The organism is Microbulbifer variabilis, from assembly GCF_052467165.1.
Genome location: NZ_CP174301.1, coordinates 3,183,027 through 3,240,697, shown reverse-complemented (window position 1 = coordinate 3,240,697; position 57,671 = coordinate 3,183,027). Strand labels below are relative to the sequence as shown.

Here is a 57,671-nt window from a genome sequence, read left to right as displayed (position 1 = left end):
CCAGGAGAAAGGCGAGCTTCCAGTTTTTCCGCGGCACGGGCCGCTACTTGAGCAATATCGACATTATTGCGTTTGGCAATTTGCGCATAAGAAGTTTTGCGCTTTGCATTGATCTCTTTGACTAACTTCTCAAGCTCCGGGGAGCTAGCGTCTACGATAGCGATATAGCCGCTATTTGCCTCTCCAACCAACCCTTGACTCTTGGCTTCATTGAGTGAGATCGCCATTGCTGGAAGTGCGATGACGAAGCCTACGAGTAACAGGGCCTTCTTTAACATATGCATACGTTGCCTCCTCAAAAAATGCCTTCTTTGTCTTCAAACAAGGTATCTAGGTCCCGATCAACTTTTACCCGGATTTCGTGTTCAATCTTTACGTTTAAGTTTACAGTGATTGGCTCACTGGGAGCCTTTACCGCCACAGTAGGGGTGCACCCTGTGGCAACCATAGCGTACAACAGCCCTATGGAAATCAGCCGGCTGGCTCTCATCTGCTACTCCTTTCCGTACCTTCAGGTACCTTCTATTTGTTGCTGTTACAGCAGTTATCTCAATATCTGGGCCAGGTTTGCCAACCATATTGGGAGTTACCATATTCCCCATATAGTATTCGCTTAACCTTAACCGGCTCTGAATTAGCCAGTCCCCAATTTCGAAGAGCCTACTTTAATCCAGACCTATTGGTCCAGCTGCTTTTCCAAGGCTTCTGTTAGATCGCGGCTGGCCTGAAGAGAGCGAAGCATGGCTGGAATATTATTCTCAAGATTGAGGTTAATAATCAGATCCCGCTCTGAATCCACGGAATCACTGCGCCCTACAAGCTTTAAGCTTAGCTGCAGGTCACCACTGGGAGGGTACTCCATACTGCCTTCCAGGGTACGGAAATCGTAATCTTCGAGCGCATTCGCAATCAGCTTAAGTTGCGGGTTCCCCGACAGTATCTGAGGGGAAAAAGCTCCGTAATATCTCAGTCGTCCTCCCGGCTCCACTGCTTCCAAATGGCCGCGCTTTACTGTGATGCCGTCGGGGCCAGTTATAATAGGAATCACCAAATCTAGATGTCCGCCAGCTTCAAAGTTTTCTGACTCAGTTTCCTGAGCCAATTGTTCCAAGGACACATTCTTGGCAGACAGGATACTGCTCCGAGTTTTATCGGCCAGATTCCAGGTGAGCGCTTCTGAACGCAGCTCCCCGTCAAGAAATTCAGCTGAGAAATCCCTCAGCGACAGATCCTGCTCCCTGTCCAGAGACAAAGAAAAAAGGACTTTATCCAAAGTGAGTCCTGCATTGATAGATCGTATTGATAGCGGCTGAGGCTTCGGCGTAAACCAATGTTCCTCATCGTTTTCCAGTAGAATTGTCCCTTCTACTCCAGTAGCAAAACTTTCCCCGTAGACTGCAGCAATATTGGTAAGTATTAACTTGAAGGAATTTTTTGGTTGTAAAGGCCAGGATACATTGCCATTGGCAGAAAATGCCCCTGAAACTATATCTAAGGGCAAACCTTGAACTGCCTTGCTGAGGGGGTTATTTGTGGTGAATTCAACCTCTGGTAAGGAAAAATGAATATTACCGGTGGCCTGCTCGATATTATGATACCAATTCGAATCAAGCCTCAAAGCCCCAGCATTGAGCTGGCTTTTTCCCTCAATCTTATCTCCGTTCAGGGAGAAAACCCCAGTGAGGGTTGGTGTCATTGAATAATTTTCAGGAGTAATAACTTTGAGGTTTTTGCTGGAGAAGTTGGCACTTAGCTCAGTGTTTCTTTTGGTAGTTTTTAGGTTAAAATCACTTAAGACCAAATCTCCAGATAACGAAATAGATTCACTGTTAAATGCATCAAGTTGATTTTTCCATTTCGGACTAATACAGCTTGTAGAGAGTGTTTTTATCTCACAGTTCATTAGGGGTTGTTGAATAACACCCTTCTTTAGCTTGAATTCTCCCCCTGTAATTTCTTCAAATGTGGTATTTATCTGCTCAAGTTTAACTTTTCGAATGTCACCGTCCGTTTGGATTTTGATTTTTGCAGAAGAATGAAGCTCCTTTACGACGGTATTTATCGTTTTGTTAATAATGGTTGGTGCCATTAAGTCCAGGTTGAAATCGCATTCAGAAGTCCTATTATAACTGCAATTAAGCTGTCTAATTTGTAAAACAGCTGAGGTGGTTGAACCAGATGCTTGTAATTTTGAATTAACCCCACCATTGCTGATAGAGGCCGCAAAAGTGTTGGTGGCAGATGGCTCCAATATAAGTTGTACCGTATCTACAATCTCTACATCTGCTTGGCTTTGGTCCAATCCGGTGGACTTTAAAAGGGAATTTTTTTCCTGGTTTGATATTGAAGTGTTGAGGTGTATCTCACTGCCAGGGAGAAAGTTGATGCCAATCCTTTCTAGCCAGCTTTGCCACGCCGAGGTTGAGTTGACAGGCTTAAAGAAAATCTCACTCTGAAACTTCAGCTTGCCCCCCAAGTTGGTTACTGTAAATGAGGGAGCAAATATCTTCCGGTGAAGCGATTGTAGTATAGGCTCTGCTGCATCGAGATAAGCAGAACCCTCCGCGTGTAGTTTGGGGCTTTGTGCTTCGTCAGTAGCGGACTCAAATTTCAAGTTGAGCAGGGGTTTATCAGCTTCGTTATCATGTTTAGATGAAACTTCAAATGCACCGGAACCCGTGATGTACTCGAGTAGTAGGGGAGAAAATGACTTAAACTCGATCTCAATAGGCGTTGTGGTTGATAGCCTGGCCGTCGTATTTATGATTGATTTGTCGTCGAAACCTGAAATTTCCAGTGATTTGCTCTTCACCTGTAGATTGATATTCTGGTAATCCGAAAGGGAAAAGATATTATCAGGGATAAGTGCATTTGCATTTACAGTAAGTCGTCCGCTGGAGTCAATTTCACTTTCTGGAAATAGGTTTAGTAGCCGAGTAGCCCTGATAATTGGAGTAATTACTTCCAGGTTCGAAGTTGCTTCACCATCCAACTTCCAATAGTTACTGCCCTCTTTCGAGATACTCAGTGTCGTATAGGATATTAATTCAGAAGAACCTGGAGTGATACTAGCATTCACAGAAATCTTGTCTGGGGTTAGGTCTAGCTCTAAAGAGATGTGATAGTTATCAAATCCAATAGTCTTATAGGGTAATTCTGCGAGGATGTTGCTGTCTTCTCGGACAATGCTGAGTGGGCCAGCAATAAAGCTGTTATTAATTTCGATTTCCTTCACTAGCACTTTTCCGGGTATATTTTGAGTGATATCCCGGGCGATCTTTTCTAGGGAAAAAATAATTTCTTCTGCGAGCAGATGAGACGTCGGATTCTGTGTGTCCGGTTTGCTTTCCTGATGAGTTAACTTGTCAACTGATAATTCTATTCTCTGGATGTTATCCCGGCTGATAAGTACATGGAATGGGTAGAGTACTTGAACATTATCTAGAGTCAGGTTTTTGCCACTAGTGGATGTCAGTTGAATCCGCTCAATGGAAACTTCCCTGAAACTGATGTTCAGCCCGGATAGTTGCTTGATGACTACTTCACCGGAAAATAAATTGATAAGTTGAGGGGCGACGATATCCCTCTTCCACCAGCTGCCGAATAGCAGCATAGCCAGGATAGTTAAAAACGTAAAAATAAGAATACGGGGCTTTCGCACGCTAAACCTCAAGCTCCAGGAAAGGAGGTAACTTTGTTATCTCGCTTATGGACTGCAGTAGGTGGCATACAATGCAGGACAACTGCTCCCATAAAGTTGGTAAAAGGCTATTTTATCAAACTGGCCGGATAATCATTGGTGCAAACGTTGGATTATTCGTGAATAGGATGGTTCACTCATTCATGGCTGAAAAAATGTGAACAAGCAGTCATGGTGCTTCTACTATGGTCTCCTGCAGTAGCTTCAGGCGCCATAGGCCCTGTTCCTTGACCCAGAGGCTGGATGTAAACAGCCAGGCGGAAACTGGCTTATCTTCGAAGCTGCCCTCAAAAGATGTATACATGGTCATAAGTGCAGTCTTTGCGCTCAGAGGTGTTATTGAGACCTTATAAGAGGAGTGTTTCTTAATATCCAAGGTTCTGAACTTTTCAACAACCTGTCCGGGACCGAGGGCTTCCTTGTAATAGGGAGTAACTATCAATCCGTCTTTAGTCATTATTTCTTTGATGGCATTACCATCATGTTGCATAAAGGCCATTTTGAGAGCTTCCATGCGGGAGTTCAGCTCATCGTCCAGCTTTGCTGCCGAAGCTGGCGTAGCAATGAAAAGCAAAATGCCAACGATAAACAGTAAAGCGATAAGCTTGTTACCCATAATGACCACCTGAGTGAGAAGCAGCCCACCGACCGTTTGTTGCTTTAAAGATAACTGTGAAAGTAAATGGCCGCAAAATTGCTGAATGCTAGTGTCAGGGTGAGAGGCTTCCAAACCAGCCGGCATGGAGAAGGTCTTGTTATTCTGATCTACTGAGTGATAAGTGGGAATACAAGCCTATAAGAAATGCTAATAGTTAGGCTTATTATTTCAACTTGTAATACTGCTTTTTACCCCAATTTATTTATCCCCTTACCGTTCCGATAGGAACATACTTATTGAGGATGTTTCAACAATGCAAGATGCCCAGCCGAAGACTACTTACCTGAAGGACTATCGTGTGCCGGATTACCTGGTGGATAGTACCGACTTGTGCTTCGAACTGGAGCCAAAGGCCACCCTAGTGAAATCCCGTCTCAAAATTCGTAGAAATCCGGAGGCCGAAGAGGGAATACCGCCTTTACTTCTGGATGGAATCGACCTGGAACTGCTGTCTATTGCTATTGACGGCACCATGCTGTCTCCCGCTGACTATCAGGAGTTACCGCAGGGATTGTCGATTATTGTTGAGAAACCAGATTTTCTCCTGGAAATTCACAATCGGATAAACCCTGAGGATAATACATCCTTAGAGGGCCTGTATCTCTCCAATGGTATGTATTGTACGCAATGTGAGGCCGAGGGTTTCAGGAAGATTACCTTCTATCCAGACAGGCCTGATGTAATGTCAAAATTCACAACTACCATTGTGGCCCCAATAGATCATCCTGTGTTGCTTTCCAACGGTAATGAAGTGGATCGGGGCTATATTGAGGACGGACGTCAGTTTGTTACTTGGGAAGACCCTTTTGCCAAACCGGCTTATCTCTTTGCTCTGGTTGCGGGAGATTTACAGCATGTTGATGATACTTTTACCACTTCCAGTGGACGTGAAGTAAAGCTACAGATTTTTACTGAAGCAAAAAATATCGGCAAATGTGATCATGCGATGCGATCCTTGAAAAGTGCCATGCACTGGGATGAGGAGGTGTATGGTCGGGAATATGATCTCGATATTTTCATGGTTGTTGCAGTTGATCACTTCAATATGGGGGCAATGGAAAATAAAGGGTTGAATATCTTCAATTCTGCCTGTGTTTTAGCCAGCCCGGAAACCGCTACCGACTCGGCATTCCAAAGAATTGAATCAATCGTTGGTCATGAGTATTTTCATAATTGGTCGGGTAATAGGGTTACGTGCCGCGATTGGTTCCAGCTTAGTCTTAAAGAGGGATTTACGGTTTTTCGCGATGCAGAATTTTCCGCTGACTTGAATTCGAGGGCCGTTAAACGTATTGAAGATGTGACCTTGCTGCGTACTAATCAATTTGCGGAAGATGCCGGTCCAATGGCGCACCCTATTCGCCCGGACTCCTATATGGAAATCTCTAACTTCTACACACTTACTGTGTATGAAAAGGGCGCAGAAGTTGTGCGTATGATCCATACGCTTTTAGGAGCGGATGGCTTTCGCAAGGGGAGTGACCTGTACTTTGAGCGGCATGATGGGTGTGCCGTTACCTGTGAAGATTTTATAGTTGCAATGGAAGATGCTAATCAGGTGGATCTCACCCAGTTCCGTCGCTGGTATAGCCAGGCTGGCACGCCAGTCTTGGATGTGACAGATCAATTTGATGAAAGTACGGGTGTATATAGGTTTGTCATTCGCCAGTCTTGCCCTCCTACACCTGAGCAAAAAGACAAACTCCCGTTCCACATTCCCCTTACGGTGGGGTTACTGGACTCAACAGGGAGCGATATCGCGTTGGATAAAGCGGGCTCCACCCAGCTTGTTCTGGAGATCACTGAAAGTGAACAGATGTTTGAGTTTAATGGGCTGAATGAGAAGCCTCTACCTTCCCTTTTACGAAGCTTCTCTGCACCAGTGAAAGTACGCTATGACTATAGTCTTGAGCAGCTTCTATTCCTGATGAGCCATGATTCGGATACTTTTAATCGATGGGATGCTTCTCAAAGATTAGCGTTTAAGGCTATGAATCTGCTTCAGGGTGCATACCAAGAAGGTTTAACTTTAAAACTGTCTCCAGAGCTCATTTTGGCTTATCGGAATATATTGTTGGATAAAGAGCTAGACCCGGCACTGGTTGCGGAAATTATGCTTTTGCCCAGTGAGCACTCCATTGCGGAGGAATCAGTATCTATTGATGCTGAAGCTATTGTCGCTGCAAGAGCTTTTGCTCGTAAATCGCTCTCCTGCGCGCTTATTGATGAGTTAAAAGAACGGTATGCTGAGCTTGATATTGAAAGGCCCTATAGCCCTAATGCCAAGGATATCGCTGAGCGCAGGTTAAAGAATATCTGCTTGGAATACCTCTGTATCACAGAATCTGCGGATGCTCTAGATCTCGCTCAGCGACAATTTGATTCGGCTGGAAATATGACAGACAGAGCAGCGGCGTTAAGTGCATTGATTAACTATGGTAATGATCAATACGCTGAACAAGCCATTCATCAATTTTATGACCGCTGGAAGGAAGATACACAAGTTACTGAGCTTTGGCTTGCACAGCAAGCCTGTAGCGCGAAAAGAGGCACCCTGAATAATATCAAAGCGCTTATGCAGCATCCCGCCTTTGAGTTGAAAAACCCAAATAAAGTGAGGGCAGTAATTGGTGGGTTTGCCAATCGAAATTTCCAACAATTCCACAAAAATGATGGTAGTGGTTTTGAGTTTGTTGCAGACCAGGTTATTGCTTTAGATAAGTTAAACCCCCAGATAGCCTCCAGAGTGGTAATTCCTATCACGCGCTGGAAGAAATATCAGGGGGATTTGGCAGATAAAATGAAAGCTGCACTATTACGAGTGTCAAATTCCGGGGAGCTCTCCAAAGATGTTTATGAAGTGGTGAGTAAGAGTTTAATGAATTAGCAATTAGTCAGAAAAGAGCGGTGGTCGTAATACGGCCCCGCACAAACAGTCACACATAATGTACCTTATGGTTGGTGGTGTGTTTCTTCTTTAGAGATATTTTTGGGTTGCGTTCCGATATGTAGCTATGAACGGCCTTTAAAGAGTAAGCTATATGCGATTACACATTGATGAGATAGGTTTTATTCACTGGTGCTATGCTCTTCTTGTTGGCCATGTTTCCTGAATTCACGTGGGGATTTTCCCGTCCATTTTTTAAAGCTCCTCGAAAAGCTACTGGTGTCATTGAATCCAAGCTTATAGGTAATTGATGTCACGGGTAACTCTTGTTGCTTCAGGTATTGAATAGCCTGGTGTTTACGCGTTTTGTCCAGTATTGCCTGATAGCTGGAACCTTTTTCCTTAAGTTTTCTGTGTAGACTGCGGCAACTGATTCCGATGGTTTTGGCGACAATTTCTTGGGATAGGTCACCGGTAGGCATCAGATCTATTAAAACTTTATTTGTTATATTGATAATGTCATTTTTTCTTAGGCGTGATAGATAATTCGTTAGTGCCTGTTCGTTGATATTAGCCAACTCACTATTTCCTGAGCAGATGTGCCGATCTACAAAATCGCGTTCTAATCGAATTTCACAGGTGCTTGCAGAAAATCCCACTGGGCATCTATACATCATTCGATGGTGTTCAGGGTTGACTGGCTTCGTGCGCGTAAGGTTAATTGCAATCAGATTTTTGTGGATATCCGGGGATATTTTCCTGCATGATTTTATTAACAAGGCGATAAAGGCATCCACTGCATGGATGCTGGGCTCATAATGCAAGTCTTCGACCTTGTGCCAGGAGACTATTACTTCGTGTCGCTCATTGCGAATACTGATTTTCATGGCAGTGCTGACTACCTCTGAGAATCGCGATGACCGCTCCAGGCTTTCTCTGATGGAACTACTGGCCAAGTGAGCGTAACTTAGAGCGTGGAGGTTTGTGTGGTTAACATGCTTCACAACCTCTAAACCTATGCAATCATTGCCGGATAAGGACTCTGCCAGATTCCATAATTTTTTCATGTTTTCCAAAGGGATACGTCTATTTGTATCCTCTATGCTACAGGCTGAGATACCGGCCTTTCGCAGGGCTTCCCGGGGGGGACAATAAGGTTTTAAAGCCTCAATAATGGGTAAAACCCAGGTTGCAATGGTTGTGTGTCCATTCTCAGCCATTTGCCAGCTTGTCCTAATTGGTCAAGAGTTTGGCCAGTTAAGTAAAGAAGTGCATAGGCCAAACTATTAGCATCAAAATCAGTATTTCTACATTCTTCCAAGATTAGCCTAACAGTCTTGGTATGTTAAGGAAACCTGCTGCTTTTAAAGTAAGTCCCGATACTCATGCGATGGGAACTATGCACAATTTAATTAAAAGAATAGTGGTACTTACTGGTTTATCAGCCTCCGCATTATATGGAAGTGTGATGGCTGATGAGCCCACCCAGCTTTTCTGGGGAGATATGCATTTACATACCTCTTACTCATTCGATGCCTTTTTAAGTCAAAATTACTCGGCAACACCTGATACTGCTTATCGGTGGGCCAAGGGACAACCGGTTATTCACCCTTATACTCATGCTAAGGTACGAATAGATACACCGCTGGACTTTCTTGTGGTCTCCGATCATGCAGAGGGATTGGGGGTGATGAGGGCGATAGTTAACGAAACAGACCAGCTAAATACAGAATTACCCATTTCCCAATCAATAAAGCGCTGGTTCGCCAAGCAGCATATTCGCTATAAAGTATCTGTGAATGAGGGGATGGATATATTTAATGAGTTGCTGCCGATACAGGCGCTCAACTCGGAGGATGATGCTGATCCAGTACAGGACCCTGCCAATATTGCCCCAGAGCCGGTGCTCGGGGACTTAAATCAAACCCGGGAAACTGCTTGGCATGAAATCATTGATGCAGCCGAGCGTCATTATCAACCTGGTACTTTCACGAGCTTTATAGGTTGGGAGTGGAGTTCAACCCCTACAGGGGCCAACCTGCATCGGGTGGTAGTTTCCCCCAATGGTTCCAAACAGGCTAAGCAATATCTGCCTTTTGGGTCAGACCAGAGTCAATATCCAGAGGAATTATGGCGTTGGTTGGATGAAACGTCAGAGCGAACTGGTAGCGAGTTCATTGCTATCCCCCATAACTCCAATGTGTCAAAAGGGTACATGTTTGCAGAAACCACTCTGCGTGGTGAGCCGATCGACACACAGTATGCACGAACGCGCATGCGCTGGGAGCCCCTGGTTGAGATGACGCAAATAAAAGGGGATTCCGAGACGCACTCACAGCTTTCACCTATGGATCCCTTTGCTGACTTCGAAAATTATCCTTTCTACTTACAAGCTGATCCAGAAGCTTATCGTGTAGCTAAAGGCGACTATGTGCGCTCTGGCTTAAGGGCTGGTTTGGAGATTGGAGAGAAAATAGGGATGAATCCCTATAAGTTTGGATTGATTGGGTCCACCGATTCTCATACCGGTATATCGAGTGCTGAAGAGGGAAACTTCTGGGGTAAATTTGCCCATGATTCAATTCCGGAGGGCAAGCGGAAAAATACTGTCATAGGCGGAACCAAAGCAACTGGTTGGAATATGTCAGCTTCTGGTCTTGCTGCAGTTTGGGCCGAGGAAAATACACGAGAAAGCCTGTTTGCCGCTTTTAAGCGTCGTGAGGTTTATGCAACTACAGGGCCGAGAATTCAAGTGCGTGTTTTTGCAGGTTGGAGTTTCCCAAAGCATGCAATAGATGCAGAAAATATTGCTGAATTGGGTTATTCCCATGGAGTGCCTATGGGGGGGGATTTAACCAGGCCCCAAGCTTCAGATAAGTCGATACAATTACTGATACGTGCTGTTAAAGATCCCAAAGGAGCAAATCTTGATAGAGTCCAAGTTGTAAAGTCATGGCTCGACGAGGGAGGGCACAGTCATGAGCAGATCTTTAACGTAGCCTGGTCTGGCCAGCGGTCCCTGGATAACAGAGGTCAATTACCTCCGGTGGGTGATACTGTTGACCGCGAGACAGGCCTTTATACCAATACCCTGGGTTCTATCGAGTTGTCCACGTTATGGCAGGATCCAGGCTTTGATATGAACCAGAGGGCTTTTTATTATGTTCGTGTTTTACAGATTCCAACGCCGCGTCACTCCCTTTACGATGCGGTGGCAGCAAAAGAAATCAACCATGGAAGAGTTCAGATACCCTCTGAAGGCCCGGCAATTATTCAGGAGCGTGCCTATACCTCACCTATTTGGTATACGCCGTAGCTAATCAATGAATAAAGTCTGATGGTACAGTGAGGCGATCATTGCTTAACCTTATTAGCTTAGTAGTTGTAGAGGTTTTTAGTGGGAGGCTTAAATGCTGAAGAATTTGGGAGGACTGGGTAGAGATCCATTGGTACATTTTTTGGCTATCGCTTTGTTTCTATTTGTTGGTATTGAGCTGGTGGATCCAAAGGCAGGAGCATCGGATCAAACGAATATTCTACATTTGAATGAAGATTTGTTAATTGAATATATTCAATATCAAAAAAAAACATTCAACCCGAGGTTTGCCAGGACTTACTGGCAGAGCTTGGCCCCCTCTGATCGATCAGACTTGATTCATGACTATATTAGGGAGGAAGTGCTTTACCGCGAGGCTATGAATCTTGGCCTTCAGGATAATGATCAGATCATACGTCGTCGCCTTATTCAAAAGCTTGAGTATGTTACAGATGGCTTTGTTGGTGATATTAATGTTTCCCGGCAGGATTTAGAGCAGTACTTTTGGCTTCATCAGGAAGAGTACCGGATTGAAGCTTCTGTGACTTTCACTCATGTTTTTTTTGATTCCAGGAATCAATTTAATAACAGTCTAGAGGAGGTAGCTTTACAGACCTTGGATCACCTTTTGGAAAAGTCAGTGGCTTTTGAAAAATCCGCAGGGTATGGAGATAGATTTATATTTCACCGAAATTATGTGGCGCGAACGCGTCAACTGGTAGCTAGTCATATGGGGGAGGATATGACCCGGAAAATATTTCAGTTGCCAATAAACACTTGGTCCGGGCCTTATCAATCCCCTTACGGATTGCATTTAGTATTGGTGGTTGAGAATAATCCCAGTCGCCTGCCAAATTTTCAAGAGGTTGCTCCTCTGGTATTAGAAGACTATCGCCGTCAAAGAATGGATGATATGAGGCGACGTAAGATACAGGAATTGATTGCTCAATATCGAGTTGAATGGGATCTTTCAATACAGGATTTGTCTGCGGATTTTACCTATGTTAAATAGATATTCCTGCAGGTTAAGATTAATTATTTTAATTTTTCTGGTGGGTGGAATCTATGGTCGTCCTGGCTTTGCCCATGAAGGGAGGCCAATTTATATTCAATTGCAGGAGGTCTCAGAAAAAGTCTATAGTTTACGATGGAAGATCCCTCCCGTGATGGAGCCGGGTACTGAGCCCGATATTTACTTAAAGGGTGCAGACTGTCAAAAAATCTCTGGAGTTGAGGTTCCTCGTCATTCTGCTGTAAAAATGTATCAGTGCCAATCTCTAAGCTTCAATACTATTAAAAGCCCTACTACTGATTTGCAAATATATCTTGTATACCCTGTTGCAAATCCAGTGCTATCTACCTTGATTCACTTTGAAAGGATAAATGGGGATGCTGTCCACCTTTTTAATGGCCCAGGTGTATTGGAAGTAAATCTGCCTGCTGATTTGTCTGCCTGGGAATGTGTGAGGCAGTATATTAAAGCTGGATTTTTACACATTTTAGAAGGTTACGATCACCTGCTTTTTGTTTTGTGTCTGGTTTTTATTGCAAGGGGGCTTCGGGGTGTTTTGATAGCGGTAACTGGCTTTACGCTAGGTCACTCGATCACACTGGGGCTCGCAAGCTTGAATTTCTTTACCATAAGGGTGGATGTTGTAGAAGTATTAATCCCATTAAGTATTATGGTCCTAGCGGCTGAGATTATTAATGCAGGGCATTCTCGTGATAGGAATACTTTGTCTTGGCGATTCCCGGTTATTGTTGCTAGCGGTTTTGGGTTGTTACATGGATTTGGGTTTGCCAGTGCATTGACAGGGCTGGGCCTTCCTCACGACCAAAAATTAGTAGCCTTGATTAGCTTTAATGCTGGTGTCGAGCTTGGTCAATTGGTATTTGTTTTATTTGTGCTTCTTTTGACATATATGGTTAAGTTGATATTTTTAAGATGGGGTTTTTCAGTATACTCACTTCGTGGTTTGATGCCGTCTACATCAGCTGTTTACCCAGTAGGTGTGGTGAGTGGGTATTGGCTGATTGAAAGATCTTTAGAATTGGTTTCTTAGAATTTAAGAATTTTAATTTACATTAAATGTAAGATTTCTATTCGGTTATCCACTTATAGCAAAATTCAGCAATATTTATCCATTTGGGTTCTAGCATTAAGTAGTGGCCATAGCCTTCCGCAACATGCAAGGTGGTTTGTGAATTGCATTTCTTGGCGATGAGCCGTGCTGTAGAGGGTGGTATTGCGAGATCTTCAGAGCCTGAGATCATTAGAATAGGGCACTTTATTTTTTCATATTCAATTTTGGTGGTTTTATTTTCATCAAAGATCCAGAAGAATAGTTCAAAAAGCACTCTGCCTGATTCCGGTCCTAAACGATTAAATACAAGGTGCTGGTCAGATAAGTTTAGTTTGTTGAGCCCGAATTTTGCCATTGTTTCAAAGTCGGGTAATAGTATATCCTCCCAGAACTTCCCCGATGCCATAAACATTTTGCCAAGACTGCATTCCTGGCTGGTTGTGGGTGGAATTCCCCAGTTAGTGCTTCCATTCAATAAGATTATTTTTTGCGCTAGGCCCATGGAGCCTATTTTTTGTGCAATAACTCCTCCTAAGGAATGTCCAATTAGAATTGGTTTTCTATTCAAATGTATAACAAATTTTGCTATATCCTCTACATAGTCTGTAATGCTTGTTCCGACAAGGAGTCGATGAGCCGCTTCTGATTTTGGGGTTTCATGGTACCGATAGGCGGGACTATGGCAGTTAAATCCTTTTTGAATAAAGTAGTTATGAAAATTCTCTAAAGTCCAAGGGCCAGCATTAGTACCGTGAATTAGAACAATGGGAGTGTCTATGGCTATTCTCCTGTTTTCTGTTACCGGGAATGTTGAAAGCTTAGCAAGGGAGTATGCTTTTTATTGGATTTTGGATGAGGTAATGTGGCTGTTGGTCAATTGATGTATGTATCGATTGACGTCTATAACCACAAGGAGAGTTTTAAGCTGTTTCGTCATTGAGAACCTAAAAGTACGTAATTTTATTTGTGGGATATTTAGATGATTTCGCATATATCATTGGGCACTAATGACCTTCAGAGAGCTGAGCGCTTTTATGATGCAATTTTAATTGTCATACAGGCTACAAAAACCTATTCATCTGAACGGGTTATATTTTGGGGATTTCCGAACTCAACAGCAAAGTTATCAATTACGGTTCCTTTTGATGGTGAGCCAGCGTTTCATGGCAATGGCACTATGGTGGCTCTTAAGGTGGAAGATGCAGGACTGGTGGATGCCATATTTACTAGGGCAATAGAATTGGGTGCTATTAGTGAGGGCGAACCTGGAGAGAGAAATCAGGGGGCTTACTATGGTGCATATTTCAGAGATTTGGATGGAAACAAAGTTGCTATCTTTTCGCGTTAGTAATTTTTTGAGACACAAAGACGGCCTCTACTCCGACAAAAGTTATATATGGATTTTTTTAAGGATTATTGTTAATGAGCAAAGGGATGTTTCATAAAATGTTGGATGGCAATTTACCTATGCCTAATGCGGCACAAACTCTTGGTGCAAAAATACTGGAGATAGATTGCAAAAACGGAAAGGTAAAGGTTGAGTTTGAGGCGAAAGAGGCTTTTACCAATCCTGTGGGGAATATCCAGGGAGGATTTCTATCCGCCATGCTCGACGATACTATGGGGCCGGCGCTTGCTGTAACCCTTAAGGATAATGAGTTTGCGCCAACTTTAGAGCTGAAAATAAACTTTATTGCACCTGCTGTAATCGGTAAGCTATATGGATGGGGGAGGGTTGTTTCCAAGGGGGCTAGTGTTTGTTTCCTTGAGGGAGAACTTTTCCAGGAGGGAACCTTGATTGCCAGGTCTACTGCTACCGCTCTTATTCGGAATTTCTCTTCCTCCGCCAAAAAACAAGATCACTAGTGTGTGTATCAGGTGAGCCTGTGCCCAGAAAAAGGGATAGGTATAGATCCGCTAATATATTTTTCTAAACTAGCTGCAGGCTTCGATCTCTGCGAGTAAAGTTGTCATTAATTCGCTTGCAGGTAAGGCTCTGGCTAATGGGGCGCCCTGGCCTGCCCATTGGACTGAAAAGTCCTCGCTGCCAGCATTGGCTGCTGCGGCGGCAAGTGCTTTACCTGCACTGTAGCATATAGGGTAGTCCGGGCGGGCAGGGGCATTTATATCCAGCTCTCGATAAAAGCGATTGCTGACTCCCCGGGCAGGGCGCCCGGAAATGTTAGTGGTAATTGCGGTGTTGTGTGCCCGCTCACTCTGAAGGGATTTGCGAAAGGTATCATTAGCGGCGGATTCAGGGCATAGAACAAAAGCTGTCCCCATCTGCACCGCACTGGCACCCAGGGAAAAAGCTGCCTGAATACCCGCTCCATCCATTATGCCTCCTGCGGCAATAACCGGTAGGCGGTGTTGGCAGCTCAGTAGCCTTACTAGTGCCAAAGTGCCTAGCTCCTCATCAAGCTCTGGTTCGAATACACCTCTGTGACCACCGGCTTCTATACCTTGTGCAATTACGGCGTCAATGCCGGCTTCTTCAATAAGTTGTGCCTCTATAAGATTTGTGGCGGTAGCTAGAAGAGTAATACCTGCATCTTTCAGGGTGTCGATAGCGGATTGCTCTGGTAAGCCAAAATGAAAGCTGACTACGGCTGGCCTCTCTTCCAGAATTACTGACAGCATTTCACTATTACCGATAAAGCTATAGTAGGGCTCATGGAGTTCTTTAGGTGGTGTCGCCTTCAGGGCGGCAAAGTAAGGAGCGAGGTGGGCAAGCCAATCTGCTTCGCGTTTAGCGTCTGCAATAGCTGGCTGATGGCAGAAGAGGTTTACGTTAAATGGAGCGCAGGTTAGTGCCCGGGTTTGGCGGATTTGCTCTGCAGCTTTTTGTGGTGAACTTGCACCGAGGCCAAGAGCGCCCAGGCCGCCTGCATTAGAAACAGCAGCGGCCAGTTCTGGGCTAGAAACACCTGCCATGGGTGCCTGGAGTATTGGGTGCGGAACTCCCAGTCTTTCCAATAGTGCTTCCGCCATCCCACCGGCCTCTCTGATATTTGTCTTACTACATTAAGGTAGTTTGCGCGCGGTAGCTATACCGCGCTGCGGTTATTTCGAGTAGGTGGGGCAGGGCTATTTACAGGTGCAGGTTGAGTCCAATATAGGGACCTTTAATTTCGATATCGCTCTGCAGGTCGTCCAACTCTTCCAGGTCAAGGCTCATTACCCGATAGCCTGCCTCGATAGCCAAATCAATTGCCGGTACGAAATCCCAGCGTACTTTTGCGGTGAGGTCTGTGTGGGTATCACCTCGGTATGCCGTACCATTACCTTGAGCAATAACCGACCAGCCGGTAAATGGCAGGTCGAAACGCGCCATAGCGTAGGCCATTGGCAAGTAACCGGTGAGGTCGACAGTTTCTGCCTGGGTTTCGCTTACCGCAGTAAATTCTCCGTCATACATGCGCGCAGTCAGGCCTATGTCTAAATTCACCCAGTTATCCAGCACTTCGTAGTAGAAGGTGGCATCGGTGTGTGTAAGGGTGAGGTCAGTGGTGATCTCTGAGCCTACCAGGAAGGTTTCATCGTCGAAGGTTACAGAGCCCTCCAATAGTGCGGCACCATCGGTGTCAATCTTGCTGTGGGCTAACAGGATATTGGGGACCAGTGGTATCGGGTGCTCCAGGGCCGCCTGAATAAAGGTAATGTTGTCTTCACTGAGGGAGAGATTGTCCAAATCATAGTCATCATTGCCAATGCCACCGGTGTAACCTGGGAGCCAGACGCCTGCTGTGGCATCAAAACCAAGTATGGTATCTGCGCTGGCAGTAGTGCAGGCGAGGAGGGCACTGAAAGCAATTGCGGTTTTTTTCATGGACTTCTCTCCGTGATGAATTTGTCGCGGAGTGTACAGATATATTTTTTATGTGCCGCTGTAAGTTGCACATTTTTACAAATCTTTTTGAACGGATAAGCAAAACTGGCGTGTAAAAGCGTCGTGCTGTTGGGGTTCAGCTCTCCGCCTCATTTAATGTATTGCGATTGGCTCCGTATTCGTCAGCCAAGTCTCACTAAATGAGCTTGTGATATTTTTCCTTTTGCGCTGGTTTAATTGGCTGCTTCAAATAACATTTCTTGTAGGGCACTGGCGGCATTGCTCAAGGTGCGACCGCGATGACTGATGACACCCAGGTTGCGCAGCACCTGCAGTTTCTTCACTGGTAATACAGCGAGGCTTTCATCGACCAGCGTGTGGGGCAGTACACTCCAGCCAAGGCCCACACAGGCCATCATCTTGATAGTCTCCAGGAAGTTGGTCGCTAATTTGGCGCTGAGTTTTAGCCCTTGCGCATCAAACTCGCGTTTAATCAGGCGCCCGGTATAGGTATTGAGGTCCGGCAGTATGGCGGGATAGTCGGCCAGGTCGGCCAGTTCCAGCGTGGGAATTTTTGTCAGGGGGTGTTCTGGAGCGGCTACCACCACACAGGGGTCGGGCCAGATAACCTGTGCATTGAGGTGCGGGTATCCTTTCAGGGCCAGAGTTACAACTGCCAGCTCATACTTGGCTGCCATCAGTGCCTCATAAGCCTGTTCGGAATCCAGGAAATCGATATCGAGGGCCACTTCTGGATAGCGGTTACTGAACTCTCTAAGCACCGGTGGCAAGTGGTGCAGTCCCACATGGTGACTGGTAGCAATGCGCAAGCTGCCGCTCACCGAGTTGCTGAGGGCGCGTAACTCCCGCTCTGCATCACTGATTTCGTTGAGAATATGTCGGGCGCGGGGCAGTAGCACGCGGCCGGCATCGGTCAGCTGTAGGCGCCGGCCGATGCGGTTGAACAATGTCGCGCCAAGTTGCTGTTCGAGGGCGGCGAGGCGCTTGCTTACCGCGGGCTGCGTCAGGTGAAGCTGAGTCGCCCCCTCGGAGACAGAGCCTCTCTCAGCAATTGCTAAAAATGCTTTAAGCCATTGAATTTCCAAATTTTTTAGCCTCGTTTTATGGGTTGCGGGAATATTGTTGGCGGTGTATGAAGCGGCCCAACTTACATGCTACTTCAGGATGAGCTTTGAATTCCATTATGGAATACTTGTGATAATAAATATAAATTGGTGTTATTTGTTGCTGCTGGGTAGACTCGGTCTCTAAACAATTGAGAGGACAGGCTGTGGCAGGGCAAACACTCTACGACAAACTGTGGCAAGACCATCTGGTCAAGACCAGTGATGATGGCTCGGCGCTTATTTACATCGACCGTCACTTGATTCACGAAGTGACTTCCCCACAGGCATTTGAGGGCCTTCGACTGGCAGGGCGCAGACCCTGGCGCAAGGATTCCCTAGTGGCGACACCGGATCACAATGTGCCTTCCGAGAGCACGGAGCGCGCCGCAGGCGTGAGCGGTATCCGTGACGATATTTCCCGCATTCAGGTACAAACTCTGGATGAGAACTGCCGGGATTTCGATGTGGTGCAGTTTGGCATTAACGAACCGGGTCAGGGCATTGTGCATGTTATTGGTCCTGAGACCGGGGCGACTCTGCCCGGTATGACCGTGGTATGTGGTGACTCACACACCTCTACCCATGGTGCTCTGGGCGCGCTGGCCCACGGTATAGGCACTTCTGAAGTGGAGCATGTCATGGCCACCCAGTGCCTGACCCAGAAGAAGATGAAAAATATGCTGGTGCGCGTAGACGGCGAACTGCGCCCAGGCGTTACCGCCAAAGATGTGGTGCTGGCGATTATCGGTAAGATCGGCACCGCCGGGGGCACTGGCTATGCGATTGAGTTCGGCGGTGAGGTTATCCGCAACATGTCCATGGAAGGTCGTATGACCGTTTGTAACATGGCGATTGAGGGCGGTGCCCGTGCCGGTATGGTCTCGGTTGACCAGATCACTCTCGACTATGTGAAAGGCAAACCCTACGCGCCAAAAGGTGGGCAGTGGGACAGAGCGGTTGAGGCCTGGAGTCACCTGCATTCCGATGACGACGCCGAGTTTGATGCGGTGGTGGAATTGCGCGGTGAAGATATCGAACCCCAGGTGAGTTGGGGTACTTCGCCGGAAATGGTGGCCTCGATCAGTGCCAAAGTGCCAGATCCCTCTGCCGAAAATGATAGTACCAAGCGTACTGGAATGGAGCGCGCTCTCGACTATATGGGCCTTGAGGCCGGGCAAAAGATTAGTGATATTCGCCTGGATCGGGTATTTATCGGCTCCTGTACAAATTCCCGGATCGAAGATCTGCGCGCTGCTGCTGAAGTGGTCCAAGGCCGGTACAAAGCAGATAGCGTCAAGCAGGTATTGGTTGTACCCGGTTCTCAGGCGGTGAAGGCTCAGGCGGAACAGGAAGGGTTACATGCAATCTTTGAGCAGGCAGGCTTTGAGTGGCGAGAGCCCTCCTGCTCTATGTGCCTTGCTATGAATGCAGATAAGTTGGGGGCTGGTGAACACTGTGCCTCAACCTCTAATCGCAACTTTGAAGGACGTCAGGGCTATGGTGGGCGCACCCACTTGGTGAGCCCCAGTATGGCGGCAGCCGCAGCAATTGCGGGACACTTTGTCGATGTGCGTGAAATGGCGACGGTGCGAGCGGAAGAGGAGATGGCCTGATGAAAGCGTTTACCCAACATGAAGGTCTTGTGGTGCCGATGGACCGGGCCAACGTGGACACCGACCTGATAATTCCCAAGCAATTTCTTAAGTCCATCAAGCGCACCGGGTTTGGCCCCAATTTGTTTGATGAGCTGCGCTACCTGGACGAGGGATTCCCTGGGCAGGACTGCTCAAACCGCCCTGTTAATCCAGATTTCCCACTAAATTTCCCGCGTTACCAGGGTGGTTCGGTATTACTTGCGCGCGAGAATTTCGGTTGTGGTTCCAGTCGTGAGCATGCGCCTTGGGCGCTGGATGATCACGGTTTTCGTGCAGTTATCGCCCCCAGTTTCGCCGATATCTTCTTCAATAACTGTTTTAAAAACGGCCTGTTGCCGATTGTATTACCGGAGGAGGTAGTACATCAGTTGTTTGAAGAAACTCATGGGCAGGAAGGATATTCACTGACCATTGATCTGGAGCAGCAGCATGTGCGCAAACCCTGCGGTGAAGTGATTCCCTTTGAGGTAGATGCGTTCCACAAGCACTGCTTGCTTAATGGCCTTGATCACATCGGCCTGACATTGGAGCACTCAGAAGATATTCGTGCTTATGAAGAGGTGCGACGTGAAAAAGCCCCATGGCTTTTTGATGCGGTTCAGTAATTAAAGGAAATTCCTGTGACAAAGAAAGTAATGATTTTGCCGGGCGACGGCATTGGCCCGGAAATTGTTGAGCAGGCGATGGCGGTACTGGAAGTCGCGTCTGGAAAATTTAATTTGGGGCTTAGTTTTGAACAGGGGCTGATTGGGGGTTCCTCAATTGATGCCCATGGTGAGCCCCTCGCCGATGAGACGCTCAAGGCTGCTGGCGAGTGTGATGCAGTATTACTCGGTGCTGTTGGTGGTCCCCAGTGGGATACCCTGGAGAGAGAAATTCGTCCGGAGAAAGGCCTGTTGAAAATCCGCAGTGGCCTCGGTTTATACGCCAATTTGCGCCCGGCAATTCTTTACCCCCAATTAGCAGATGCTTCCTCCCTGAAACCGGAGGTGGTTTCAGGGCTGGATATTTTGATTGTACGTGAGCTGACTGGCGGCATTTACTTTGGTGAGCCTCGGGGTATCCAGACTCTGGAAAATGGCGAACGCCAGGGCTTTAACACCTATGTCTACAGTGAGTCGGAAATTGAGCGTATTGCGCGCAGTGCCTTTGAGGCGGCGCAAAAACGCAGCGGTAAACTCTGCTCTGTGGATAAGGCTAATGTGCTCGAAGTCACTGTACTTTGGAGAGAGGTATTGGATCGTCTGGCACCGGAATACCCCGATGTTGAACTGTCCCATATGTACGTGGACAACGCTGCGATGCAATTGGTGCGTGCGCCCAAGCAGTTCGACGTAATGGTCACCGGTAATATGTTCGGCGATATTCTCTCAGATGCCGCCGCCATGCTTACAGGCTCCATTGGTATGTTGCCTTCTGCTTCCTTGAATGAAAGTGGTTTTGGCCTTTATGAGCCCTGCCACGGTTCCGCGCCGGATATCGCAGGGCAGGGTATTGCCAATCCATTGGCAACGATTCTGTCCGCTGCGATGATGCTGCGTTACTCCCTCAATATGAGTGAGGCAGCAGAAGCCATTGAGGCCGCGGTGAGCAAGGTGTTGGAGCAGGGGTTACGCACCGCGGATATTTATACTGAGGGCAGCCAGAAAGTCACCACCGCAGAAATGGGGGCTGCCGTCGTCGCTGCGCTTTAATCCCCGATTTCACTATCGCGCCGCTTTCCCGGCGGCGCACTTTGATCACATCACACACAGGATATCGCGATGCAAAAAATTGGTTTTATCGGCTGGCGCGGCATGGTCGGTTCGGTATTACTGGAGCGCATGCGCTCAGAGGATGACTTTGCCCATATCGTTGAACCGGTTTTTTTTTCCACTTCCAATGCGGGTGGAAAGGCACCGGATATTGACCGTGAACTGCCGCCTTTGGGCGATGCCTACGATATCAATGCATTGGCAGAGTTAGATGCGATTGTCAGCTGTCAGGGTGGTGACTATACAAAGGAGGTTTTCTCCCGCCTTCGTGACGCAGGCTGGAATGGCTACTGGATAGATGCCGCCTCGAGTTTACGTATGCAGGACGATGCCGTAATCGTTCTGGATCCGGTTAACCGCGATGTTATCGATCGCGCCATAGAAGCCGGGCAAAAGAATTTTATTGGTGGCAACTGCACCGTCAGCCTGATGTTGATGGCTCTCGGTGGTTTGTTTAAAGCCGGTATGGTGGAGTGGGTTACAGCCATGACCTACCAGGCCGCCAGTGGTGCCGGTGCCCGCAATATGCGGGAGCTCATTGGGCAGATGGGCGCTATTCGCGACAGTGTTAGCGGTGAGCTCGCCGACCCCGCCAGCGCGATTCTGGAAATTGATCGCAGGGTGGCTGCGGATATGCGGTCGGTTGAATTTCCCACTGCCGAGTTCGGTGCCCCCCTGGCTGGCAGCCTTCTGCCATGGATTGATACCCAGCTTGAAAATGGCCAAAGCCGTGAAGAGTGGAAAGCTCAGGTTGAAGCGAACAAAATTCTGCAGACAACTGCTCCAATTCCGGTGGATGGTACCTGTGTACGTATTGGTGCGATGCGCTGCCACAGTCAGGCTTTCACTGTGAAGCTGAAGAAAGACCTGCCTATGGCAGATATTGATCAGTTGATAGGTGCGGCAAATGAATGGGTCAGCGTCGTGCCCAATGATCGCGAGGCTACTTTACAGTCGCTGACTCCCACTGCCGTGACTGGCAAACTGGATATCCCGGTGGGGCGTCTGCGCAAGTTGAGTATGGGGCCTGAGTACTTGAACGCTTTCACTGTGGGGGACCAACTGCTGTGGGGTGCTGCAGAGCCCCTCCGCCGCATACTTCTGATTTTGCTCGGCAAGCTTTAATTGGTACGGCCCTGGATAAGTCCTCAAATGGCAATCTTTTTTGTGCCTATTAATGGAGGACTTTTCGCCAAGCTGTGAACCCCATCGCGTAAAAAGCCGCTACTGGTTGTCATAGCGGCTTTTTCGATTTTCCCTCACAGGTATAATCGCCCCTCATTTTTTCCTTTCCAATTTCAACGAAGTGAATAGCCATGTCCGAAGCCGCCCGCGAACTGGTCATCGTCGGTGTCGATAACGCCGCCTTTGCCCCTCTGCTGGAAATACTGGAGGAGCGGGAAATTATTACCGCTGAACAGCTGAGTTTGCTGGAGACCGAAGACCGGGAAGTGGACCCGCAGGTGTTTGCTAACCGCAATATTCCTGTGCAGTCCCTGGAAAAATTCGCTTTTAATGACCAGCAGGTGGTTCTCCTATTGAGCGCCGGTGATGCTGTTCAAGCCGCCATGGCTGCGGCCGAGCAAAATGATGCCTGGATAGTGGATGCGGCTGCCAATACCCGAGGCGATGAAAGTGCTGTTTTGATCCACCCGATGTTTAACAGTGGGGATCTGGCGAATGCAGATCGTCGCCTAGTTACCCTACCCTGTGCTGGTGCCGCCATGGTCGCGGAGGCCTTGGCCCCCCTGAAGGATAAGTTGCAGGCTATCGAAGTTCAGTTGAGCCAGCCGGTATCTGCGCTGGGGAAGGCTGCGATTGATTCAATGGCCGCACAGACGGCGCGTATGTTTAGTGGCCAGGAGGCAGAAATTGATCCGGCGATCGGCCACCGCTTGGCTTTTAATTTGCTAAGCGCTAGCGAGGGGCTGCTCGCCAGTGGTCACACTGTGAGTGAGCTGACCCTGATCCATGATTTGCGCCGCCTGCTTGGCGAGAATGTTGCGGTGGACGCCAACATCAGCACGGTTTCCGTATTTCACGGTCAGCTGGCTAACTTGGGTGTTTCCCTGTTGGAAGATGTTGATTTGGAAAATGCGCGCGCATTGTTGGGCAATGGCGCTCGCCTGCAGTTGGCGGAACAGCCATCAGCAGAAAACGCAGTCGGCAGCGATGTGACAATCATCGGACGCTTGCGCCAAAGTCTACTTAATAAGCGTCAGCTAAATCTTTGTGCAGTATCAGACAACCTGCGAAAAGATGTAGCAATGAACTGTGCACAAATTGCTCACTTGTTGCTAAAAAACTACTGATATTTAATACTTAGCGGCCATAGTGAAGGTGTAATCTTAACTTTGGTCCGGCTGAGAGTGGCGAAATATTCACCACAGTTGGTGGCCGCTTGAAAGGCGGTCAATTAGTCGAACGATTACCGTTCAGTAATGGGGATTTTCTGAAGGCGCGCTTTTCGGAAGCCCTGGGAAGATTCTAACAATAAAGGGAATCGGATATGCGTGTGCGTAAGCTGGCACTTGCAGTTGGTCTAGTCGGTGCACTGGGAAGCAACGCGGCTCTAGCGCTCGGATTGGGTGAGATCAAACTCAACTCCACCCTTAATCAGCCACTTAATGCGGAGATCGGACTGCTGCAAACGCGCGGTCTGAACGACACAGAGATTAAAGTACGCCTCGCGGGGCCGGATGAATTCAATCGTGCCGGGGTGGAGCGCGCCTATTTACTCACTTCACTGCGCTTTGATGTGGATTATTCGGGTGCCAAGCCGGTTATTCGCATAACAAGCCGCGAGCCTATCCGTGAGCCTTTCTTGAATTTCCTGGTGGAGACTCGCTGGCCCAGCGGCCGCCTGCTGCGCGAGTATACCCTGTTGATGGATCTGCCGGCATTTTCGCCGAACACAGCCCAGCAACCGGTGCGTGCTGCTGAACGTGAACGCCAACAAGTCCGTCGGGATACTCCGGTACAGCGTCCCGCTCAACGTCCCCTCCAGCCGGCTCAACAGCCGACGGTTGAGCCGGACAGTGAGTTGGTTGGTGAACCTGCGACGGCGCAGCAGTCTGAGCCGGTTCGGCGCCAGCCGCAACGCGCTTCTTCTGTGGAAGACGCGGGCAGCAACAGCCAGGTTTATGGCCCGGTTTCCTCCGCCGATACTCTGTGGGAGATCGCCTTGGAAAATCGCGTTGACCGCGAGTTTTCAGTTCAGCAGACCATGCTGGCGATCCAGCGCCTGAACCCTGAAGCCTTTATTAATGACAATATCAACCTGCTGAAAAAGGGCGCTGTTCTGCGCTTGCCCAATGCTGATGACCTGCGCAGCCTAAGCCTTACCGAGGCGATCTCCGAGGTTGCCCAGCAAAATGATTCCTGGCGCCAGCGTGCAGGTGTGGAAGACATTGCCGCAGCTGCGCCCCTGGATGCCCGCGCTGTGGTCGAAGAGACCGTAGCCAATGATGTTGTTGAAGGGCGGGTAAGCTTGGCCGCTCCAGGTGATAACGAATCCGTTACTTCCGGCTCTGGCAGTGGAGCAGAAGACAGCGAAGCGCTGGATGGCGACCTGACAGTGGCAGAGGAAGAACTGGATAAATCGCAGCTGGAAAACACCGAGCTGCGCGAGCGCATCGCAGAGCTCGATGAACAGATTGACACCATGGAGGCTCTGGTCGATGTCTCCAATGAAGAGATGCGCGCGGTACAGGCAGCTGCAGAGCAGTCTGATCCTCTGCTTGATCCCAGTGAAATTGACTCTGCAGAAGTCGATACCGTGCAGGAAGAGATGCTTGCCGCGAGTGAAGGTGAATCTCTCGATACAGCCGAGCAGCCTGAGGTGGAAACCGCTGCTGTAGAGCCGGAAGCGCGCAATCGTGTAGTTTCGGTCCAGACCAAGTCAGAGCCCACTCTCATGGAGAGGCTCGGCGATAATATGCAGTTCATCGGTATTGGGGCTGCCGGCTTGCTGGTCGGTATTTTTGGCTTCTTTACTTGGCGCCGCCGTAAAGCTGAGCAAGAGGCCGAGCAGCAGCTGGAGCAGGAAATGGCTGCCGAGCGGGCGCCAATAGAGATTCCGATGGAAAACGCGGAACCGGATGAAACCCTGGCCGCTGTTGAAAGCATGGAGGCGGATGATACTTTTGACCTTGGCGATCTTGGGGATGTGGGAACCGATGACCCTATTTCCGAGGCGGAAATTCATTTGTCGCTGGGACAGTATGAAGAGGCTGAGGCCAAGCTGTTACAGGGCCTGGAAAAAGACCCACAAGTGGTGGATGCGCGCCTGATGCTGATGGAGGTGTATGCCCATCATCAGGATGTAGAAAAATTTGACGAGCACTATCTGCAGTTGCTCAGTATTAGCGATGGCCCTGTGGCTGACCGCGCAGCGCGTTTGCGGGAAACCATTGCCGGGGCGCCGGATTTTGAAGCACCGTCAATGGATTTTTCCAGTGAATCCCTGGAAGCGGCGCAGTTGGATGATATCGGTGCAGCCCTGGACCAGGATTTTTCCAGTGCTGAGCCGTCAACCCTCCCCGCTGATGATTTCAGCAGTGACACGTCGCTTCTCGATGATCTGACCATGGATCTGTCCCAGGGCGATGAAAAGCCTGTCGGCGCCGATTCCGAACAGGAGTTGTCCCTGGATCTCGACCTGGACACCTCTTTTGATGAGTCGGTTTCTGGTACTGACCAAGCTTCGGACCTGGAAAGCGAATTCAACCTGGATGACCTTGATCTCAATGGCGCACTGGAAAATGATGCGCAGTTGGCTGATAGCGAAACCCCATTGCAGGCAGATAATGATCTAAGCCTCGATGATCTGGATCTGGGTGAGCTGGACCTCGGCGATCTCAATTCAGAAGCTGGTGACCTTGGTGAGCCAACAGTGAAGGAGGCCTCTGGGGATGAGTTAGCGATAGATGCCTTCGATAGCGCTGAGTTGGACCTTGACGCCCTGGAGCTTGAAAGTGACAGTGCGGAGCCAGCCATTGAAAGTGCGGCTGCCGAGGCCTCTGAAGCCAAGGCCGGCGGGTCTATAGGTGGCTTGGACTTCGAGCTGGACCTCTCCATGATGGATGGTGAGGATGAGGTAAAATCGATTATTGAGGAGCCTCAGGCTGAAGAGCCAGCTGCTGAATTGGATCAGGACCTGGATCTTGATGCTATCGATATGGATCTCGCAGACTTGCAGAGCCCCGCAGGTGAAGCCGATTTGTCCCTGGAGGAGTTCTCTGAGGGTGAGCTTGAAATGATTGGTGGAGAGCTCGATTCCGAGTTGGATCTCGACAATATCGATCTCGATGATATTGCCGCGGATCTTTCCTCTCCTGATGAATTGGCAGTGGAAGCTGAAGCGGTTTCCAGTGAATCGGCTGAACTCGATAATAGTGGTGATTTGTCTCTGGAGACGGATCTTGAGCTGGATATGGCCTCGTTGGAAGCAACCGGTGAGGAGTTGTCTCTGGGCGAGGAGTCTATTGAGGAGGAGTTCTCTCTAGAGGATGAGCTTGCCCTGATTGATGAGTCTACTGATGGCGACCTTACTCTTGAGACTGGCGCGGATCTTGGCGAGGGGGCTATAGCCGATGAGCCTGGGCAGCTTGAGGCTGTGGCTGAAAAAGAGCAATCTGGAGGAGAGTCTGAGTTTGCCGACTTGGATTTCAACCTGGAAAGTGACCTCAACTCGGAATTGAGCCTGCTCGAAGGCGGCGACGAGATGGGTACCAAGCTGGAATTGGCCCAGGCTTACCTGGATATGGGGGATAAAGAGGGCGCCAAGGATATCCTCAAGGAAGTGGCCCAGGATGGAGGCGGTGAGCATAGGAATCGCGCTGAGGAAATGCTGGAGCGTATGGTGTAAATTTTCTTGGTATTTCGCCTTAGGAAACCTCGCACAGGCTGCGAGGTTTTTTTATTGGGCTGGAGCATTATTTTCCTGTCCGTTAGGGGCATTAATCTGATTGATATTGCTGTCGCTCTGATATCGGGAGGGGCAAAGAGTGGTTTTTCAATATGATGCAGGCCAGAGAACGCGAGTACATTTATAAAACCAATGGCGAGGTTCCAGCGGGTGAGCGGTTGCCGGATGGGCTGCGTAGATTCGCTCTGGGGGTTGAGTATTGCGGTGCGCGATTGCACGGTTTTCAGAAGCAAAAATCAGCTGCGGAGACAGTGCAGGCTCACCTTGAGCGGGCTTTGTCCATTATCGCTGCAGAGCCCATAACGCTGGTCTGTGCTGGGCGTACTGACGCGGGCGTTCACGCCACCAATCAGGTTATTCACTTTGATACTCACGCCCAGCGCCCAGAACGGGCCTGGATACAGGGAGTGAATACCAAGCTGCCAGACTCTGTGCGTGTGCGCTGGTGTCGCAAAATGCTCCCGCAATTCCATGCACGTTTTTCCGCCCATGCGCGCAGTTACCGCTATTTGATCCACAGCGCGCCGACTCGTTCTGCCCACAGCGCAGCGGAAGTTACCTGGACCCAGCACTCCCTGGATCTCGGTGCTATGCGCGAGGGGGCAAACTACCTGATTGGCCGCCATGATTTTAACAGCTTTCGGGCCTCCCAGTGCCAAGCCAAGAGCCCGGTTAGAGAAATTACCCGCCTGGACGTTGCTCGTGTAGGGCAGCTGATCGTTCTGGAAGTAAGTGCCAATGCCTTCCTGCATCATATGGTGCGCAATATAACTGGGGTACTAATGGCTGTGGGGCGCGGAGAGCGGGCACCGATATGGGTAAAAGAGGTGCTGGACCAGCGCGACCGCTCGGCAGGAGGGGTTACAGCACCGCCATTTGGCCTTTATTTGGTGGATGTGCAATACCCGCGGGAGTTCCAACTACCCCAGTGTGAGCCTGGGCCACTTCTGGTGCCTTTGTCTCTGGGAGAGTTACCGGTTGTATGACTGGAATAGTTGAGTAGTAGTCAGAATGGCCTTATAGGTTAGGGTGGCACGCGTTTCACACCTTGCACCAATCTGCTAGTATCGGGAATTCCCTCGTTTTTGCTGGTCAGTCGGCTGGCTTCAGGTTTAGCAATGCAAGTGAAGATTTGTGGCATCACCCGTGCTGAAGATGCCCTTATGGCTGTTGATGCTGGCGCTGATGCGCTGGGACTGGTGTTCTACAAGGCGAGCCCCCGCTATATCGATCCCAAGGCTGCTGCCGCTATCGCCGCTGTAGTTCCTCCCTTTGTTACCTTAACAGGGCTCTTTGTGAATGCTGCACAGGGTGAGGTGGATCAGGCACTGGAGCTCGTGCCTCTTAACCTCCTGCAGTTCCATGGTGAGGAGGGAGCCCGTTACTGTGAACAGTTCCGCCGGCCCTATATAAAGGCCCTCCGAATGAAAGAGGGGTTGGATACCATTGCTGCAATGGAGGAACACCCTAAGTCGCGTGGTTTCCTACTGGACGCCTATCGCCCAGGGGTTCCCGGTGGTACCGGAGAGACCTTTGACTGGGATCGGGTGCCTCAAAGTAGCTCCAGACCCATTGTTCTGGCCGGGGGGTTGAACCCGGATAATGTCGCCAGTGCCATCAAAGCTGCGCACCCGCAAGGCGTGGATGTCAGCGGAGGTGTGGAACAGTCACCGGGTAAAAAAAACCCGCAAAAAGTAGCTGCCTTTATTCGTGCGGCGAAGGGTAGTCAGCTCGGTACCGCAGAGTAAAAATAGGTGGCACATTGAGGTGTCGCCCACCGGTGTTGGCCGGTAAATAAAAGTAGAGCGGAGTATCTACAACAGTAATGACCGGTAATGTTTAAAGTGGTTAGGAGTAGCGCTTTAATCAGTAGGTAAATAGACAGAAGAAATTTTTGTGATCGACGGAGTATGAGTGTGACTAAGCCAGGTGCTATTGATTTTTCCACCTTTCCGGATGCCAGCGGGCATTTTGGTCCGTACGGCGGTCGCTTTGTATCGGAGACACTGATCAGCGCACTGGATGAACTGCAGGCGATGTACAGCCGCTTGAAAGATGATCCGGAGTTTGTCGCTGCTTTTGACTACGATCTTGCGCACTATGTCGGACGGCCATCGCCTCTGTATCTAGCTGAGCGCCTGACAGAGCAGGCCGGTGGAGCGCGTATCTGGCTTAAGCGCGAGGATCTCAACCACACCGGGGCTCACAAGGTAAACAATACCGTAGGCCAGGCACTATTGGCCAAGCACAGCGGAAAAACCCGGGTTATTGCAGAGACCGGTGCGGGTCAGCACGGTGTAGCTTCTGCAACGGTGGCCGCACGTCTGGGATTACAGTGCACGGTTTATATGGGGGCGGAAGATGTTAAACGTCAGTCTCCCAATGTTTACCGTATGAAACTCCTGGGTGCTGAAGTAGTACCGGTGGAATCCGGCTCCAAAACCCTCAAAGACGCCATGAATGAAGCGATGCGTGATTGGGTTACTAATGTCGATAACACTTTCTACATTATTGGAACTGTTGCCGGCCCCCATCCGTATCCGCAATTGGTGCGGGACTTCAATTCCATTATTGGGCGTGAAGCGCGTCGCCAGAGCCTCGAGCATTTTGGCCAGCTGCCCGACGCACTGGTGGCCTGTGTGGGTGGGGGCTCCAATGCCATAGGCCTGTTCCACCCCTTCCTGAATGATGCCGATGTGAAGATGTTTGGTGTGGAGGCCGGTGGTGAGGGCCTGGCTTCCGGTAAGCATGCGGCGCCGCTCAACGACGGTATCCCCGGTGTCCTGCACGGCAACCGCACGTACCTGATGGAAGATGAGGATGGCCAGATTATCGAGACTCACTCTGTTTCTGCAGGCCTCGATTATCCGGGTGTTGGACCCGAACACGCCTGGCTTAAAGATATTGGCCGCGTAGAGTACGTCACTGCTGATGACAAAGAGGCGCTCGATGCCTTCCGTCGCCTTACCCGAACCGAAGGTATTCTGCCGGCCCTGGAGTCCAGCCACGCTGTTGCATACGCGATGAAATTGGCTGCCAGCATGCAGCCGGAACAGAATATTGTTGTGAACCTTTCTGGTCGTGGGGACAAGGATATTTTTACCGTTGCCGCTATTGATGGCATTGAGGTTTAACTGATTGGCGCCGGCTTGTTGAGGCGGGCAGGTGGCAGAGAATACAGACCAAGTGAGCTGGTGATAGCCAGGAGTAGCTCAGGGAATACACAGTGACAGAACAAAACAGAATTGACCGCCGCTTTTCCAGATTGCGCGGCGAGGGTCGTAAAGCCCTGGTAACTTATATTGTCGCCGGTGATGGTGGCCTGGAGAATACGGTACCGCTAATGCACCAGTTGGTAGCCAGCGGTGCCGACATGATTGAATTGGGGGTGCCTTTTTCAGATCCTATGGCTGAGGGTCCGGTAATCCAGAAGGGACATGAGCGCGCGTTGGCCAGTGGTGCCTCCCTGCGCAAGTGCCTGGCCACGGTGCGTGAATTCCGTCAGGTCGATGAGGAAACGCCAGTAATCCTGATGGGCTATGCCAACCCGATCCAGCGTATGGGGGAGCGGGAGTTTGCCGATGCAGCGCTTGATGCCGGTGTTGATGGGGCGCTTACAGTGGATCTGCCTGCGGAAGAGGCAGGTCCACTCAATAGCTTGTTGGCAGAGCGCAACTTGCGCAATATCTTCCTGCTGACCCCCACCACTACTGAGGAGCGTATTCGCGAGATTACCGGCCTGGCGAGTGGCTTTGTTTACTATGTATCCCTGAAGGGGGTAACAGGTGCAGGCCATCTGGATCTGGATTCAGTGCGCGACAACCTCGAGCATATCCGCCGCTTCACCGACCTGCCACTATGTGTAGGCTTCGGTATTAAAGACGGGGCCTCGGCACGCTCAGTAAGTGCCCACGGAGATGGCGCTGTAGTGGGGAGTGTCCTGGTGACGGCGGTGAATGAGGCGGCAGATCTGGTGGCAGCAAAGGAGAGGGTTGGCGCAATTGTCAGTGAGATGCGCGAGGCTCTCGACCGCTAATCTAGCTTGGTGTCCCGTTACAGGGCTGGCCAGAAAGCCAAAAATAGCGGCTGATCTGGCCGGGTTTGTAATTCTGCTTAGTGTTTTAATTCGTAGCCTGAAACTCACTGGTCGGTAAAATGAGCCGGCCTATTGAAAGTATCCGGATTTGGAAACGAGATGAGCTGGTTAGAAAAAATAGTTCCCGCGGTGATTCGCACCGAGCGCCGCGCAGGTAGCAGCAAGGTTCCGGAAGGCGTCTGGAAGAAGTGCGTCAAGTGCGACGCCATGCTTTACCGCCCGGAGCTGGAGCGCAACCTGGATGTGTGCCCTAAGTGCGACCACCATATTAGGATTGGTGCACGTCGACGGCTGGATATTTTTCTGGATGAAGAGGGGCGTGAAGAGCTGGCCACCGATGTATTACCGGTCGATCGCCTCAAGTTCAAGGATGTAAAAAAATATAAAGACCGCTTGCTGCAGGCGCAAAAATCCACCGGTGAAAAAGATGCCCTTATTGCCATGCAAGGCACTTTGAGGGGTGAGCCCCTGGTGGCGGTGGCATTTGAGTTTGCTTTCCACGGCGGTTCCATGGGTTATGTTGTGGGTGAGCGCTTCACCCGTGCAGCCCAGCGCGCCCTGGAACAGCGCATCCCCCTGGTGTGTTTCTCCGCTACTGGAGGAGCTCGTATGCAGGAAGCTTTGATCTCCCTGATGCAGATGGCCAAGACCTCGGCAGTGCTGGAAAAAATGAAGATGGCCGGGGTGCCCTATATCTCGATCATGACTGACCCCGTTTACGGTGGCGTATCGGCTTCCCTGGCCTTGCTTGGCGATATCAATGCGGCTGAACCCGGTGCCCGTGCTGGTTTTGCCGGCCCCAATATTATCGAGCAGACCATTCGCCAAAAACTACCCAAAGGTTTCCAGCGCAGTGAATTCCTGCTGGAGCACGGGGCGATTGATATGATCATCCCGCGCAGGGATATGCGCTCTACAGTATCGCGCCTGCTGGGCAAACTGAGCGGTAACTGATATTCCATCCCCCGTATCGGCAGCCGGTTACAATACAATCTGGCTGCCCAATTCCCACCAGTGATTTATCCAACTATGTCTTCATTGCAAGATTGGCTCTCCCGCCTTGAGCAGTTGCACCCAACTGAAATTGAGCTTGGCCTGGAACGGGTTTCCAGTGTGGCCGCTACCCTCGGTGTGCAAAAGCCGGCACCTACGGTAATTACGGTGGCAGGCACCAATGGAAAGGGCTCCTGCGTGGCGACAATGGAAGCCCTTCTGTGTGCTGCCGGCCATTCCGTTGGTGCCTATAGTTCCCCACATTTGCTGCGTTTTAATGAGCGGGTGCGGATCAATGGTGTCGAGGTATCTGATCTGGAATTGGTCCGCGCTTTTGAGGCGGTGGAGACTGCTCGCGGTGAAATAAGCCTGACTTATTTTGAGTTCTCGACCCTTGCGGCGCTCTGGCTGTACCAGCGCGCTGGGGTTGAGTTTGCACTATTGGAGGTCGGCCTTGGGGGGCGCCTGGATGCGGTTAACCTGGTGGATGCGGATTTGGCAATTATCACCAGCGTGGCCATTGATCATGAGGATTGGTTGGGAAGCGATAGGGAAGTGATCGGCCGGGAGAAAGCGGGTGTCCTGAGACCGGGAGCCCCGTTTGTCTGTGCAGATAAGAATCCTCCGCAATCCGTGTTGTCTGCGGCAGAAAAACAGGCAAATTCGAGCTATTTTATTGGACGGGATTTCTCTGTTACTCAAAGTGAAGGTGAAGAGAAATACCAGTTTGGCGAACTGCAGCTGACAATACCGCCGATCAGTCTGCCGCGCCCGAGTATTGCTGCAGCAATAACTGCACTGGTGCTACTGGGTGTTCTGCCGGAGGAGGGTGTAGAGAGCGCCCTGGCAAAAATAACCTTGCCGGGCCGATGCCAGCAGCTGTTATGGCACAATCGCAATCTGTTACTGGATGTCGGGCATAACCCCGCTGCGGCTGAGCATTTGGCCCGCTGGTTGGATGCGAACCCAGTATCGGGAGAGACCCACGCCCTGGTAGCGGTTATGGCGGATAAGGATCTCATTGGGCTGTTTGCCCCCCTGAGCAACCAGGTGAACCACTGGCACCCAGCGCTTTTGCCCGGAAATGATCGTGCTGCGGGAGCGGATGCACTGCTCAGTGGCCTTGCTGGTGCGGGTGTTGAAGTAACTAAAGTGGATGCCCGCTGTCCAATTGTCGCCGATGGTTTACAGCAGCTGTTAGCGACCACCGGTCCACAGGACAGGTTGCTTGTATTTGGATCCTTCTTTACTGTGGCGGAAGTTCTGCAGCAGATGCGAGATGAGGATAATGGAGAATTGCGAGGATAAGTCTCCCCTTAGGGGACGGCTGAACGATGGCTTCAAGCAGCGTATCGTCGGTGCGCTGGTGTTGGCTGCGCTCGCTGTCATTTTCCTGCCCAGTCTGCTGGACCGGGAGTCGTCAGGCTACATCAGTGAGGTGAGCCAGATTCCAGCGGAACCGGATATACGGCCTATTGAGATTGCCAAGCCTGAGCCTGTTGCCAATGTGGCACCAGCCCCGGTGCCCGGAGAGGCTTTCCAGCCGGAAGTACCTGAGCAGTTTTCCAATCCCAAGGCGGCAACTGCGACCGAAGAGACTACGGCAGCGGTCGGTGGGGTACCCGACGATAATACTGTGCCTGATATCCCCGTCCGCTCAGCCCCACAAAAAGGGTCTTCCGCCTTAGTGGATACTCAGAGTCTGCCTGTGGCTTGGGTAGTGCAAGTGGCCTCTTATCGTGATGCCTCCCGTGCGGATCAGCTGCGTATGCGTCTTATGGATGAGGGGTATCGCGCTTATACTCGGGCGGTTGAAACTGATAAGGGGCGTTATGTGAGGGTCTTTGTGGGACCTAACGTGGAGAAAGCGGAAGCCCAGGCTCTGAAATCGAAGCTGGACGCCCTGCTGGAAGCCCAAACCTTGGTACTGCGCTTCAAAGCGTAACAGCAATTGCTATTTGTAATCCCTTTTTAATGGCCCGGTGGACGTTGTTGCCACCGGTGACCCTTGACTTCCAATGCACTTTTATTCGGCAGAAATTCACAGCTGGACCGTCAATCTTCCACGGATACTTGTTCTCTGGGTATTAAATTCCAATCGGTTGGCCTACGGCTTCACGCGCCTAGCCCCTTAAGTTAGAATGCGCGCTCTTCGCGGCAGCAGCCGCCACGCAGGTAGGGTTGAATGAATTGGGCTGACTGGACCATCCTGGCTATTGTGGGTATTTCCACACTCTTCGGCCTTAGCCGGGGTTTTGTGCGTGAGACCCTGTCACTGCTCACCTGGATCGCTGCCTTTATTGTCGCAATGATGTTTCGCGACCAGCTTGCGCCTCTGCTTTCAAATCTCGTCGATACTCCTTCCCTTCAGGTGATTGCCGCTTTTGCCATCCTGTTCTTTGGCACTCTCCTGGCCGGGGCTGTCCTGAATATGATGCTTTCCGCTTTTGTTGAGGCCACCGGTTTATCCGGCACTGACCGTGTGCTGGGTATGGTGTTTGGCTTGGTGCGGGGAGCAATTGTGGTGATGGCACTTTTGATTCTGGCTCCGGCACTGGTGCCGGTGGAGCAGGACAGCTGGTGGAGTGAGTCGGTATTGATTCCCCATTTCCTCGAGTTTGAGGGCAGTGCGCGGGAGCTGGCCAAGTCCGTGAAGGACTTTTTTGTAGAGTTATTTTAATCGGGCGCTAGCACCGCCTTTTCGATCAATAGGGTCAAATATATGTGTGGTATCGTCGGTATCGTCGGTAAGAGTGATGTCAATCTACAGCTCTATGATGGACTCACTCTATTGCAACACAGGGGGCAGGATGCCGCAGGCATCGTAACCTGTGACGATGATCGCCTGAACCAGCAAAGGGCCAATGGCCTGGTGCGCGATGTATTCCGTGCGCGCCATATGGAACGCCTGAAAGGTAATTTTGGTATTGGCCATGTGCGCTACCCTACTGCGGGAGGCTCCGGCCCCGCCCTGGCGCAACCGTTCTATGTGAACTCCCCTTACGGCATTGCCATGGCTCACAATGGCAACCTCACCAATGTACGCAAGGTAATGGACGAAATCTTCCAGCAGGACCTGCGTCATATCAACACTGATTCCGACTCGGAAGTATTGTTGAATGTGTTTGCCCATGAGCTGCACAAGCAGCACAAGTTGCAGCCCAAGGCAGAAGACATCTTTACCGCTATGCGTGCAGTACACAAACGTGTGCGTGGCGCTTATGCCTGTGTGGCCTTGATTGTTGGCTACGGTATCGTCGCTTTCCGCGATCCAAATGGAATTCGCCCACTGGTTTACGGCAAACGCGAGACCGAGAAGGGCACCGAATATATGGTGGCTTCTGAGTCTGTGGCCCTGGATGTACTGGGTTATACCCTGGTGCGGGATGTGGCTCCTGGTGAGGCACTGTATATTGAGCTGGATGGTACCGTGCATTCCGAGCAGTGTGCGGAAAACCCGTCCCTGACCCCCTGTATTTTCGAGCATGTGTACTTCGCCCGCCCGGATTCCATTATGGACGGCGTATCTGTGCACAAAGCGCGTCTGCGTCAGGGTGAGCACCTGGCAGATAAAATTCTGCGCCTGCGTCCGGATCACGATATCGACGTGGTGATTCCAATTCCCGATTCCGCCCGTACTGCCGGCCAGACTGTGGCACACCGATTGGGGGTTAAATTCCGCGAGGGTATGGTAAAAAACCGCTATATCGGCCGTACCTTTATTATGCCGGGACAGAAGCAGCGCAAGAAGTCTGTGCGCCAGAAGCTGAACGCGATTGAGCTGGAATTCCGCGGCAAAAATGTACTGCTGGTGGATGACTCCATTGTACGCGGTACCACCTGTAAACAGATTATCCAGATGGCCCGTGATGCCGGTGCTGCGAAAGTGTATTTCGCCAGTGCAGCGCCTGCGGTGAAATATCCGAATGTGTACGGTATTGATATGCCATCAGCCAATGAATTGGTGGCCCACGATCGCACCACTGAGGAGATCTGCCAGGAGATCGGTGCAGATTGGTTGGTTTACCAGGATCTGGAAGACCTGGTAGTGAGTTCCAGTGGCGGCAAGCAGAAAATTGAGCAGTTCGATTGCTCTGTATTCGATGGAAACTATGTAACTGGCGATGTGGATGAGGAGTACCTCAATAACCAGCATGTGGCACGTAATGACGATGCCAAGCGCAAGAAGGCCAATACCAGCGCCTTGTAATTGACCTGGACCAGCGCCCTCTTCACGGCAGAAGAGGGCGCCATGCACGGCCGTTTCGGTTAAGATGACCGCTTCCAAAAAATACTGACCAGGAAGCGGTATATGTTTGAAGACGACGGTTACGCTCTGGAAACCCTGGCCGTGCGTGCCGGGCAGGTCCGTTCGCCGGAAGGCGAGCACTCTGAGGCCCTCTATCTTACCTCCAGTTACGTTTTCCCCTCCGCTGCGGAAGCCGCCGCACGTTTTGCCGGCGAGAGTTCCGGTAACGTTTATTCCCGCTATACCAACCCCACTGTGCGTATGTTTGAAGAGCGTATTGCCGCGCTAGAGGGCGGTGAGGCAGCTGTGGCGACTTCCAGTGGTATGGCCGCGATCCTCAGTATTTGCATGGCTTTGCTGCAAAGTGGTGATCGGGTAATTTGTTCCCGCAGCGTATTTGGTACTACTACCGCACTGTTTGGGCGCTATATGGAAAAGTTCGGTGTGCGCGTAAGCTACGTGGATCTCACTGATATGGATGCCTGGAAGCAGGCGGTGGACGGCTCTACCAAGCTGTTATTCATGGAGACTCCTTCCAACCCCCTGTGCGAGGTGGCAGATATTCGCGCCCTGGCGGAAGTGGCACATAGTGCCGGTGCTCTGCTGGTGGTGGATAACTGTTTCTGTACCCCGGCACTACAGCGTCCGTTGTCGCTGGGCGCTGATATCGTTGTGCACTCCGCGACAAAATTCCTTGATGGCCAGGGGCGTGCCCTTGGCGGCGTCGCAGTTGGGCGCAAGGAAATTATGGATGAGTTGGTGGTATTTTTGCGCACAGCTGGCCCCAGCATGAGCCCTTTCAATGCCTGGGTATTCCTTAAGGGCTTGGAGACGCTGAAGCTGAGGATGCAGGCCCACTGTACTAATGCACTCGATTTGGCCTGGTGGTTGGATGAGCAGGAAATGGTGGAGAGAGTCAACTACACCGGTTTGCCAAAGCACCCCCAGCACCGGTTGGCTCGGGAGCAACAGGATGCCTTCGGCGCCGTGCTGAGTTTCACTGTGCGCGGTGGCAGGGAACAGGCTTGGAAGGTGATCGACAGTTGCAAAATCCTGTCTTGTACAGCCAATCTCGGTGATGCCAAGAGCACGATCGTGCATCCGGCCACCACCACCCACGGACGCCTGAGCGATGAAGACAAGGCCCGTGCGGGTATCACCGAAAACCTGATTCGCATTTCTGTGGGGCTTGAAAATGTGGAAGATCTCAAGCGCGACCTAATGCGGGGCTTGTCCCAGCTGTAGATTGCACTTTTTGGCAGTGCCCCTTTCTACCTATGATTAATACGGGGTAGCCAGCTTATTTGCAGCAAAAAGCTGCCGGTGAGTGCTACCCATATTGAGGTTGAGGCCGTGTCCGAGGCCTGAAAAAAACAGAGCAGTAATGGATTTGCCGTGCAAAAAATAGTTTCCGCCATAGTTTCCGATATCGGCAGTGTTCTGCTGGGTAAAGAGCGTCAGGTAAAGTTGGCTTTGGCCTGCCTTTTGTCAAAAGGGCACCTGTTGATTGAGGATTTACCCGGCATGGGTAAGACCACCCTGGCCCACGCCTTGGCTCAGGTGTTGGGGCTTTCCTACAAGCGGGTGCAATTCACCAGTGATATGTTGCCGGCGGATATACTTGGCGTTTCCATTTTTGACAGGGAATCGGGTCAGTTCCATTTTCACGAGGGCCCGGTTTTTAGCCAGGTTCTTTTGGCAGATGAGATCAACCGTTCTTCGCCAAAAACCCAGAGTGCGCTGCTTGAGGCGATGGAAGAGTGCCAAGTCAGTGTGGATGGCGAGACCAGGTTATTGCCACAACCATTTTTTGTAATTGCTACCCAGAATCCACTGCAACAGTCTGGCACTTTCGCTTTACCGGAATCCCAGCTGGACCGCTTCCTGATGCGCATCAGTCTTGGTTATCCGACCAGAGAGGCCGAGCGAGCCCTGTATTTGGGCACCGATCCGCGCCAACAGCTTGCTAAATTAAAGCCGCGTATCGATCTCGCAACCCTAAAAAAGATGCAGAGCCTAGTGGGCCAGGTAAAAACTTCCGACAGTTTATTGGATTACCTTGAACGGCTTGTACTGCATACACGACAGAGCCCGGATTGCGCGGTCGGTTTGTCGCCCCGTGGTGCACTGGCGTTGTTGCGAGCGGCTAAGGCCTGGGCGCTTCTTCACAATCGCGGCCATGTGTTACCTGAGGATATCCAAGCCGTATTGCCCTCTGTGGCGGGGCACCGATTACAGGGCGAGGGTGGCAATGGCGATCAGTTGGTGGAGCGGCTGGTACGCCAAGTGGATATTATCGCGGCTTGAATGAATGAGTGTTTTACGCAACCCGGCTCGTTTTCTTACAGACCCCTTGCGTGGCGCCATGCAGCGCTGGCTCAGTCGCCGTGCGCCGCGCTCCCGCAGTATCACCCTCAATCACAGTCGTCTTTTTATCTTGCCCACCCGTGCGGGGCTAGGGTTTCTTCTGGTGATTATGCTGCTGTGGTTACTGGGTACTAATTACGAAAATAACCTGGTATTTGCCCTGACTTTCCTGCTTGTCAGTGTATTTGTAGTTTTGCCAGTGCATACCTTCGCCAACTTGACCGGCTTGCGCCTGCAGTTGCTTGGCACAAGCCCGGCTTTTGCTGGCGACTTTGCTGAAGCGCAAATCAATATAAGCCGTGAGGATAAGCGCGAAAGGGAGTGGATACGACTGTGCTGGCCTCCCGAAGAAGGTGCTTACTTGGATCTTTGTGCGCAGGCTAGCGAGGATATTCGCATTTCCATGCCTGTGGTGGAGCGCGGCCGTGTACAGGCCCCGCGTCTGCGAATTGAAAGCCGCTTCCCCCTCGGTTTATTTCGCTGTTGGAGTCGTATCGACCTAGATGTGGAGTTCCTGGTATACCCCCGACCGATATCTGCTGGTCCTCTTCCTTTTGGGGGCGTACAAACAGAGGGAGATTTCGGCGAGGTGCGCCATGGGGGTGATGATTTCAGTGCCCTTAAAGCTTATCAGCCCGGCGATTCCCTGCGGCACGTGGCCTGGAAACAATATGCCGCGGGGCGTGATCTTTACAGCAAGGATTATGAGTGCCGCACTGATGTGCGCCTCTGGCTCGATTGGGCACTGCTCGATGGGCGCGATGTGGAAACCCGTTTGAGCAACTTGTGTTACTGGTGCCTGCAAGCAGAGAAACAAGGCATTGCTTATGGGCTGCGCTTGCCCGGTGTCGCTATCGAGCCTTCCCTGGGGCCGAGCCACCAGCGGGAAGTGCTGCAGGCTCTGGCCCTGTTTCCGAAGTGGGGTAGTTAATGGCCACCACCCAGGATTTGCTGCCCCGCGAGAGCTTACTGTGGATCTTCGCTGCACAGTTTGTTGCTCTTTTGCCCCAGTTTACCCAGCTGCCGCTTTGGGTGCCCTTTGCTTGGGCCTTCGCTGTCTATTGGCGCCTAGAAGTTTTTCGAGGTCGTCGAGACCTGCCTGGCCGTACTCTGAAGCTTCTGGTGATTTTTCTGATAATAGCCGGGTTGGCTATGTCCTACCGGCGCTGGTTTGCGCTGGAGCCGATGGTTGCACTGCTGACCGTGTCATTCACCCTGAAAAACCTGGAGCTGGTGAGCCGCCGTGACGCCTTTGTCAGCCTGTTATTGGCTTATTTCGTCGCCGCCACTCTTTTTGTGCGAGAGCAGACTATTCCCTACGCTCTTTACGGTTTGCTCAGTGTTGTTGTGATCACTGCAGCCCTAGCTGCTCAAATGGGTAGCTTTAGTGCTCGCCCGCGTCGGGCCCTGGGGCTTTCCCTGCGACTGCTGGCCCAGGCTACGCCGCTAATGCTGCTGCTGTTTGTGGTGATGCCGCGTCTGGGGCCCTTGTGGTCAGTTCCCCAGGACACATCTGCCGGGCGCACTGGGGTCAGCGATTCCATGGCTCCGGGCGACTTTACCCGCCTATCGAAATCCGATAAGCCGGCACTGCGGATCTCATTTGATGGACCCATACCGCCGCCAGAGCAGCGCTATTGGCGCGGTTTGGTGTATTCCGAGTTTGATGGGCGCACCTGGCGTCAGGGCTTTGGTGTCGATCCGCGCAATGGTGGGCGCGTTTACTGGAGGAGTGGTGAGCGGCCGCTGCCTCAGGTGGGGCCACGTTACCGTTATCAAGTGATTCAGGAGGCAAGCCGGACCCCGTGGTTGTTTGCCCTGGCGCGCCCGGTTTCCGATAGCACCGAAGTGGGGGAGACCGAGGATGACCGGCTGGTTAAACGGACTCCTGTTTACAGTCGCTTTGCCTATGAAGTGCGCTCCTGGCCGAGGGATACCGATAGTGTGCAGGCCCCTCTTAGCACCGCCGAACGCCGTCGCAATTTGCAGTTGCCTGTAGAGGGTAACGAGCGCACCCGTAAGTGGGTGGAGAACTTGCGTCGCAGGGGGTTGGGTGCAGAGGAAATTTCCACGCAGCTGTTAGCTCGTTACAACCGCGAATTTACTTATACATTGAGGCCCCCGGCTCTGGGTGTTGATAGTGTTGATGAATTCCTGTTTGGCAGTAAACAGGGCTTTTGTGAACATTTTGCTGGCAGTTATGTGTTCGCAATGCGCGCTGCAGGTGTACCTGCACGGGTTGTCGCCGGTTATCAGGGTGGTGAGTGGGTAAGGGGTGAGCAATATCTGTTGGTTCGAGAGTACGATGCCCACGCGTGGGCGGAGATCTGGCTGGATGGGCGTGGCTGGCAGCGGGTGGACCCCACTGCGGCAGTAGCGCCTGAGCGGGTGCGCGATGGACTGGAGAGTGCAGCTGGAGAGGAGTTTATGCAGGACTCGCTGCTGCCCCTGCACCGTATTGATGTACTGGTAAAACTTCGACTGCAATGGGACATGATCAACTACCGTTGGTACCAGACGGTAGTGAGCTTCGATAGTGAAAGGCAGCGCGATACTTTGCAGCGTTTGCTGGGTGATGTGTCTCCACTGCGAATGGCGCTGTTGTTTGCTTTACCAACTGTACTGGCATTGCTGGGCGTATTGGCGTGGATCTGGTACAGCGGTCGCAGACGCAAGTTGCCACCGGCGGAGCGGCTATACCGCAAGTTTTGTCGTCGCATGGCGCGCGCAGGGGTAAAACGCGATGCCGGAGAGACGCCGCAGGATTATGCGGAGCGTATCGCCGCGCAAAAGCCGCGTTTGGCAACCCTGGCACAACGGGTTACCGATGCTTTTGAGCGAGCGGCTTATGCCGGTGAGAGTGCGGCTTTGAGTGAGCTGCGTCAGCTGCTGCGTTGGCGATTAGCGTCAGCTGTCAGTCCTGCCCACAAGCGGGAACTGGTGGGGAGCTGAAACTTGACTAACCTCTCACGCAAAATGCCGGCCCGGTTGCAGAAGTTTCTACTGGGTTACAGCGGAACATCGCTGGCAACTGGGTTGCAGGTCATTTTACTGCCTTGGATAGCACTGACTATTGTGGATTTGCCAGCACTGCAGTTGGGCTGGGTGCAAGCGTCGGTATTGCTTCCCAACCTGATATTCCTGTTGTTTGGTGGCGCCCTGGCTGACCGACGCGATCCGGCACTGGTGGCCACACTGGCCTGCCTGGGGCTTGCCCTGTGCCACGGTGGGCTGTTGCTCTACTACTCGTTAAACGTGGTCACACTGCCAGTATTGATGATCTATGGCGTTTGCCTGGGTATTTGCAGCGCGTTCCTGCAGCCTTCACGGGATAACTTGGTACAGCGTAGCGCGCGCAATGAGCAGGGCAGGGCATCAGAAAGCCGCGTTCAGAAAACCGTTACCTGGATGATGTTGGCCCAATATGGTGGACAGGCGGCAGGTATGTTGCTGGCGAGCCGATTTGATCAGTGGGGTTTACAGCCCTTATTAGTTGTTCAGGTAGGGGTGCTATTACTGGCAGCACTCTCCCTGCTGTCCCTGCGCGACGGTGAAACCCGCGTGACAGAGATAGAGAAGCGCCCTCACACTCTGATTCTTGATGGCCTCTCCCAGGCTTGGCGGCATCCGGTCTTACGCGAGTTGACTGCGCTGATGGCGTTCAATGGCTTCGTGCATATCGGTGTATTTCTGGTGGTATTGCCACTGCTGGCGGAGGGGTATGGCCGCGGTGCCGGATACTACGCGACCCTGCAACTGGCTTTTGTAGCGGGAACGGTGATCGCCACTGTAACCATGTTGCGCCGGGGACAGGGGCCTGAACCGGGGCGGGGGATTCTTATGTGCCTGCTCTATAGTGCGGCTTTGTTGATCGCCATTAGCCTTGGCCCCACCCAGCTGGGGCTGATCTTGCTTTGCCTGTGCTGGGGAGCAGTTGCGGCCGCCTCTGCCGGTTTGGGGCGCAGTATTGTGCAACTGTTGGCTCCGGCGGAGTACCGCAGCCGGATTATCTCAATTTACCAGTTTGCTCTATTTGGCTCGGCTGCCCTGGGTGCTCTGGCGGCGGGAGTTCTGAGCGAATATGCGGCCCCGTTCTCGACGCTCATGTGGGCCGGTATCTTAAGCCTTGTCGCCTTTGGATTGGTGGCATTGAGTGGTGCTTTACGCCAGTTAAGGGTCAGTGACCCGGAAGTTTAATGCATCGCCTGGCGCTGCCTTTGGGGCGCGATTTGGTCACCATATAGTTGGCATAATCAGCAAGTGTAGATTTTGAGGGTGGGAGGTGAAATTTGGGTCCTGCCAAAACAGTCAACTGGTCTGAGCAGGTGACGCGAAGCAGTCGTGCCCTGGATCTGCCTGAAGGACTATTTAGCCTTGATAACCCTAAGGCTATTGCCTGTTCACTAAAGGCCGCTGCCGAGTCCAGTAAGCGGTGCAAGGCTGATCCCTATCGCTCCGCAATGTCGATGCTGACGTTCTTTATCAATCGTGCAGGGCATCGCCTGCCGGCCAAAAGGCGGCGTATTCTGGAGGCGGCTAAAGATGAATTGCGCGATCTGTATGGGCGTCCGCGCCGGCATTGAACCGGCGGCGGAGAATGGCATCAGGCTATGAAAGCTTTTAGGGCGCCTGGCAGGGCAGGCAACGCACGTAGAGGGCGCGTGGGTCGCGGTAGCTCTGCAGTTCGGCGATTGGCGCCAGCACCGGCTGTACGCTATTTAACCAGGCGCCTAAGGGCAGGTTGGCCTCAAGGCTTGCGGCGATTTGCGCGTCCACATTATCGCTCAGCGCGCGCAAGAACTTCTCACCGGGGCTCAGTTCACGCTGAATCTCTATTACGTCGTATTCTTCGATTTCAGCAAGCTGCGCGGCGTCGGCGATGGCATCGCTGAGATTGCCGAGATCGTCCACCAGTCCCAGTTTCTTGGCCGCGCGGCCAGTCCATACTTGCCCCTGCGCAATCTTGTGTACCTCTTTGGGGGTGCTGCCACGAGCCTCGGCAACAATACGCAGGAAGCGGGCATAGGTATTATCGACGCCCTGTTGCAGGATGCTGGCGGCTGCCGGTGGCAGGGCGCGATCCAGGCGCATGCTGCCAGCCAGGTCTGAGGTGCCAACTCCATCGGTGTAGACGCCGATGTGCTCGAGAGAATCCTCGAATGTTGGGAAGGCGCCAAATACTCCAATAGAGCCGGTGAGAGTGGCCGGGGAGGCCCAGATACGATCACCACCAGTGGCAATCCAGTAGCCCCCTGACGCGGCCAGGCTCCCCATGGATATAACGACAGGTATATCGGCTTCGCGGGTGGCCAGCAGTTCCTGGCGAATGGCTTCAGAAGCAAAGGCGGAGCCGCCGCCGCTGTCGATGCGCAGAACCAGGGCTTCCACTTTCTTTTCACGAGCCTGGGCGATCAACTTACCGAGGCTCTCGCTGCCAATACGCCCCGCAGGAGCCTGGCCGTCAATAATGGCGCCGCTCGCAGTGATGAGGCCAATCTTGTTGGATTCCTTGATTGGCTTTGCAGTTTCGGAAATTTTACGGCTTCGCAGGTAGGTGAGGGCGTCGATGTATTTGTAATCGCGGTCTTTGTTTTCGTCTTCGCCTATTTCTTGCTTCAGCGCTTTCAGGGCCTCAATACGGCTCGCTAGCTGGTCCACCAGTTTGTTGGCAAGTGCGGCATCAGCCCAGCTACCCTCGTTCTGTTGCAACTTTTCCGGCAGCTCACTGATGAAGATATCGAGACTTTCCGCAGGCAGGTTACGCAGACCTGTTACCTGCTCACTATATTCACTCCAGAGTTCATTCAGCCAGCGCTGGTTATTTTCACGGGAGGCTGGGGACATATCATCCCGGGTATAGGGCTCGATAAAGTCTTTGTAATCCCCCACACGAAATACATGGAAGTTTACCTTGAGTTTTTCCAGTGCACTCTTGTAGTAATTGCGGTAGACACCAAAGCCAGTGAGCATCACTGAACCCATTGGGTTCAGGTAGACCGTGTCGGCATGGCTGGCGAGGAAATACTGGGATTGGGTGTAGTTATCCCCCACTGCGTAGATGGGTTTATCGGCGGCTTTAAATCTCTGTAGTGCGGCACCGATTTCATCTAACTTGCTAAGGCTGCCCCCTACCATATGGTCCAGTTCAAGCACCAGCGAGGAGATTCGCTTATCCTTGGCGGCATTATCGATGGCGTCTACTAGATCTTTGACACGCACTTCTGCCGGGCCCCGGTTGCCGCTGAGGAAAATTGGCAGCGTAGCGGGTTGGGTGAGTTCATCCACAAGGAAGCCACTGGGTGCGACACGCAGAGCCGCACCCTGAGGTACCACCAACTGATCGTCTTTCCCAAAAATAGCAATACCGAGAAACAACAATATCAGGAGAAATACCAAGTTGGTAAATACTCGTCGCAACCAAGTAATGGCGCCACCGATAGCACCAAAAAAACTACGGACAAATCCTTTTTGCTGGTGTAAATCAGTCAAACCTCAAAACTCCTTAGCGCGTCGGGGACCAGGGTAACCCACGCATTTGTGTCTGGAACCAATGGCGGTACGACCGCCGCGGGGTTACTGCATGCGATGCCAGCGACTGCTCATCATTGCAGAGAAGAATAGGATAAGGCTCAGGGCCGCCATTACGCCATCCTGCCAGCCGCGTGTAGGCATCATTACATCGACAATGCTGGTTGTGATGTAAAGGAGCAGGATAAAGCAGAGCCATAGGTAGCTGCGGTAACGCTGTTTGATTAAGCCCGGCAGCACTAACAGCAGTGGCACGGTCTGTATGGTCCACAACAGGATGGAGCCCCCCTCTAAAAACAGGTTTCGCACGGCAATAAGCGCTAGCAGGCCGATATAGCAAAACCAGTTAATTCGCAGCGCAATATGAAGTTTGCGCTTTACCGTATCATTCACGCGCTACCCCCTATTTGGCTGCGGCTTCTAATGTTTGGGACAGTTGGCCGACTCGGGCACCCAATGCCTTGCACAAGGTGATCTCATCATCACTGAGCACGCTACTACGCCCTTTGGCCCAGTGAGATGCACCATAGGGGGTTCCACCGGTTTGGGTACGCATCAGTGCGGCCTCGGAATATGGGATGCCGGTGATCAGCATGCCGTGGTGCAGAAGTGGCAGCATCATGGAAGTTAGGGTGGTCTCCTGGCCGCCATGGAGGCTACCTGTTGCGGTGAATACCCCCGCAGGTTTTCCGGTCAGGCTGCCCTCCAGCCAGATGTCACCAGTCTGGTCTAGGAAATAGCGCAGAGGTGAAGCCATATTGCCGAAGCGGGTAGGGCTGCCCATCAGCAGCCCGGAGCAGTTGCGTAGGTCTTCCAGGGAGCAGTAAGGGGCTCCCTCACTAGGCACTGGTGGACGGCTGGCTTCTGTATCGGGGGAAACACTGGGCACTGTGCGGAGGCGCGCAGCCACCCCGCTGGATTCAACTCCGCGAGCCAGTTCTTTGGCCATGCGTTCGGTGGCACCGGTGCGGCTGTAGTAGAGAATCAGCACATAGGGTTCTGAATCCGAGGCCATTAAAGCAGCTCCAGCACATTTTCTGGTGGGCGGCCGATAGCGGCTTTGTCACCTTTTACAACAATTGGCCGCTGAATCAGAATTGGGTTCTGTGCCATGGCGTCGATCAGTTGGGCTTCACTCAGGTCGCGATCTTTCAGGTTGAGTTGCTTGTAGGGCTCTTCACCTGTACGTAGCAGGTCCCGTGCACTAATGCCGAGTTTGATAAGGATCTCTTTTAGGTTTTCTGCGCTGGGCGGCGTTTCCAAATAGAGAACTACTTCTGGCTCCACGCCATTTTCCTGCAACAGTTGCAGCGTTTGACGGGATTTTGAGCAGCGGGGGTTGTGGTAAATCGTCCACATTGGGTCGGCATCCTGTTAGTGTTTGGCGTATTCTAACCGAATAACGTTGCGGAGTTCTAAGTGCGGGCTGGCATTGCCTGCTTCTGCTGATAACCGCACATTGCAAGATGGAAAACGGAAACCACCATGAAGGATACGGTGATTCAATGGCGGCGCTTTGCCACTTCGCTGTGGTCGCTGTTTAGTGAAAAAGACTGCCAGAAGAGTGCTGCGGCACTCACCTATATGACCCTGTTTGGCATAGTGCCTTTGGTAACGGTCAGCTACGCGATGCTATCCCTGTTTCCAGATTTTGCCGGTTTGGAGAGCAAGTTTCAGGAACAGGTTTTTTCCCACTTTGTGCCACAAAGTGGTCGAGAGGTGCAGGAATATATCAACAGCTTCTCCGCTCAGGCCCAGCGCCTGACAGGGGTGGGCATCGCCATGTTGATTATTACCGCTGGACTGACCCTGAGAAGTATCGAAGGTACTTTCAACTCCATTTGGGATGTTTCCCGCGGGCGCAGCGGGGTCTCCAGTTTTCTACTGTATTGGGCCATTCTTAGCCTGGGCCCTATTTTATTGGGTGCCGGCCTCGCCGCCAGTACCTATCTTCTCTCTCAAAAACTGTTTATGGGGGGGGAGGATGGTTTTGGCATGATGGCGGTGGTATTGAGGGTACTGCCTTTTATTTTCACCAGCATTATTTTTACTCTTCTGTTTATTGCCGTCCCCAACTGTTATGTGCCTCTGCGCCATGGTATTGAAGGTGGTGTAATTACCTCGATCGCCTTCGAAATAATGAAGTACTTGTTTGGGTTAATTGTTGCGCGAAGCTCGGTTCAGGCTATCTATGGGGCCTTTGCATTTGTGCCGTTATTCCTGTTATGGATTTACTTGACCTGGATGCTGGTACTGGCTGGTTGCGTACTGGTGCGCACCTTGTCGGTTTACCAGGCGGCAACCCAGGGGCGGCAGCATTCGGATTTGGTGGCGACCCTGATTGTGCTATGGCAACTTTATAAGGGCGGTCGCCATGGTAAACCTTTGCGTGAGCAAGATATTTCTTTAATGGGGATCAAGTTTGGGCAGTGGCGTCGCCTGCGCAATGTACTTCAGGGGCACCGGGTGATAACCCAGACCGAAAGGAATGATTATGTCCTGTTGCGGGACTTGAATTCTGTTTCGCTAATGGAGCTGGCTGGCTGGCTGAGTCCGCACTGGATACCCAGTAGTATCCCCCGTGATCTGGAGGGTTTCCGCTGGTACGCAGATATAGAGCACCGTTTTGCCAATGCGCGGGATTCCGCCAGGGAGCAGCTCAGTATTACGATCGGCGCCCTGTTTTGGGCGGCCAGGCAGAAAGATGAGGAGTCTTGGGCCAGGCACGGTAGCGCCCCTGCAGATACCATCGAGAATAATAATGAACGTGATAGCAATGGCCGCGAGGGAGAGAAGGATGTTTCAGGTAGTAAATCTAAAAAACGTGAAGGGAGTCCTGGGGCTGGCCTTTCTGTGCTTGGCAAGCGGAATAAGCGGCTGTGATAGTGGGGTTAATTTAAAGAGCAGCAGTGGTGCGCTTATTGAGACTGAGGGCAAAATAGTTCTGGTCAACTACTGGGCGGAATGGTGTGCACCCTGTCGAGAGGAGGTGCCTGTGCTCAACCAGCTGGCGCAGGCCAATAGCAATATAGTTGTGGTGGGAGTTAATTTTGATAATCTGCCAGATTCCGTTGTCAGCGAGCAGGCGCAAAAACTGGGAATAGAATTTCCCTTATTATCTACTGAACCAGAGGGCCGCTGGGGTCAGCCTAGGCCTGACGTTCTGCCTACAACCCTGGTTATCGGTACCGATGGCAGTTGGAAGGAAACCCTGGTGGGTCCGCAGTCTGCTGAGGACTTTAAAGCGGCACTGCAATAATATAAATCGCGGAACCTACAAATAACTGTATAAAAATATAACTAAAGCAACTATAGGGCGTTGGCGTAACGCTGATAGCATGCCGCCACTTTCCAGTTTGCCCGCTGTGGGATTTTCAGATCATGCATATCAGCTCCTTTGCTCTGCTGTTTTTCTTTGTTGCCTTGCTCTTTGCTTTACATCGCTGGCATAGAGGCCGGAAGTCTCTGGCCCCCGCAGTTTTTGCCGGCCTGCTACTCGGTGTAGTTTTTGGTGCTCTGTTGCAATTATCTCGTGGCTGGGGTGCCGCCCCCGTAGAAGTATTGCCCTGGATCCAGATGCTGGGTAAAAGTTACGTAAACCTGCTGTACATGCTGGTTATGCCGCTTGTACTTACTTCTATCCTTGTTGCGGTAGTGAAAGTTAGTCATACACAGGCGCTTGGCAGAATCAGCGTTTCCGTTTTGGGGGTATTGCTAGGCACAACAGCGATAGCAGCCTTAATCGGCGTAGCCATGGCAGAGCTCTTTGGCCTCTCCGCCGCTGGGCTGGTTGAGGGTTCCCGAGAGGCAGCACGGGTTGAAGTACTCAATGAGAGAATCGGCCGGGTGAGTGATCTCTCCATACCGGAAATTATCAGCACCTTTATTCCGCGTAATATATTTCAGGATTTGACCGGTGCCCGCTCCACCTCTGTGATTTCAGTGGTTATTTTTGCTGTGCTATTGGGGCTTGCGGCCCTGGCTGTGCGTCGAGAGTTCCCGGAAGAGGGCGCGGCAATTGAGCGCTTTGTTCACATTGCCCAAGTGTGGGTGATGAAGCTTGTGCGCCTGGTGATGGCTTTCACTCCATACGGTGTAATGGCACTGGTTGCAGGATTGATTGCAAAGTCCAGTTGGGCTGATATCGCCAATCTGTTTGGGTTTGTGGTGGCCTCTTTTTGTGCGATTGGTCTGATGTTCCTAGTTCATGGGGCACTGTTATTTATAAATGGAGTGAACCCACTGCACTATTTCGCCAAAGTATGGCCGGTGTTGATATTTGCTTTCAGCTCCCGCTCCAGTGCTGCAACAATACCGCTCAACGTGGAAACACAGGTGGAACAGTTGCGTAACTCTCCCGCGATTGCCAATTTTTCCGCATCGTTTGGGGCTACTATTGGGCAGAATGGTTGCGCCGGTATTTATCCTGCGATGCTTGCCACTATGGTGGCGGTACCCATGGGAATTGATGTGTGGGACCCGCTTTGGTTGGGTACCCTGATTGCGGTAGTGGTTATCAGTTCATTTGGGATTGCTGGCGTGGGTGGCGGTGCTACTTTTGCCGCGCTGGTGGTACTTCCAGCCATGGGGCTGCCCGTAACAATTGCCGCATTGTTGATTTCCGTGGAACCACTGATCGATATGGCGCGTACCGCACTGAACGTTAACGGTGCTATGACGGCTGGAACCCTGACACAGCGCTGGCTGGGTGATGAAGTACCCGGAGCTGAAGTGGTAGAAGGGTGAGTAAAATGCCAGTGACTACTGGCATTTGTCTTAAACAGTCTTTATTGAGGGTGAATTACCAGAAAAATCAGGGTTGACTGTCAACCATTTAGTGCAGAGGCCGTTCTAGTCAGTGTTTGGAAAATTTGTTTATTTTTGATCACGGAGCTGGAGCAACTTATGAAACAACTGATAGGACTTCCCCTTCTGGTCGCCAGCCTGGCCCTGCCAACCTCTCTATTTGCCCAAGAGGATAGTATCCGATCCCATGATCACGGCGATCATGTGGAGGAGCGCCTGGATCATAAAGGTGATCGTATTGAAAGCAAGCTGGACAACAAGGGGGATCGTATAGAGGAGCGTCTTGATAACAAGGGCGACCGAATTAATGACCGCCTCGATCAGCGTGCAGAGCGAGCAGCTTCCAATGGCAATGAAAAGTTGGCTGAGAGGCTAGACCGCAAAGGGGATCGTATTGACAACCGCCTGGATCATAAAGGTGAAAGGATCAATGAGGGCCTCGATACGAAAGGCGAGAAAATCAATAGCCGCTTAGATAATAAGGGTGAGCGAATCGATCGCCGTATGGATCAACGAGCAAAACATAAGAAACATAAAAAGAACAAAAACGACTGATGAAGCCCGGTAAAAAATCGTCTTAAAAAAATCGTGACGGGACTGGTTTCGTAAAGAGACCGTGGAAAGTATTTCTGTGCACAAGGACCTCAGCCGGCATTTATGAATCAGTTCCTCGCTCAGGTGGAAAAGCGGGCTTTTACTATGGCAAATTTTGCTGTAGGTAACCGTGATGATGCGTTAGATATTGTTCAAGACTCCATGTTGGCACTGGTCAAGAATTACAGTGGCCGTGAAAGGGCCGAGTGGCGCCCGCTTTTTTTTACCATTCTTAACAACCGCATTACTGACTGGCACCGACACAATAGGAAGTTGTCCCGCTGGCAATTAATCCGGGAAAAGCTTCCTATCAGTGGTGATGACGATGATGATGCATTTGCCACGGAATGGGTTGATATCTGGGGACCGACACCAGATAGCGCATTGATCGGCGAACGCTTATTGCTGGCTATTGATGGTGCAGTAAGCCAGCTGCCATTGCGACAACAGCAGGCATTCCTGTTGCGCTGTGTTGAAGGATTTAATGTGGCAGAAACCGCTCGCGCAATGTCTTGTAGCCAGGGCAGTGTCAAAACCCACTTATCCCGCGCTATGCATAGCCTGCGCAGCCACTTGGAGGAGTTCCAATGATACAGCCGGATAAATCTGTTCTGGAACAGGAGCGGCGGCTAGTGAAAGCTGCTCGAGTGGCGGTCACTCGCCGGGAAGAGGAAATTGATGGGGAAACCCTTTCAAGGTTGAGGCGTGCCAGGGCGGACGCCCTGAAGCAGTCAAAGACCAGGAGTATATCGGGGTATCACTGGCTATGGCTCAGTGGTGCCTGCTCAGTGCTGGTGGTAGCACTGCTCTGGTCAGGCACTGATAATTCCCCGGGTAAAATAGAGCCGTTTATTGCAGGAGACTGGCTGCTGTATGAAGAAGTGGATGTAGAAATGATCGAGGATATGGAATTTTATCAGTGGCTGGCGGAGGAGCTGGATGGGCACTCCTCTTAAGGAGGGTAAGTTTCTTTTTGTTGTCCTCTTGTTGTGTGGGGTGGCGGTAAAAGGTGCGGAGATGGAGCCCCTCGAGGAGGATTTTCTGTTGTTTCTCGGCGAGTGGGTGGATGAGCGGGGAGATGTACTCGTGCCTGAGGAGTCAGAATTATGGCCTGAAAGTCCGCAAAATGAGGTGCGTAGGCAGCGCCATTACGACGAGGGTGGGTCTACCCGTGAGGATCAGTGGGATGAATAACTGGGGCATCTTCTACCTCGTTCAGCTGTGTGGTCTGCTGTTATGTCTCTGGGGAAATATCTCGCTGGCTCAGGAGTGGCAGACCCTCAATGAGGGTGATCGTCAGTTATTGAGGGGATATCAAGATCGCTGGCCCCAAATGAGTGAAACCCAGAGAGCTCAATTGCTGCGAGGCGCCAAACGCTGGCATACAATGAGCTCCCAGCAGCGTAGCCAGGCGCGTGAAAAGTTCGAGAGCTGGCAGGCGTTACCCGAGGATCGTCGCAACCGTCTTCGAGATTCCTACCGCCGCTTTATGGATATGCCAGAGGAGAAGCGCCAGCAAATCCGTGAGGCGCGCAAGAAATTCCGGCAGATGCCCCCGGAGCAGCGCCGCCAGTTGAGGGAGCGCTGGAATAAAGACAAAAGTGGTCAGCGCCAAGCCAGAGGCCGGGAGCTTAATGACTCAGGAGGGCAAAGTGGTCGCAGTGAACGACGTGAGCGAAATGGTCAGCAAGAGCACAGCAACCGGAGTGAGCGGCGCGAACGCAAACAGCAGCGTGAGAGAGATAATCGCCGTGAGCGTTCAGAGAGACCAGAGAGACAGATGCGGCGCGAACAGAGAGAAGGAGGGGAACGTCGCCAGGGGCGAGAGAGGTCGGGGGATTTCTGACGCTTTGTGCCTGCTATTGTGTAATTCAGCGTCTATTCAGATCGATTCGATTAATCTGCTACCCGTTGATAAATAACGGGAGACTGATTGTGCAACCTTTGAAGCAGTTTATCGCAGGCGCAGCCGTGGCCGCTTTGGTTGGCTTAAGTGCTACCGCCAAGGCGGGACCGGCTGGTTATGCAGATCCCTATGGCGCCGATAGTTACGATTTCGCTCGGGTTACGGAAGTTACACCCGTTTATACCGATGTAGAGGTTCACACTCCTCGCACCCAGTGCCGCGATGAGCAAGTGATGTACCGCGAACCTGCATCTCCGGCGGGTACCCTCGTAGGCGGTTTGATTGGTGCTGCAGTGGGCAACAGCCTCGGTGGGCACGGCCATCGCGGCCGCTATCACCACGGTGGTCACCGTGGCGGTGCCACTGTAGCTGGCGCTGTAGTTGGTGCCCTGGTGGGAAGCCAGATCAGTCGTGCCAATGCCCAGACATACTACACCACTGAATCCCGTTGTCGTGTTGTGGACGAATTCAGCTTACGTAGGGAATTAGTCGGATACGATGTGCGCTATCGGTATAATGGTCAGGTTTATCTGACTCGTACAGATTATCATCCTGGAGATAGAATCCGGGTTCGCGTCGCAGTTTCACCGGCACCTTGAGCCGGCGATAGCGCGGCCGAAGAGAGTTTAAGGTGGAAAATTTGGATATCCACAGGAGCCACACCGTGAAACTATGCCGCGCTTTAATACGGCCTTTTCTCCTTGTCTTCGCACTGTTACCCGGGCTTTGTGCCGCCTCACTGCACGGTTTACCGTCATACGAAAAAGAGGCTTTCAGGTACGAATACCGACGAGCGCAGGCTGGGGAGATTTCTCGTAAACAGGCCGCCTCCATCGTGAAGCAGCGTTATGGCGGCAAAATATTGTCAATCTCTGAGACCCGCAGGCAGGGACAGGCGGTATACCGCGTGAAGGGATTGTCGGATAAGAGTCAGGTTTATGTGGTCTATGTGGACAAGAAAAGCGGTCGCATCTCCCGTTAGCTGGCCGCACCCCCACAAAATAGATCCGCAGTGTAAAGGGATAGAAAATGCGTGCTTTATTGGTCGAAGATGAAGCTTTACTGAGACAGCAGCTGGCGGAGTCCCTGCGTGGTGCCGGGTATACGGTGGATGAAGCCCCGGATGGAGAGGAAGCCCTCTATCTGGGTCGTGAATTCCCCTACGATATCGCGGTGATGGACCTGGGATTGCCCAAAATGGATGGTATTCAGGTGATCCGTACCCTGCGCGGTGAGGAGAAACACTTTCCCATCCTGATTCTAACGGCTCGCGGCCATTGGCAGGAGCGTGTGGCCGGGCTTGAAGCCGGTGGTGATGACTACCTGGTAAAACCTTTTCATACCGAGGAACTATTGGCGCGTCTCAATGCGTTGGTGCGACGTTCCGCAGGTTTCTCCTCCCCCAGCATCAAAGCTGGCCCCATAATGCTGGATACCAGTTCACAAAGGGTCACTGTGAATGAAACGGAGCTGGAGTTGACTTCTTTCGAATACAAGGTGCTTGAGTACTTGATGTTGCACCCGGATGAAGTGGTTTCCAAAACTACCCTCACTGAACATATTTATGAACAGGATTGTGATCGAGACAGCAATGTCATTGAGGTCTTTATAGGACGCCTGCGCAAGAAGTTTGATACAGCAGCGCAACTCAAGCCCATCGAAACCCTGCGTGGGCGTGGCTACCGCTTTGTTGCGCCCCAGTAATTGCCATTCTGAATGCGTTTTTTCTCATTTTGGTTGAATTCCCTTAAAGGCCGGCTTGCCCTGGTTACCAGCCTGGTGCTTGTCGGATTTGTCTTGCTTATTTCTGGTGTGCTCGAACACGCTTATCGCACCTCTCTTGACGAGGCCAAGCAGCGGGAATTACAGCTGTATATCTACACTCTATTAGCACTGGCTGAACCTGAAGGGGAAGGTTTGGTGCTGCCGCCGGAATTACCTGAGCAGCGTTTTAATCAGCCGGACTCCGGCCTGGTTGGCGCAGTCCTGGATGGCGAGGGAGAGATTATCTGGCGCTCTGAGTCGGCATTGGCTATGCCGGATCTGCAATTCAATTCACTGCCCCAAGGGCAGCAGTCCTATATGCAGATTTCCCTGCCCGGGGATGATACAAACTACAGCAGTTTTCGCCAGGGTGTGGCCTGGGGACTTGAGAATGAAAATCCCTTTACCTTCGTTGTTTTGGAAGATGCAGGGCCTCTCAGAGCGCAGGTGGGGCAGTTTCGTTCCACTATGTGGCACTGGCTTGGTGTGGGTGCGCTTTTGTTGATCTTGGCACAGTGGTTGGTTTTGCGCTGGGGTTTTGCACCACTAAATGCACTGGCAGATGCACTGCGGGATATGCAGCAAGGTGGCAGTGACCGACTCGAAGGTAATTTCCCACGGGAACTGCGTCCTCTCACCGATAACCTCAATCTGTTGATTGAAAATGAGCGGCGCCAGCGGGAAAAGACTCGCCATACACTGGCCGATCTGGCTCACAGTCTAAAAACGCCCTTGGCTGTACTCAAGGGGTTAAGCCTGGAAAGTGACAGTAAGGCTGCAGGAAAGACTCTGGTGGATCAGGTTCAGCGCATGGACAGCATTATTAGTTACCAGCTACAGCGGGCAGTAGCCAGCTCCCCCAAATCTATCCTGCGTGGTATCCCAGTTGCGCCCCTGCTGGAAAAAATCCTGGATGCCCTGGAAAAAGTTTATCGAAGTAAACCCAGCCAGGTGCACAGCCAGTGCAGTGAGCGAGCCTTATTTTACGGGGACGAAGGGGACCTGATGGAGTTGCTAGGTAATCTATTGGATAACGCCTATAAATATGGTGAGGGTGAAGTAAAAGTTAATATTAAGAATGCCGATGATGGACGCAAGTTGACAATTCGTGTGGCAGATAACGGCCCTGGCCTTGATAGTAAAAAATGGCAGGAAGTCACCCAGCGTGGGGTGAGAGCCGATCAGCAGCAGCCGGGGCAGGGGATTGGGCTTGCTGTGGTTATGGATATTGTCGAGAGTTACCAAGGGCGCATTAATGCAACGCCCTTATCCGGTGGAGGTACGGAAATTACAGTGGTGCTGTAAATTCCGTATTGAGCCCAGGGACTGTTTATTGTTTAGAACCAGCTTTCCTGCATATCAAATGGAATACTGTTACCGCTTTTAAGTAGAGCCATAGATTGCTTAATATTTGGTAGTTCCCACTCAAAGTAAAATTGAGCAGTGTGTATCTTGCCGCGATAGAAGTTTTCATCCTCCAGACTGGGATTATTTTCCAGTGCTTTCTCTGCAATAATGGCTTGGCGCAACCAAATCCAGGCGACCAGTACACAGCCAAACACATCAAGATATAAAGTTGCGTTACTGAGGCCGCGGTCTACGTTTTCCTGCAGTTGCCCGAATAGAGCCATTCCGGTTTCATCGAGTTTTTCCAGTGACTCCTCCAGGGCGTTTGCCATGGACCCCAGGTTTTCTTTATCTCGCGCTTGCATTACTGTGTTGCGGATTTCTGCCTGCATTAGCTGATAGGCGGCAAGGTTTTTGGCGGGCACTTTTCGTGCAAGCAGGTCCAGTGCGTGGATTCCCTCAGTACCCTCGTGAATAGCATTCAGGCGGTTGTCCCGATATAGCTGCTCCAGGGGGAATTCGCGGATGTAACCGGCACCACCGAGAACCTGGATCGCCAGTTCGTTGGCTTTCAAGCAATATTTTGAGGGCCAGGATTTTACCACTGGGGTAATCAAGTCCAGCAGGGTGGCCGCTGCCTGGCGTTTTTCCTCCGTAGGTGCTGTATGCTGATCCTCATACAGGGAAGTTGCATAAATACTCAGCCCCAGACCACCTTCGGAATAGGCTTTCTGCAATAAGAGCATACGACGCACATCGGCGTGCTGGATAATGGGAATCTGCTTGGAACTGGGGTTGCGATCGGAGGGAAGCCGGCCCTGTGGGCGCTCTCTGGCGTATTGGAGAGAATAGGCATAGCCTTGATAGCCCAAAACCGAAGCTCCGGCACCAACACTGATGCGGGCTTCGTTCATCATTTGGAACATATATTTTAGGCCTTGGTGCGGTTGACCAATCAGGTAGCCCACTGCCCCCTCATTTTCTCCAAAGCTCAGTACAGTAGAGGTGGTATTGCGGTAGCCCATCTTGTGCAGCAGCCCAGCCAGTTTTACATCGTTGCGCTCGCCGGCCTGACCATTTTGATTGAGGAGGAATTTGGGCACTAGGAAGAGGGAGATTCCCTTCACTCCCGCCGGAGCACCTTTGATCTTCGCCAATACCAAGTGCACGATATTTTCGGTTAGGGACTGGTCGCCCCCTGAAATAAACATTTTCTGTCCGTGAATACGGTAACTACCATCTTCCGATAGTTCTGCACTGGTGCGGATATCAGCCAGGGCGGAGCCCTGATCCGGTTCTGTCAGCGCCATGGTGCCGGCAAAGCGGCCATCCATCATCTGCGGAAGAAATTGAGCTTTGAGTTCATTGCTGGCAAAAGAACGTATCAGGTTGGCAGCACCGATTGTCAGGAATGGGTAACTGGCACTGGCAATATTGGCTGCGCTGATAAAGGCGAGGGAGGTGCGCATTATGATTTCGGGAAGCTGCAAACCGCCCTCTTCGAAGTCGCAATGTGCGGCGAGAAACCCAGCCTCTGCAAAAGCATCCCAGGACTGCTTGGTTTCCTCGATCAGGTGTACCTGTTCTCCATCAAAGCTCGGCTCATTGGCATCCCCCTTAGCGTTGTGATTGGCGAAATATTTTTCTGCAATAGTACGAGCGGTTTTGAGGGTAGCGTCGAAAATCTCGCGGGAGTGTTCCCTATAGCGCGGTCTTTGCAGCAGCGCTTCAGTGTTGAGGAATTCATAGAGGAAAAAATCTGTATCACGCTCTTTGAGCAGTGGATGAGCCATACCTGCCTCGTCAATTATTTTTATAAATCATCGTTGCTTAGGTACGGCGATAGATTAGTCAAGCTACCCTACCGCCATATCAGCATATAAGTAAACGCGTAGTATTGGCACTGGACAATGACTTATTGTGTGATTGCACTTGGCGATATAGTGAGAGGATATGGTCGTGCTATTTAGAGGTGTTTTGGTAAGTGTAGTCTCGGCTTTCAGTGGGTCTCGGTACCACTTTACGCCACAGGGCATCGGCCATTTCAGCCGGTGGTTGTTTGCAACCAGCAGCAATCCATCT

The 57,671-nt window shown here is 51.4% G+C and carries 54 protein-coding genes (2 of these 54 cut by a window edge); 39 read left to right on the top strand and 15 right to left on the bottom strand.

Going from position 1 to position 57,671, the window contains the following annotated elements; genetic code table 11:
- The 4 genes from ACJJIP_RS14440 to ACJJIP_RS14425 form a co-directional block, all read right to left on the bottom strand.
- Positions 1–284, bottom strand: partial view of a YdbL family probable chaperone protein gene (locus tag ACJJIP_RS14440; RefSeq protein WP_020411740.1) — the 5' portion only. Its footprint begins 43 nt before the window's first position; 284 of the gene's 327 nt are visible here — the first part of the coding sequence; its start codon is at positions 282–284; its stop codon lies off the left edge, out of view.
- An 11-nt stretch (positions 285–295) separates the two neighbouring features.
- Positions 296–490: a YnbE family lipoprotein gene (locus ACJJIP_RS14435; protein WP_353374970.1), complete on the bottom strand. Its 195-nt coding sequence runs from the start codon at positions 488–490 to the stop codon at positions 296–298.
- A gap of 186 nt (positions 491–676) precedes the next feature.
- Complete coding sequence (locus tag ACJJIP_RS14430; protein ID WP_444945417.1) at positions 677–3,235, bottom strand: intermembrane phospholipid transport protein YdbH family protein; 2,559 nt, start codon at positions 3,233–3,235, stop codon at positions 677–679.
- A 634-nt stretch (positions 3,236–3,869) separates the two neighbouring features.
- Positions 3,870–4,316, bottom strand: coding sequence for a nuclear transport factor 2 family protein (locus tag ACJJIP_RS14425; RefSeq protein ID WP_282951240.1), 447 nt, complete (start codon positions 4,314–4,316; stop codon positions 3,870–3,872).
- Positions 4,317–4,611: 295 nt separating this feature from the next.
- Here ACJJIP_RS14425 and pepN point away from each other — a divergent pair, with 295 nt between their 5' ends.
- Complete coding sequence (pepN, locus tag ACJJIP_RS14420) at positions 4,612–7,245, top strand: aminopeptidase N (RefSeq protein ID WP_444945416.1); 2,634 nt, start codon at positions 4,612–4,614, stop codon at positions 7,243–7,245.
- A gap of 182 nt (positions 7,246–7,427) precedes the next feature.
- Here pepN and ACJJIP_RS14415 read toward each other — a convergent pair whose 3' ends face one another.
- The gene (locus ACJJIP_RS14415; protein ID WP_444945415.1) at positions 7,428–8,465 is read right to left on the bottom strand and encodes an AraC family transcriptional regulator; all 1,038 of its coding nucleotides are present in this window, start codon (positions 8,463–8,465) and stop codon (positions 7,428–7,430) included.
- A 248-nt stretch (positions 8,466–8,713) separates the two neighbouring features.
- Here ACJJIP_RS14415 and ACJJIP_RS14410 point away from each other — a divergent pair, with 248 nt between their 5' ends.
- From ACJJIP_RS14410 to ACJJIP_RS14400, 3 genes are all read left to right on the top strand, one after another.
- The gene (locus ACJJIP_RS14410) at positions 8,714–10,561 is read left to right on the top strand and encodes a DUF3604 domain-containing protein (protein ID WP_444945414.1); all 1,848 of its coding nucleotides are present in this window, start codon (positions 8,714–8,716) and stop codon (positions 10,559–10,561) included.
- 94 nt (positions 10,562–10,655) lie between these two features.
- Complete coding sequence (locus ACJJIP_RS14405; RefSeq protein ID WP_444901952.1) at positions 10,656–11,573, top strand: peptidylprolyl isomerase; 918 nt, start codon at positions 10,656–10,658, stop codon at positions 11,571–11,573.
- Positions 11,563–12,624 carry a HupE/UreJ family protein gene (locus ACJJIP_RS14400; RefSeq protein ID WP_444945413.1) on the top strand — a complete coding sequence of 354 codons (1,062 nt, stop codon included), beginning with the start codon at positions 11,563–11,565 and terminating at the stop codon, positions 12,622–12,624. Before ACJJIP_RS14405 ends, ACJJIP_RS14400 begins: the two co-directional genes overlap by 11 nt.
- 37 nt (positions 12,625–12,661) lie before the next feature.
- Here the strand turns inward: ACJJIP_RS14400 and ACJJIP_RS14395 are convergent, their stop codons facing one another.
- Positions 12,662–13,402 (bottom strand): alpha/beta hydrolase, encoded by a 741-nt coding sequence (locus ACJJIP_RS14395; protein ID WP_444946930.1) that lies wholly within the window; start codon positions 13,400–13,402, stop codon positions 12,662–12,664.
- 222 nt (positions 13,403–13,624) lie between these two features.
- Between ACJJIP_RS14395 and ACJJIP_RS14390 the strand changes: the two genes are divergently transcribed.
- On the top strand, positions 13,625–13,993 hold the full coding sequence (locus ACJJIP_RS14390) for a VOC family protein (protein ID WP_444945412.1): 369 nt from the start codon (positions 13,625–13,627) through the stop codon (positions 13,991–13,993).
- Between the two features lie 74 nt (positions 13,994–14,067).
- The gene (locus ACJJIP_RS14385; protein ID WP_444945411.1) at positions 14,068–14,511 is read left to right on the top strand and encodes a PaaI family thioesterase; all 444 of its coding nucleotides are present in this window, start codon (positions 14,068–14,070) and stop codon (positions 14,509–14,511) included.
- A gap of 69 nt (positions 14,512–14,580) precedes the next feature.
- Here the strand turns inward: ACJJIP_RS14385 and ACJJIP_RS14380 are convergent, their stop codons facing one another.
- The 3 genes from ACJJIP_RS14380 to ACJJIP_RS14370 form a co-directional block, all read right to left on the bottom strand.
- On the bottom strand, positions 14,581–15,636 hold the full coding sequence (locus ACJJIP_RS14380; protein ID WP_444945410.1) for an NAD(P)H-dependent flavin oxidoreductase: 1,056 nt from the start codon (positions 15,634–15,636) through the stop codon (positions 14,581–14,583).
- Between the two features lie 100 nt (positions 15,637–15,736).
- Positions 15,737–16,474 (bottom strand): TIGR04219 family outer membrane beta-barrel protein, encoded by a 738-nt coding sequence (locus ACJJIP_RS14375; protein ID WP_020411754.1) that lies wholly within the window; start codon positions 16,472–16,474, stop codon positions 15,737–15,739.
- Positions 16,475–16,707: 233 nt separating this feature from the next.
- On the bottom strand, positions 16,708–17,580 hold the full coding sequence (locus ACJJIP_RS14370; protein WP_444945409.1) for a LysR family transcriptional regulator: 873 nt from the start codon (positions 17,578–17,580) through the stop codon (positions 16,708–16,710).
- A 185-nt stretch (positions 17,581–17,765) separates the two neighbouring features.
- Between ACJJIP_RS14370 and leuC the strand changes: the two genes are divergently transcribed.
- The 21 genes from leuC to ACJJIP_RS14265 all read left to right on the top strand — a co-directional run bounded on the left by leuC (position 17,766) and on the right by ACJJIP_RS14265 (position 43,227).
- Positions 17,766–19,214, top strand: coding sequence for a 3-isopropylmalate dehydratase large subunit (gene leuC / locus ACJJIP_RS14365; RefSeq protein WP_282951230.1), 1,449 nt, complete (start codon positions 17,766–17,768; stop codon positions 19,212–19,214).
- On the top strand, positions 19,214–19,861 hold the full coding sequence (leuD, locus tag ACJJIP_RS14360) for a 3-isopropylmalate dehydratase small subunit (protein WP_020411757.1): 648 nt from the start codon (positions 19,214–19,216) through the stop codon (positions 19,859–19,861). The genes leuC and leuD overlap by 1 nt, the downstream gene beginning before the upstream one ends.
- Before the next feature lie 30 nt (positions 19,862–19,891).
- Positions 19,892–20,950, top strand: coding sequence for a 3-isopropylmalate dehydrogenase (gene leuB, locus ACJJIP_RS14355; protein WP_444946929.1), 1,059 nt, complete (start codon positions 19,892–19,894; stop codon positions 20,948–20,950).
- Between the two features lie 69 nt (positions 20,951–21,019).
- Positions 21,020–22,135 (top strand): aspartate-semialdehyde dehydrogenase, encoded by a 1,116-nt coding sequence (gene asd / locus ACJJIP_RS14350; RefSeq protein WP_444945408.1) that lies wholly within the window; start codon positions 21,020–21,022, stop codon positions 22,133–22,135.
- Positions 22,136–22,326: 191 nt separating this feature from the next.
- On the top strand, positions 22,327–23,322 hold the full coding sequence (locus ACJJIP_RS14345; RefSeq protein ID WP_020411760.1) for an Asd/ArgC dimerization domain-containing protein: 996 nt from the start codon (positions 22,327–22,329) through the stop codon (positions 23,320–23,322).
- Positions 23,323–23,519: 197 nt separating this feature from the next.
- Positions 23,520–26,879 (top strand): motility hub landmark protein FimV, encoded by a 3,360-nt coding sequence (locus ACJJIP_RS14340; RefSeq protein ID WP_444945407.1) that lies wholly within the window; start codon positions 23,520–23,522, stop codon positions 26,877–26,879.
- A 152-nt stretch (positions 26,880–27,031) separates the two neighbouring features.
- Positions 27,032–27,925 (top strand): tRNA pseudouridine(38-40) synthase TruA, encoded by an 894-nt coding sequence (gene truA, locus ACJJIP_RS14335; RefSeq protein ID WP_444945406.1) that lies wholly within the window; start codon positions 27,032–27,034, stop codon positions 27,923–27,925.
- 132 nt (positions 27,926–28,057) lie between these two features.
- On the top strand, positions 28,058–28,687 hold the full coding sequence (locus ACJJIP_RS14330; RefSeq protein WP_040628161.1) for a phosphoribosylanthranilate isomerase: 630 nt from the start codon (positions 28,058–28,060) through the stop codon (positions 28,685–28,687).
- Between the two features lie 162 nt (positions 28,688–28,849).
- Positions 28,850–30,073, top strand: a complete 1,224-nt coding sequence (gene trpB, locus ACJJIP_RS14325; RefSeq protein ID WP_282951223.1) for a tryptophan synthase subunit beta — start codon at positions 28,850–28,852, stop codon at positions 30,071–30,073.
- Positions 30,074–30,165: 92 nt separating this feature from the next.
- Positions 30,166–30,975 carry a tryptophan synthase subunit alpha gene (gene trpA, locus ACJJIP_RS14320; protein ID WP_020411765.1) on the top strand — a complete coding sequence of 270 codons (810 nt, stop codon included), beginning with the start codon at positions 30,166–30,168 and terminating at the stop codon, positions 30,973–30,975.
- A 159-nt stretch (positions 30,976–31,134) separates the two neighbouring features.
- Entirely contained in the window at positions 31,135–31,989 is an 855-nt protein-coding gene (gene accD / locus ACJJIP_RS14315) for an acetyl-CoA carboxylase, carboxyltransferase subunit beta (RefSeq protein WP_020411766.1), read from the top strand.
- A gap of 75 nt (positions 31,990–32,064) precedes the next feature.
- Positions 32,065–33,336: a bifunctional tetrahydrofolate synthase/dihydrofolate synthase gene (gene folC / locus ACJJIP_RS14310; RefSeq protein ID WP_444945405.1), complete on the top strand. Its 1,272-nt coding sequence runs from the start codon at positions 32,065–32,067 to the stop codon at positions 33,334–33,336.
- Complete coding sequence (locus ACJJIP_RS14305; RefSeq protein ID WP_444945404.1) at positions 33,317–33,973, top strand: SPOR domain-containing protein; 657 nt, start codon at positions 33,317–33,319, stop codon at positions 33,971–33,973. The genes folC and ACJJIP_RS14305 overlap by 20 nt, the downstream gene beginning before the upstream one ends.
- Positions 33,974–34,213: 240 nt before the next feature.
- The gene (locus ACJJIP_RS14300; protein WP_020411769.1) at positions 34,214–34,708 is read left to right on the top strand and encodes a CvpA family protein; all 495 of its coding nucleotides are present in this window, start codon (positions 34,214–34,216) and stop codon (positions 34,706–34,708) included.
- A 42-nt stretch (positions 34,709–34,750) separates the two neighbouring features.
- Entirely contained in the window at positions 34,751–36,238 is a 1,488-nt protein-coding gene (purF, locus tag ACJJIP_RS14295; protein ID WP_020411770.1) for an amidophosphoribosyltransferase, read from the top strand.
- Between the two features lie 102 nt (positions 36,239–36,340).
- Positions 36,341–37,522, top strand: a complete 1,182-nt coding sequence (locus tag ACJJIP_RS14290; protein ID WP_020411771.1) for an O-succinylhomoserine sulfhydrylase — start codon at positions 36,341–36,343, stop codon at positions 37,520–37,522.
- Between the two features lie 150 nt (positions 37,523–37,672).
- Entirely contained in the window at positions 37,673–38,584 is a 912-nt protein-coding gene (locus ACJJIP_RS14285) for an AAA family ATPase (protein WP_353374982.1), read from the top strand.
- Between the two features lie 4 nt (positions 38,585–38,588).
- The gene (locus ACJJIP_RS14280; protein ID WP_444945403.1) at positions 38,589–39,575 is read left to right on the top strand and encodes a DUF58 domain-containing protein; all 987 of its coding nucleotides are present in this window, start codon (positions 38,589–38,591) and stop codon (positions 39,573–39,575) included.
- Positions 39,575–41,596 carry a transglutaminase TgpA family protein gene (locus tag ACJJIP_RS14275; RefSeq protein WP_020411775.1) on the top strand — a complete coding sequence of 674 codons (2,022 nt, stop codon included), beginning with the start codon at positions 39,575–39,577 and terminating at the stop codon, positions 41,594–41,596. Before ACJJIP_RS14280 ends, ACJJIP_RS14275 begins: the two co-directional genes overlap by 1 nt.
- Positions 41,597–41,599: 3 nt before the next feature.
- Positions 41,600–42,841 carry an MFS transporter gene (locus ACJJIP_RS14270; RefSeq protein WP_444945402.1) on the top strand — a complete coding sequence of 414 codons (1,242 nt, stop codon included), beginning with the start codon at positions 41,600–41,602 and terminating at the stop codon, positions 42,839–42,841.
- A gap of 92 nt (positions 42,842–42,933) precedes the next feature.
- Entirely contained in the window at positions 42,934–43,227 is a 294-nt protein-coding gene (locus ACJJIP_RS14265) for a DUF3175 domain-containing protein (RefSeq protein WP_444945401.1), read from the top strand.
- A gap of 37 nt (positions 43,228–43,264) precedes the next feature.
- Here ACJJIP_RS14265 and sppA read toward each other — a convergent pair whose 3' ends face one another.
- The 4 genes from sppA to arsC form a co-directional block, all read right to left on the bottom strand.
- Positions 43,265–45,133 carry a signal peptide peptidase SppA gene (gene sppA, locus ACJJIP_RS14260; protein WP_020411778.1) on the bottom strand — a complete coding sequence of 623 codons (1,869 nt, stop codon included), beginning with the start codon at positions 45,131–45,133 and terminating at the stop codon, positions 43,265–43,267.
- Between the two features lie 84 nt (positions 45,134–45,217).
- Positions 45,218–45,565, bottom strand: coding sequence for a DUF2069 domain-containing protein (locus ACJJIP_RS14255; protein ID WP_020411779.1), 348 nt, complete (start codon positions 45,563–45,565; stop codon positions 45,218–45,220).
- Positions 45,566–45,575: 10 nt separating this feature from the next.
- Positions 45,576–46,187: an NAD(P)H:quinone oxidoreductase gene (gene wrbA, locus ACJJIP_RS14250; protein WP_444945400.1), complete on the bottom strand. Its 612-nt coding sequence runs from the start codon at positions 46,185–46,187 to the stop codon at positions 45,576–45,578.
- The gene (arsC, locus tag ACJJIP_RS14245) at positions 46,187–46,531 is read right to left on the bottom strand and encodes an arsenate reductase (glutaredoxin) (protein ID WP_020411781.1); all 345 of its coding nucleotides are present in this window, start codon (positions 46,529–46,531) and stop codon (positions 46,187–46,189) included. The genes wrbA and arsC overlap by 1 nt, the downstream gene beginning before the upstream one ends.
- 126 nt (positions 46,532–46,657) lie before the next feature.
- Between arsC and ACJJIP_RS14240 the strand changes: the two genes are divergently transcribed.
- The 12 genes from ACJJIP_RS14240 to ACJJIP_RS14185 all read left to right on the top strand — a co-directional run bounded on the left by ACJJIP_RS14240 (position 46,658) and on the right by ACJJIP_RS14185 (position 55,547).
- Positions 46,658–48,055, top strand: coding sequence for a YihY family inner membrane protein (locus ACJJIP_RS14240; protein ID WP_020411782.1), 1,398 nt, complete (start codon positions 46,658–46,660; stop codon positions 48,053–48,055).
- Complete coding sequence (locus ACJJIP_RS14235) at positions 47,970–48,431, top strand: TlpA family protein disulfide reductase (RefSeq protein WP_026304913.1); 462 nt, start codon at positions 47,970–47,972, stop codon at positions 48,429–48,431. The genes ACJJIP_RS14240 and ACJJIP_RS14235 overlap by 86 nt, the downstream gene beginning before the upstream one ends.
- Before the next feature lie 122 nt (positions 48,432–48,553).
- Complete coding sequence (locus ACJJIP_RS14230; RefSeq protein ID WP_020411784.1) at positions 48,554–49,918, top strand: L-cystine transporter; 1,365 nt, start codon at positions 48,554–48,556, stop codon at positions 49,916–49,918.
- A gap of 159 nt (positions 49,919–50,077) precedes the next feature.
- On the top strand, positions 50,078–50,533 hold the full coding sequence (locus ACJJIP_RS14225; protein WP_020411785.1) for a hypothetical protein: 456 nt from the start codon (positions 50,078–50,080) through the stop codon (positions 50,531–50,533).
- A 102-nt stretch (positions 50,534–50,635) separates the two neighbouring features.
- On the top strand, positions 50,636–51,163 hold the full coding sequence (locus ACJJIP_RS14220) for an RNA polymerase sigma factor (RefSeq protein ID WP_020411786.1): 528 nt from the start codon (positions 50,636–50,638) through the stop codon (positions 51,161–51,163).
- On the top strand, positions 51,160–51,528 hold the full coding sequence (locus ACJJIP_RS14215) for a hypothetical protein (protein WP_020411787.1): 369 nt from the start codon (positions 51,160–51,162) through the stop codon (positions 51,526–51,528). The genes ACJJIP_RS14220 and ACJJIP_RS14215 overlap by 4 nt, the downstream gene beginning before the upstream one ends.
- Entirely contained in the window at positions 51,512–51,766 is a 255-nt protein-coding gene (locus ACJJIP_RS14210; RefSeq protein WP_020411788.1) for a hypothetical protein, read from the top strand. Before ACJJIP_RS14215 ends, ACJJIP_RS14210 begins: the two co-directional genes overlap by 17 nt.
- Positions 51,759–52,418, top strand: coding sequence for a DUF3106 domain-containing protein (locus ACJJIP_RS14205; protein WP_282951207.1), 660 nt, complete (start codon positions 51,759–51,761; stop codon positions 52,416–52,418). The genes ACJJIP_RS14210 and ACJJIP_RS14205 overlap by 8 nt, the downstream gene beginning before the upstream one ends.
- Before the next feature lie 89 nt (positions 52,419–52,507).
- On the top strand, positions 52,508–53,077 hold the full coding sequence (locus tag ACJJIP_RS14200; protein WP_020411790.1) for a glycine zipper 2TM domain-containing protein: 570 nt from the start codon (positions 52,508–52,510) through the stop codon (positions 53,075–53,077).
- A gap of 65 nt (positions 53,078–53,142) precedes the next feature.
- The gene (locus ACJJIP_RS14195; protein ID WP_353374988.1) at positions 53,143–53,460 is read left to right on the top strand and encodes a PepSY domain-containing protein; all 318 of its coding nucleotides are present in this window, start codon (positions 53,143–53,145) and stop codon (positions 53,458–53,460) included.
- Positions 53,461–53,507: 47 nt separating this feature from the next.
- Positions 53,508–54,182 carry a response regulator transcription factor gene (locus ACJJIP_RS14190; RefSeq protein WP_020411792.1) on the top strand — a complete coding sequence of 225 codons (675 nt, stop codon included), beginning with the start codon at positions 53,508–53,510 and terminating at the stop codon, positions 54,180–54,182.
- A gap of 12 nt (positions 54,183–54,194) precedes the next feature.
- Positions 54,195–55,547, top strand: a complete 1,353-nt coding sequence (locus ACJJIP_RS14185) for an ATP-binding protein (protein ID WP_020411793.1) — start codon at positions 54,195–54,197, stop codon at positions 55,545–55,547.
- 32 nt (positions 55,548–55,579) lie between these two features.
- Here the strand turns inward: ACJJIP_RS14185 and ACJJIP_RS14180 are convergent, their stop codons facing one another.
- Together ACJJIP_RS14180 and ACJJIP_RS14175 are read right to left on the bottom strand one after the other, a co-directional pair.
- Positions 55,580–57,382, bottom strand: coding sequence for an acyl-CoA dehydrogenase (locus ACJJIP_RS14180; protein ID WP_444945399.1), 1,803 nt, complete (start codon positions 57,380–57,382; stop codon positions 55,580–55,582).
- Positions 57,383–57,551: 169 nt separating this feature from the next.
- Positions 57,552–57,671: the 3' portion of an MJ1255/VC2487 family glycosyltransferase gene (locus tag ACJJIP_RS14175; protein ID WP_444945398.1), read on the bottom strand. 954 nt of this gene lie beyond the right edge of the window; the window shows 120 of its 1,074 coding nt (coding positions 955–1,074); its start codon lies off the right edge, out of view; the stop codon is at positions 57,552–57,554.

Bases quoted from the DNA above. Each gene is read 5' to 3' on its own strand.
- ACJJIP_RS14185 (WP_020411793.1), top strand. From the start codon at position 54,195: ATGCGTTTTTTCTCATTTTGGTTGAATTCCCTTAAAGGCCGGCTTGCC.
- ACJJIP_RS14410 (WP_444945414.1), top strand. From the start codon at position 8,714: ATGGCTGATGAGCCCACCCAGCTTTTCTGGGGAGATATGCATTTACAT.
- wrbA (WP_444945400.1), bottom strand. From the start codon at position 46,187: ATGGCCTCGGATTCAGAACCCTATGTGCTGATTCTCTACTACAGCCGC.
- ACJJIP_RS14375 (WP_020411754.1), bottom strand. From the start codon at position 16,474: ATGAAAAAAACCGCAATTGCTTTCAGTGCCCTCCTCGCCTGCACTACT.
- ACJJIP_RS14330 (WP_040628161.1), top strand. From the start codon at position 28,058: ATGCAAGTGAAGATTTGTGGCATCACCCGTGCTGAAGATGCCCTTATG.
- trpB (WP_282951223.1), top strand. From the start codon at position 28,850: ATGAGTGTGACTAAGCCAGGTGCTATTGATTTTTCCACCTTTCCGGAT.
- ACJJIP_RS14385 (WP_444945411.1), top strand. From the start codon at position 14,068: ATGAGCAAAGGGATGTTTCATAAAATGTTGGATGGCAATTTACCTATG.
- ACJJIP_RS14205 (WP_282951207.1), top strand. From the start codon at position 51,759: ATGAATAACTGGGGCATCTTCTACCTCGTTCAGCTGTGTGGTCTGCTG.
- ACJJIP_RS14235 (WP_026304913.1), top strand. From the start codon at position 47,970: ATGTTTCAGGTAGTAAATCTAAAAAACGTGAAGGGAGTCCTGGGGCTG.
- ACJJIP_RS14190 (WP_020411792.1), top strand. From the start codon at position 53,508: ATGCGTGCTTTATTGGTCGAAGATGAAGCTTTACTGAGACAGCAGCTG.
- truA (WP_444945406.1), top strand. From the start codon at position 27,032: ATGATGCAGGCCAGAGAACGCGAGTACATTTATAAAACCAATGGCGAG.
- ACJJIP_RS14380 (WP_444945410.1), bottom strand. From the start codon at position 15,636: ATGGCGGAAGCACTATTGGAAAGACTGGGAGTTCCGCACCCAATACTC.
- ACJJIP_RS14345 (WP_020411760.1), top strand. From the start codon at position 22,327: ATGTCCGAAGCCGCCCGCGAACTGGTCATCGTCGGTGTCGATAACGCC.
- ACJJIP_RS14280 (WP_444945403.1), top strand. From the start codon at position 38,589: ATGAGTGTTTTACGCAACCCGGCTCGTTTTCTTACAGACCCCTTGCGT.
- ACJJIP_RS14275 (WP_020411775.1), top strand. From the start codon at position 39,575: ATGGCCACCACCCAGGATTTGCTGCCCCGCGAGAGCTTACTGTGGATC.
- ACJJIP_RS14230 (WP_020411784.1), top strand. From the start codon at position 48,554: ATGCATATCAGCTCCTTTGCTCTGCTGTTTTTCTTTGTTGCCTTGCTC.
- ACJJIP_RS14240 (WP_020411782.1), top strand. From the start codon at position 46,658: ATGAAGGATACGGTGATTCAATGGCGGCGCTTTGCCACTTCGCTGTGG.
- ACJJIP_RS14415 (WP_444945415.1), bottom strand. From the start codon at position 8,465: ATGGCTGAGAATGGACACACAACCATTGCAACCTGGGTTTTACCCATT.
- leuD (WP_020411757.1), top strand. From the start codon at position 19,214: ATGAAAGCGTTTACCCAACATGAAGGTCTTGTGGTGCCGATGGACCGG.
- ACJJIP_RS14340 (WP_444945407.1), top strand. From the start codon at position 23,520: ATGCGTGTGCGTAAGCTGGCACTTGCAGTTGGTCTAGTCGGTGCACTG.
- ACJJIP_RS14215 (WP_020411787.1), top strand. From the start codon at position 51,160: ATGATACAGCCGGATAAATCTGTTCTGGAACAGGAGCGGCGGCTAGTG.
- ACJJIP_RS14225 (WP_020411785.1), top strand. From the start codon at position 50,078: ATGAAACAACTGATAGGACTTCCCCTTCTGGTCGCCAGCCTGGCCCTG.
- ACJJIP_RS14220 (WP_020411786.1), top strand. From the start codon at position 50,636: ATGAATCAGTTCCTCGCTCAGGTGGAAAAGCGGGCTTTTACTATGGCA.
- folC (WP_444945405.1), top strand. From the start codon at position 32,065: ATGTCTTCATTGCAAGATTGGCTCTCCCGCCTTGAGCAGTTGCACCCA.
- arsC (WP_020411781.1), bottom strand. From the start codon at position 46,531: ATGTGGACGATTTACCACAACCCCCGCTGCTCAAAATCCCGTCAAACG.
- leuB (WP_444946929.1), top strand. From the start codon at position 19,892: ATGATTTTGCCGGGCGACGGCATTGGCCCGGAAATTGTTGAGCAGGCG.
- accD (WP_020411766.1), top strand. From the start codon at position 31,135: ATGAGCTGGTTAGAAAAAATAGTTCCCGCGGTGATTCGCACCGAGCGC.
- ACJJIP_RS14435 (WP_353374970.1), bottom strand. From the start codon at position 490: ATGAGAGCCAGCCGGCTGATTTCCATAGGGCTGTTGTACGCTATGGTT.
- ACJJIP_RS14300 (WP_020411769.1), top strand. From the start codon at position 34,214: ATGAATTGGGCTGACTGGACCATCCTGGCTATTGTGGGTATTTCCACA.
- ACJJIP_RS14390 (WP_444945412.1), top strand. From the start codon at position 13,625: ATGATTTCGCATATATCATTGGGCACTAATGACCTTCAGAGAGCTGAG.
- pepN (WP_444945416.1), top strand. From the start codon at position 4,612: ATGCAAGATGCCCAGCCGAAGACTACTTACCTGAAGGACTATCGTGTG.
- ACJJIP_RS14400 (WP_444945413.1), top strand. From the start codon at position 11,563: ATGTTAAATAGATATTCCTGCAGGTTAAGATTAATTATTTTAATTTTT.
- ACJJIP_RS14305 (WP_444945404.1), top strand. From the start codon at position 33,317: ATGGAGAATTGCGAGGATAAGTCTCCCCTTAGGGGACGGCTGAACGAT.
- ACJJIP_RS14180 (WP_444945399.1), bottom strand. From the start codon at position 57,382: ATGGCTCATCCACTGCTCAAAGAGCGTGATACAGATTTTTTCCTCTAT.
- asd (WP_444945408.1), top strand. From the start codon at position 21,020: ATGCAAAAAATTGGTTTTATCGGCTGGCGCGGCATGGTCGGTTCGGTA.
- ACJJIP_RS14210 (WP_020411788.1), top strand. From the start codon at position 51,512: ATGGGCACTCCTCTTAAGGAGGGTAAGTTTCTTTTTGTTGTCCTCTTG.
- ACJJIP_RS14405 (WP_444901952.1), top strand. From the start codon at position 10,656: ATGCTGAAGAATTTGGGAGGACTGGGTAGAGATCCATTGGTACATTTT.
- ACJJIP_RS14425 (WP_282951240.1), bottom strand. From the start codon at position 4,316: ATGGGTAACAAGCTTATCGCTTTACTGTTTATCGTTGGCATTTTGCTT.
- purF (WP_020411770.1), top strand. From the start codon at position 34,751: ATGTGTGGTATCGTCGGTATCGTCGGTAAGAGTGATGTCAATCTACAG.
- ACJJIP_RS14290 (WP_020411771.1), top strand. From the start codon at position 36,341: ATGTTTGAAGACGACGGTTACGCTCTGGAAACCCTGGCCGTGCGTGCC.